This window comes from Caballeronia arvi (genome assembly GCF_001544695.2).
Classification (GTDB): Bacteria; Pseudomonadota; Gammaproteobacteria; order Burkholderiales; family Burkholderiaceae; genus Caballeronia; species Caballeronia arvi.
The window spans coordinates 1-55,041 of sequence record NZ_FCOM02000053.1; the positions used below are offsets into that span (position 1 = coordinate 1).

A 55,041-nucleotide genomic window follows, 5' to 3' on the forward strand; every position below is an offset into this window, starting at 1 on the left:
GATACCTTCCCTGCCAGCGGCAAGCGATACTTCGCGAGTTGGCCGATCCCGATGTTTCGGTATTCCGGCCTTGGTTTCTTCAATGCTTCAGCCACGGTTAGACCCCTTCCCAATCTGGTTGACGATTCGCGCCGTCAAAGACGACGCGGGCGCGCGACTCGTCCAGCCTGTTTCGCTCGAAAGCGATCGGCGATGTAATTGGGGAAAAGTTTCTAGCCCGCGCACTGCGCGATAGCGGTATTTTGTCGCGCGATTGATATACTGTCCAATATCTATCTCGTCTATCTGAAATACTTTTTAAAGATATCGCATGGAGCTGCGTCATATCCGCTATTTTCTGGCCGTCGCCGAGGAGCGCAATGTGACGCGCGCGGCCGAGCGGCTCGGCATCGGGCAGCCGCCGCTCAGCCAGCAGATTCACGCGTTGGAAGACGAAATCGGCGTGCGGCTTTTTCGGCGCACGGGGCACGGCGTCGTGCTCACGGAAGCCGGCGAAGCGTTTGCCGTCGATGCCAAGCGTCTCATGACCGACGCGCGTCTCGCCGTCGAAAAGGCGCAGAGCGCGGGCCGCGGCGAGATCGGGCAGCTCAATATCGGCTTCACGGGATCGGCCGCGTTCAATCCGGTCGTCTCGAAGCTCATTCGCTCGTACCGGCAGGCGTATCCGAACGTCACGCTCACGCTCACCGAAGGCAACACCGCGCAACTGCTCGCGCATCTCGACGCCGGCCGCGTGGACGTGGCCTTCGTTCGCCTCGGCAGCCAGTCGCCCGCCGGCGTGCAGATCAATCACATCGCCATCGAGCCGATGAAAATCGTGCTGCCCGCCACGCACAAGCTCGCGAAGAAGCGCAAGGTGCCGCTCGCCGCGCTCGCGGACGATCCGTTCGTGATGCTGCCGCGCGAGGCGAGCCCGACCTTGCACGACGTCATCGTCGGTGCATGCCGCGAAGCCGGATTCGAGCCGGTCGCCGGGCAGCAGGCGCCGCAGCTTTCGTCGGTCGTGAATCTGGTCGCGGCGGAATTCGGCGTGTCGCTCGTGCCGGCGTCCGTGTGCCAGATTCAGGTCGATGGCGTCGCGTACACCGACGCCCTCGGCAGCGCGATCACGATTCGTCTCGCGCTGGCATCGCGCATCGACGCGACGCCCGCCAAAACCGCGAATTTCCTCGATATCGCACGGCGGGTCGCTACGTCATCGGCGTGACATTGTCATCAGAACAAGCGCGCATTGCTTTCGACGCATTTCCGTTGAACACTTCTGCTGGCAACAGAGCGTCAAAGAAGGCCCAATCCTTTCGAGATCGAGGAGCAAGGTCATGCGCGAAGAATCGAAGCATCCGCTGCACTGCACGGCCTGCCGCCGGGGCTTTCTCAAATCGGCATCCGCGACCCTCGCCGGACTCGCCCTCCCGTCTCTTCTTACGATACCCGCCCACGCCGATGCGCTCACCAAAGCGCAGCGCGACGGCATGACGCCCGAGCAGATCATCCAGGCGATGAAGCGCGGCAACGAGCGCTTTCAGAAAGGCGAACGCAAGCCGCGCAATTACCTGAATGAACAGAAAGCGAGCGCAAAAGGCCAGTATCCGGCGGCCGTGCTGCTCAGTTGCATCGATTCGCGCGCGCCCGCGGAAGTCATCATGGATCTGGGTATCGGCGATATCTTCAATTGCCGCATCGCTGGCAATATCGAGAACGCCGATATCCTCGGCAGCATGGAATTCGCGACCAAGCTGATGGGCGCGAAAGTCGTGCTCGTAATGGGGCATACCTCGTGCGGCGCGATCAAAGGCGCGATAGCCGACGTCGAACTGGGCAATCTCACCGGCTTGCTCGCGCGCGTCAAACCGGCCGTCGACGCCACGCAATACGATGGCGAACGCACGGCGACCAATTACGCATTCGTCGATAAGGTCGCGCGCAAGAACGTCGAACTGACGCTCGCGAACATTCGCCGCGACAGCACCGTGCTCAACGAAATGGAAAGCCAGCACGCGATCAAGATCGCCGGCGCGATGTACAACATCAGCACCGGCGCAGTGGAATTTTTCAGTTCCTAACTTTCGACGCGCTCGCGAACGTCTTCCTGCTTCGCGACCGCATCGCGTTTCTTCGACCAATACGCGGTCCGCACGCCGATCTCTTCCGATACGAACGGCCCGCCGCGCGTCGCGCGGTAATGCGCGAGCGCCTTGTACACGAGACGTTGCCCGATCAGCAGAATCGGCACGTTGAGCAGAACCATCACGATGTTCATCAGATCGGACAGCGCCCAGAGATTCGGCAATTCGAGTCCGGCCAGCACGGTGAGCGCGCCGAACGGCACGAACACGAGCGAGCCGACCACACGAATGCCCGTGATGAAACGCGGACTGCGCGAAATGAAGTTCGCCGAGATCTCCGCGAATGAAATCATGCCGAGCAAGGTGGTGAATGCGAAGAGCCCGTAGCACACGCACATCACGATCTTCACGACCTGCGCGACCGAAACCGGCACGAGCGTTTCCACCGATGCGAGATAGACCGTGATCTTCGAGGCCCTGACCGATTCCCACGCCTGGCCATCGACGGTTCCGGTCCACACGTGCGCCATCACGACGATGAAGCCGGTCATCGTGCAGATGACCATCGTGTCGAAGAACACGCCGAGACTCTGCACGAAGCCCTGTTCGCACGGGTGATCGTTATCGGCGATGGCCGCGGCCATCGTGATGGTGCCCTGCCCCGCCTCGTTCGACATCAGCCCGCGCTTGACGCCCTGCGCGAGCGCGGTGCCGATCGCGCCGCCGAAGAGCGCATGCGGCGCGAACGCACCGACGATCACCTCATGAAAGAAGTACGGAATCAGCGGCAGATTGATCAGGATGATGACGAGCGACATCAGGCAGAAGAGCGCCGCCTTGATGGGCACGAGCACATCGGTATAGGCGGTCACGCGCCGGATGCCGCCCATGATGATGAACGCGCACGCCGCGACGAGCGCGACCGCGATGACGTAATACACCGTCGACTGACGCGCGAGATGCGCGCCGGACACCGTATCGGCGATGGTGCCGATTGCGGTGAACACGTTGAACGTTTGCGGCGGCACGTTGAAAAGCGCATAGACGATGAACACGACCGACAGGAACGTGCCGACGATGCGCCTGTCGCCGAGAACGCGCCGCCCGTAGAACGGCAGGCCGCCGACGAACTCGTCGTGCTTCTTCTCCTTGAAGAGCTGCGCGAGCGTCGATTCCATGAACGCCGTGGCCATGCCGAAGAATGCGGCGACCCACATCCAGAACAACGCGCCCGGCCCGCCGACGGAGATCGCGCCCGTGATGCCGACGATATTACCCGGCCCCGCGCGCATCGCGAGCCCGAGCATGAACGACGCCAGCGCGCTGACGCCGGTCTTCGACGTCTGCCGCCGCAACATGATGCGCACGATCTTGCCGACGTTCATCGTCTGGATGAAACGCGTGCGGATCGTGAAATGGATGCCCACGCCGACGAGCAGAAGAATCGCGAACGAAAACTGCCCGAGCACGGGAATGCGCGACCAGGCCTTGAAATTGGTGGGGAAATCCCACAAGAAATCCGAGATGGGCGCAATGAAGGCAAACAATGCATTCACGGACTGGAAGAGACTTTCCACGCGTGGCGTTCCTTTCGTGCTTCGGCCTGTCCTGAACAGGCGTTCGGAATGTTAATAAACCAATGTCGTTCGACGCTGGCGGACGTGCCTGCGCAGGCACGGAATCGCAGGAAGGCTGCGATTATACGGGCCCGCGGAAGCCGTCCAGGGAAGCCTTCCTCTTAATAGCCAGTGGCGAAGCTGAAAGCGGCGATCGTGTGGACAGACCGTTAGTTGCGATGTAATGTGCGTATTCTCCAGTCGATCAATTCAAAGCCACCGCAGCTGCCGCGCCCACGGGCGTCCCCTGCACCGCCACCGATTGCTGTCCGTCCGGCCCCACGGGCACATCGCCGACGAGCGTCGTGCGATACAACTGGCGATCGAAGTCGAGATCGAAGATATCGCTGGGCGCGAGATGCGCGGTCGTGCGGTTGTCCCAGAACGCGATGCTTCCCGGCTCCCATTTGAAGCGCACCGTGAATTCCGGCCGCGTAACGTGCTCCCACAGCAGTTCGAGCAACACCTGACTCTCGCGCGGCGCGAGCCCCACGACATGCTTGAGAAACCCCGGACTCACATACAGCGCGCGCTCGCCGGTCTCGGGATGTACGTGCACGAGCGGATGCTCGCTCACGAGCGTGTGATCGCTGACTGCTTTCGTGAACGCATCGGTGCCGCTCGCGCCTTGCGGCGGCGCGAAGCGATGCACGCCGAGCAAGCCATCGACGAAAGCGCGCAGCGGCGCGGAGAGCTTCTCGTAAGCGATCACGAGATTGGTCCATTGCGTGTCGCCGCCATAGGGCGGAATCGTCACGCCGCGCAGAATCGACGCGAACGGCGGATTCACCGCGGCGGTGACATCCGTATGCCATCCGGTCCACGGCCGCAAAACCGACGGGCCGTCGAAGCGCGTGGCCTTGCGGAACTTCGAGATCGAATAGATTTCCGGATGTCCTTCGACATGACCGAACACCGGATGCCCGACCGTGAGCTCGCCGAATTGCGCCGAGAACGCGATGTGCTGCTCGTGGCTCAGAAACTGCTCGCGAAAGAAGACCACGCGCCATTGAAGCAACGCGGCGCGGATCGCTTTGACCTGCCCGGACGACAAAGGGCGCGTGAGATCGACACCGCTGATTTCCGCGCCGATATGCGCCGAAAGCGGACTGACCGTCAGATCGGTATCATGCTGGATGGCGGCTGCATTCATTGTTCGGCTTCCTTATCAATTTGAAATGGATGCGCTCAACTGCCCTGCGCGTTGGTCTTGTCGGCGAAAAAGTAGTCACGCCACGACTTCGGCTCGTGTCGAATCACACCGACCTTGTGCAGAAACGTACCGAGTTGCAGCGTGTTTTGCGGTGTCGTCGCGAAGCTCGTGTCCTTGTCGCTCAGAATGCGTTCGACGAATGCGGACGACAGCTTCGAGTTGTCCTGTCGGATGTAGATGGCGGCGGCTTGCGCCTTGTCCTTCGCGACGAGCCGCGCCGCGTCGTCGAGCGCCGCGCGCACGGCGGCATAGGTCTTCGGATTGTCCTTGCGCCATTTGTCGGAAGTCACGACGACGCTGCCCGTCGACGGCCCGCCGAGAATCTCCGTCGAACTCGTCACCTTGTGGATCTTCGGGTTTTCGAGTTCCTGATACTGATAAGGCGCATTCGAGAAATGCAGATTGATGACCGAGTTGCCGGACAACATCGCGGTGGTCGCATCGGCGTGCGGCATGTTGACCTCGAAGCGGTCGAGACGCCCATAGTCGGCATCGCCGAACGCCTGCGCCGACGCCATCTGCAACAGCCGCCCCTGCTGCGACACCGCCACCGACACCACCGCGATGCGATCCTTCTCGCCGATATCCTTCACGCTGCGAATGCGCGGATCGTTCGTCACGAGATAGACCGGCACCGCGCTTTGCGCCGCGATCGCGCGAAAGTCCTGATGCCCGCGCGTGCGGTCCCAGATCGTCATCAACGGCCCGATGCCGATGGTCGCGATATCCGCTGCACCCGACAGCAACGACTCGTTCACCGCCGCGCCGCCCGAGAGCGTGTTCCATTGCACGTCGATATCGAGGCCCGCACGCGCACCCGCTTTCTCGATGAGCTTCTGGTCCTTCGCCACCTTGAGCAGCAGCGAGCCGATGCCGTATTGATCGACGACCTTCACCTTGCCTTCGGCGTGCGCAGACTGCAAAGGCCAGGCGAATGCCGCGATCGAAGCGAGCACGGCGAAGAAGCGCTGCAATGGAAAGGTCGGCGTCATGCGGGGTATCGTGAGAAGCGGCAGGCAATCAATGTACTTGCCGCTTCCTCACGCGCGAACTAAGAAATCCTGATACGGATAGCTTCGTTCGCGATAAAGCGCCGGAGAGAATGCGCTGCGCCATGAAGACGCAGTGCAATGAAACGTGCTTACCAGTGATAGTTCATGCCGGCGAAGACCTGACGTCCATAGCCGAACGCACACCAGCTGCCGTAGTAGCACGACGCAACGTATTCCTTGTTGAAGAGGTTCTGCGCGTTCACGTAAAGTTCCGCGCCCTTCAACTGCGCCGCCGCACGGCCGAGGTCGTAGCGCAGCACGGCATCGACGAGGAAGAAGCTCGATACCTTGAAGCTGTTGTCGCTGCTGTACGTCGTGCCGGTGTAGCGTCCGCCCGCGCCCATCGAGAGACCGGCGAGCGGCCCGCGATTGACGGTGTAATACGCCCACAACGAAGCCTGATTCTGCGGAATCGCGGGCAGGAACTTGCCTTCCAGACCGCTGTTGTCCTTCGTGTACTTCGTGTTCAGATACGTGTAGCTCGCGGTGACGTTCAGCGAATCGGTGAGGCTCGCCTTCGCTTCGAGCTCGACGCCGAGCGATCGCGCTTCGCCGGCCGCCGTCTGGAAGGCCGGGTTGTCCGCATTGACGGTCAGCAGGTTCTTGCGCGTCAGATCGAACAGCGCGGCCGAGAAGAACGCGTTGTAACCCTTCGGCGCGAACTTCACGCCGAGTTCATATTGACGCCCGCGCTCCGGCGAGAACTGCTGGCCGTTGATATCGGTGCCTGCCTGCGGCGTGAACGATTCGGTATAGCTGAAGTACGGCGCGATGCCGCTGTCGAACACATACGACAAACCGGCGCGCCACGTGAACGCGCGATCGAACTGATGCGAGACGATGTTGTACGTCGTGTTGTTCGAATCGCTGCTCGCCCAGTCTTCGCGTCCGCCGAGCGTGAGGATCACGTTGCCCCAGCGCAGTTGGTCCTGCGCATAGACGCCGTACTGCGTGCCGCTCAACACCTGGTGATAGCGGTCAGGCGGCGTGATCGCCTGGTTGTAGTCCGGCGCGAACATGTCGAGCGTCGGTGCAGCGCCGAAGCCCGCATCGAAGTTGCTCGCGTAATGCTGATAGTCGAAGCCGAACAGCACCGCATGCTCGATTGAGCCCGTCGAGAAATTGCCTTCGACCTGATTGTCGAAGCTGATCGTGTTGAGATTGTCCTTCGACGCCGCCGTGCCGCGATCGAGCGTGCGCAGATCGTCTTCGAGCGCGCTCGCATAGACGCTCTTGTAGTCCTGCGCCAGATGGATCAGGCGGCCGGTCGAGCGGAACGTCCACGCGTTGTTGAGCTTGCGGTCGAACTTGTAGCCGATCGCTTCCTGCACGCGATTGAAGCTCTCGAAGTTGTGATCGCCGTCGTAGAAATCGCTGGACAGCTTGCCGTTCGGATTGAACAGCACCGTGCCTTGCGGCGGCACGCTGCCGTACGACGTGCTGCGCGGATCGTGCTGATACAGGCCGTACAGCGTGAGCGAGGTCTTGTTATCGGGACGCCACGTGAACGACGGCGCAATCGCGATGCGCTTGTTCATCGTCGATTCGACCTGTCCGTCTTCCGAACGCACGAGCCCGGTGATGCGATACAGATAGCGCTGATCGCCCGCGATCGGGCCGGAGAAATCGAACGTGGCCTGCTTGTGCGCGTAGTTGCCGAACTCGACGCCCACTTCGTGCAGCGGCACGACGGTCGGCAGCTTGCTTTCCTGATCGAGCAGGCCGCCCGCCGCCGCCTGCCCGTAGAGCACCGACACCGGGCCCTTGAGCACTTCGATACGTTCCATCAAGAAGGGATCGAGCTGCGGCACCGCGTACCACGCGTTATCGAGCAGCTTGAGACCGTTCCAGTACTTGTCGGCGTCGAAGCCGCGCACCTTCAGCAGGTCATAGCGCGTCGCGATGCCGCCGCGCGTTTCGGGTGTCACGCCCGACACGTAGCGCACGGCCGCGTTGAGCGTCTGCGCGTTCTGCTGGTCCATCTGCTCGCGCGTGACGACCGAGACGGACTGCGGCGTTTCGAGCAGTGACGCGCTGTTCTTGAGCGCCGTCGATTCCTTCGCGACATAGCCTTTCGTCGGACCATAAGGCTGGTCCTCGTTCTGCGCCGTCACCTTGACGGCGGGCAGCGTGCTGTCGGCCGGCGCCGCGACCACGGGTTCCGATGCCCCCGGCGGCGCGTCCGCCGACTGCGCGTAGGCGAGCGGCGCGACGGCGAACAGCAGCAGCGCAGCCAGCTTCAAAGGCCGCAGGGCGACCGGGTTCGTATCACCTGATTTCATGCTCATTTCTCTTGACATCGTTGCGTGTGTAAATGCGAATCGTTATTATTTTGGTTGCGGATTGTGACTGGACGTTTTGTATTTGTAAAGAAATGATTCAGGCGTTTTGGTCCGAATACGACAGGACCGGCGCTACTGGAGTGGGCGGCTGGAGGGGCTCGCGCAAAGCAAACGTTTGCGCGCGATCGCGTGCCGGACAGCGACGCAATCGCGCGTGCGGTCTACTTCAGGCGTGACCGATTGAACTCGATGGCCGCGCGCACGAGATTCTTCAGCGCCCGCGCATCGATCTTGTCGCCTTCGAAGAAATCGATCGCGCGCCGCGCGTTGCCTTCGAGGCCTGCATTGAAGAGCTTTTCGGGATCGGGAAGACGCGCGCCGTGAGCGAAGGTGAGCTTCACTTTTCCCTTGTGGGCGTTGGCCACGGCGATCATGCCGTCGCGATACCACACCGGGCTGCCCATGTACTTCCACTCCTCGACGATCCCGTCATCCGCTGCGAGGATGATCTTGCGCATATTGGCGAAGGTCTCGCCGCGCCAGTCGGTGATGCCTGCAATCAACTCGTCGATGCGTTGCGATGCGTCCATATGATCTCCGTAGATAAGCGACGACGATCTTATCGCAGCGGCATCAGCGCTTGAGGCCCGGACTGCCTATCGTCAGTTGCAGCCGGTGCGCCTGATCGAGATGAAAAATGAAGGACGGGCGCGAGCGGATCAGCAAGGTCCGCACGTCCGCGTTGCGCGCGGTGCGGATGTAGTCATCGACCGTATTGACGAGCTTTTGCAGAAAGAGCACTTCGCGATCGAGATACGCTTCGTCGAAGTCATACATGCCGACGTCGTCGAGATCGGCGAGATCGTCGGCGCTTTGCTTCATCAGCGCGTCGCTCGTCGCGCTGCGCTGCGGCTGCGTCCCGAATCTTTGCGCAAGCGTCGCGATCTCCTGATTGACCTGCGCGTGCTCCGACACGATGCGTCGCGCGAAAACTTGCAGGCTATACGAGCGCGTCTTGCGCAATGCGAGATTGGCTGCCGCTATCTCCGCCTGATTCGCGACGAAGACGACGCCCAGCATTTGTTCATCGCTGAGGCGCTCCTGCGCTTGCGCGAGACCCGTCAACGCAAGGAACAGCAGCATCGTCGCGATGCATGCGCTTTTCATATGCGTTCTCTCCCTTCAAAGACGCCTCTATTTTCACGCGATGACGCATTGCGTGCGTATGTGATGCGCTCGATGCGAAACGTTAGCGGGAAATCCGCGCCTTCGAGCCATCGGCCTTTTTCGCCAGCGCGATGAACGCCGCGAGATAGTCGATCGATGCATCCGCCTCGCGCGTGCCGAGAAAGATCTGCTTCGCGATGCCCTTTTTGCCGAGCTTGAGCACGTCGAGCGGCATGCGGTCCGCATATTCCTCGGCAAGCCAGCGCGGCAGCGCCGCGACGCCGCGTCCGCTCGCCACCATCTGCATCATGATGTCCGTCGTTTCGATCACCTTGTGGCGTCTCGGCACGACATTCGCGGGCGTGAGGAACTTCGTGTAGATGTCGAGGCGATCGGTTTCGACCGGATACGTGATGAGCACTTCCTGCGCGATCTGCTCCGGCGTGGCGTGAGTCGCACTTGCGAGCGGATGCGCTTCCGGCACGACGAGCACCTGTTCGTAGTCGAACACCGGCGTGAAGCGCAAGCCCGGCTTCTTGAGCGGATCGGGCGTCACGAGCACGTCGATGTCATGGCCGAACAGCGCACCGATGCCGCCGAACTGAAAGCGCTGCTTCACGTCGACATCGACATCGGGCCAGCGCGCGAGATAGGGCGACACGACCTTGAGCAGCCACTGATAGCACGGATGACACTCCATGCCGATGCGCAAGGTGCCGCGCTCGCCCTGCGCGTACTGCTTCATGCGCGCTTCGGCAAGCTCAAACTGTGGCAGCAGCCGGTTCGCGAGGCCGAGCAGATACTGCCCGGCCTGCGTGAGCCGCATGCTGCGCCCTTCGCGCGTCCAGACCGGCGTGCCCAGTTGCTGCTCCAGCTTCTTGACGGTATGGCTCAGCGCGGACTGCGTGAGATTCAGCACCTCGGCGGCGGCGGTCAGCGAACCTTGCCGTTCCACTTCCCGCACGACCATCAGATGCGCACGTTCGAGCATCGGAAGCTCCATGAATAAAATTGATCGATGCATGAAATCAAACCATTTTTATTCATGCATCGAAAATTCTATCATCGCTGTCATATCGCCAACTTCGACAGAGACGACGTACGATGGTCACGACACACAACCTGGGTTTTCCGCGCATCGGCGCACAACGCGAACTGAAGTTCGCCCTCGAAAGCTACTGGAAAAACCAGTCTTCACGCGATGAACTGAAAGCCGTGGGCGCCCAGTTGCGCGCGCGGCACTGGAAGGATCAGGCGCGCCTCGATCTCGTGCCCGTCGGCGATTTCGCGTTCTACGATCAGGTGCTCGACATGAGCTTCACGCTCGGCAACCTGCCCGAACGCGTGCGCGGCTTTCATGGCGATGCGCTCGACAACGCTTTCCGCGTCGCACGCGGACGTTCGGCGCAGGACGCCGAAGCGCACGCCGCGTGCTGCGGCGGCGTGGCGGCCGGCGAGATGACGAAGTGGTTCGATACCAACTACCACTACATCGTCCCCGAGTTCGATGCGGCGACGCAGTTCAGCCTCGATACGTCGCGTCTCGTCGGGCAACTCGGCGAAGCGCGCGCGCTCGGTGTGAACGCGAAGCCCGTCATCATCGGCCCGGTGACGTATCTGTGGCTCGGCAAGGCGAAGGACGATTCGGACAGGCTCGCGCTGCTGCCGCGTCTCCTGCCCGTCTATGCCGCGCTGCTCGATCACTTCGCCGCGCTCGGCGTGGAGTGGGTGCAGATCGATGAACCCGCGCTCGTCACCGAGCTCGACGCGCCGTGGCGCGACGCCTTCGTCACCGCCTACGACGCGCTCTCTGCGCGCCGCGTGCGCCTTTTGCTCGCGACTTACTTCGGCCAGTTGCAGGAGAACCTGGAACTCGCGTGCAGGCTGCCGGTGGACGGCCTGCATATCGATGCGATCAACGCGCGCGACGAAGTGGCCGCGGCGGCTGCATCGCTGCCGGGTGCGTCGGTGCTGTCGGTCGGCGCGATCAACGGCCGCAATATCTGGAAGACGGATCTGAACGCCGCGCTCGAATGGCTCGAACCGCTGCACGCATCGCTCGGTAATCGGCTATGGATCGCGCCGTCGTGCTCGCTGCTGCATGCGCCCGTCGATCTGTCGAGCGAGACGAAGCTCGATGCCGATATCCAATCGTGGCTCGCCTTCGCGCTGCAAAAGCTCGATGAACTGCACGTGCTCGCGCGGGCATTGAACGAAGGCCGCGCATCGGTGACCGATGCGCTCGCGCACAACGCCGCGGCGATCGAAAGCCGCCGCACGTCGTCGCGCGTGCATGACCCGTTGGTGAAGGCGGCGGTCGCGAAGATCGACGCCGCGCTCGGCGAACGCGCGAGCGCCTATCCGCAACGCGCCGCGAAGCAGGCCGCGATGCTCGACCTGCCCGCGTATCCGACAACGACCATCGGCTCGTTCCCGCAAACCAGCGAGATTCGTCATGCGCGCAGCCAGTTCAGAAAGGGCGAGCTCGATGCCGCGAGCTACAGGACCGCGATGCAACGCGAAATCACGCGCGCCGTGAAAGAGCAGGAAGCGCTCGGCCTCGATGTGCTCGTGCACGGCGAAGCCGAACGCAACGACATGGTCGAATACTTCGGCGAACAACTCGAAGGCTATGCGTTCAGCCAGTTTGGCTGGGTGCAGTCGTACGGCTCGCGCTGCGTGAAGCCGCCGATTCTCTTCGGCGATATCAGCCGTCCGAAGGCGATGACCGTCGAGTGGATTCGCTACGCACAATCGCAAACGCAGAAGCCGATGAAGGGCATGCTCACCGGCCCGGTCACGATCCTGAACTGGTCGTTCGTGCGCGACGATCAACCGCGCTCGGTGTCGTGCCGGCAACTCGCGCTCGCGATCCGCGAGGAAGTGCTCGATCTGGAAAAGGCCGGCGTGCGCGTCATTCAGATCGATGAAGCCGCTTTGCGCGAAGGCCTGCCGCTGCGCCGCTCGCAATGGAGCGCGTATCTGCGCTGGGCGGTGGAAGCGTTTCGCATCACGGCGAACGGCGTGCGCGACGAAACGCAGATCCACACACACATGTGTTATTCGGAGTTCAACGACATCATCGCGTCGATCGCGGATATGGATGCCGATGTCATCACGATCGAAACATCGCGCTCGGACATGGAGCTGCTCGACGCATTCGACGGCTTCAGCTATCCGAATCAGATCGGGCCGGGCGTGTACGACATCCACTCGCCCAATATCCCGAGCGAAGCGCATATCGTCGATCTGATGACGAAAGCGGCGGAGCGCATTCCCGGCGAACGCCTGTGGGTCAATCCCGACTGCGGGCTCAAGACGCGTCAATGGGATGAAGTGATTCCCGCGCTGCGCAACATGGTCGCGGCGGCGCGCACGCTGCGTCAGGCGCTCGGTTCACGAGTCATGCCGTGAGCTTGTTGCGCCCCGCCACCTTCGCGCGATAAAGCGCGACGTCGGCACGTTGCAGCGCGTCGTGAAAACCGGTTTCGTTCGCGCCGATCTGCGATACGCCGATGCTCGTCGTCCATTCGGGCATGCCTTCGGTGACTTTGCGGCACGCGTCGTGGATCTGGTTCGCGCAGGCCTGCGCATTCGCGGCGCGCGACGCGGGCAGAATCGCGACGAACTCGTCGCCGCCGAGCCGGCCGAACTCGCCGCCGAGCGACTCGACTTCGTCGCCCGCGAGCCGCGCGAGCTCGATCAGCACGTTGTCGCCTGCGAGATGACCGTGACGATCGTTGATCTGTTTGAAATGATCGAGATCGATGGCGAGCACGGTGGCGCCCGGCGCGGCGAGACGCGTCGCGTAACGCCCGAATCCGGCGCGGTTCCACACGCCCGTCAGCGGATCGCGCAGCGCGGCGTCGCGCAGGCGTTGTTGCGCACGCTCGGCGGGAATCGCGAGCAGGCCGAGATTCAGCACGCCGAGCAGCAGTTGGTCGGAGAGCGTCGGGATCAGCGCGAGGTAGTTGAGGCGCGGAACGGTGAACAGATAGGCCGCGAGCGTCACGGCGTAGCCCGGCAGATAGCCAAGCATCGCGAGTCCGGCGATGCGTCTCGCGCGGCTTTTCTCGCGCCGCCCGCTCGACCAGAGCGTGATGCCGGTGATGGCGGCGGAAACCGCGACGCTGATCGTGTCGCCCGCATGCGTGATCGTCGAGACGACCGGGCCGTGGCCGCCGAGCCATGTCGGCAAGACATGCACCGCCGCACAGCCGATGACCGGCGCGAGCATCCATCCGCGAAAGGGCGGCTTGCCATCGAAGGATCGCAGGCCGGAGACGATCAGCATGTTGGTGACCGCGAGCGCGCCGAGCAGCAGCCCGACGAGCACGAGATTGCCGCGCGCGTACTCGAAACCGACCAGCACCGCGGCATACAGGAACGAGCTCGCCGACCAGTGCACGAATTGCGGCTCGATGCTCCGTCCGAAGCGCACCAGCGCGAAGACGAGCCCGAACGCCGTGCTCGCGAGCACGCTGCAAAGACGGAGTGTTTCTGTGTCAGGTGTGTGGAACATGGCAAAGGCCGCCACGTGCGGGGCCGGAACCGCGGCCGTTCAGGGACGGCGGGCGGCGGATGGTCGAAACGGCCGTATCATACCTTCGCCTTCCGCTGCTGCGACGAATGCACGTTCAGGTCAACGGCACGCGCGACATGAAACTTTAGTCGCGCTCACGTTCTGCGGCATGCGCCTTGCTCACTCAATCGCTTTGAGCACCCGCAATCACGGGAAGGAGCCGCGCATCATGAAACTCTATTACGCGCCCGGCGCGTGCAGTCTCGCCGATCACATCGCGATGCATGAAGCAGGCCTGAACTTCGATCGCGTAAAAGTCGATCTGAAGGCCAAACTCACCGAAAACAATACGCCGTTCAACGACATCAATCCGAAAGGTTACGTGCCCGTTCTCGAATTCGACGACGGCAAGCGTCTCACCGAAAACATCGCGATTCTGTTCTGGGTCGCGCAACAGGCGCCGTCGCTCGCGCCCTCCGGCGACGACGGCAAGTTGCGCCTGATCGAAATGCTCGCGTTCATATCGACGGAAATCCACAAGCAGTTCGGCCGCGTGTTCCGGCCATCCGCCGACGCCGAAGCCACGGCGGCGCGCGAGAAAATCGCTCAGCGTTTCGCGCTCATCGCGACGATGCTGCGCGGCGATTATCTGTTCGGCAAAGATGTCAGCGTCGCGGACGCCTATCTTTTCACGATGCTGACATGGGCGCGCAAGATGAACGTCGATATGCCCGCCGAGCTGCAAGCGTTTTACCAGCGCATGCGCGAGCGGCCCGCCGTCAAGCTCGCATTCGAGCACGAAGGGCTCGAGTGACAGTCGGGACCGGTTCGCGACGACCGACGGCAGCAGCGCCCGCCGAGCGTCGAACCGGGACCGCCGTTTGCTCCGCCCGACATGCAGGCGTGCGTCCCGCGCGCCGCTTCACGCTTTCCGGAGGCCATCATGCAGCAGGACAAGCCCGTGCCGCACGCCACCGCCGACGACATGGACGAACCCGTGGGCCGCGACGACTCCGCGCCGCCGTCCTCGCAGGAAACGAAGCAAGCCGAGCTCGACGCGCGCACGAAGCGCGGCCACGAGGCATCGGAAAACGCGTTGCCGTCGTCGCAGGAAAAGAACCCCGTGCCGCCCGGTTCGAACAAACCGTGATTCCGTGGCAGGCCGTCGTCGCGGCAGTGCTGACGGGCGCGATCGTCTGCTACACGCACTACGAAATTCCGAGCTTCACGCGCGGCACGGGCAAGCGCCGTACCGCGCATTTCGTGATGATCGTGGTGGCGCTCGCGTTCGGCGCAATGGGCGCATCCACGCTCGATTTGCCGATACCCGCATGGCTCGTGTTCGTGCTCGGCTTCGGCGCCGTGCACGTGCTCGCCGCCGCGATTCTCGCCCTCAAGCGCCTGCGCGGCGCGGGCATGTCGTGAACCCTATCGAGAGGCACATCATGTCAACCGAGACTTACGTTCGCAACGGGCACACCGTCGAGATCACCATCGATCACGATCCGACCGGTCAATGCACCTGGGCCTACACGATCGACGCTGACGGCTTCACCGAAATGCGCGACCGCCCGGTCGAAAACTCCGACATGGCGATGGAAGCCGCGAAGACCCACGCAAACGCGAAGGCCGACGCGCTGCCCGCCGGCGACGCTTCGGCGTGACCGCAGACGCGGTCAGGGCAATAACGTCGACGAATCCACGTCGGCCAGTTTGCCGAGTTCGTCGCGCCGCGTGTCGCATGCCTCCCGCACGCGCCGTCCATAACCGACCCAGATCGCGAACGATACGACCGACAAACTTCCGAGCGCCACGAACGCGGCCGGAAAGCCGTAGCGATGCGCGATCCAGCCGCCGAGCATCGGGCTCAGGCACGCGCCCGCCGCTTCGACGCCCAGCACCGCGCCCTGCCCCAGATTCACGCGGCCGCTTCCGTGCAGCAGATGCACGACGAGCGCGGGCACCGCGACGCTCTGAAAGCCCGCGCCGATGCCATCGAACACCTGCACCGGCACGATGCCCCACGCCGGCGCGACGAACGCCGCCGTAACGGCGCGCAGCGGCAGCGTCGCGAGCGTGACGAGGATGATCCACCAGAAGCCGAAGCGGCGGATCGCGCGGCTCGCATAGGCTGCCGCGACGAGCATGACGATCTGCGAGATGACGATATTGGCGGCCGTCACGTGACTCGGATCGGCGGCATGCGTCGATGCGACCGCGAGACTGTAGAGCGGCAGCATCGCCGAATTGCCGAGATTGAACGCCGCGAGCGCCGCCGACAGCACGAGCAGCGAACGATTGCGCAACAGCACGCGCAGGGCGTCGGCGCGGATATCGGAGGCGTCGTCGGCATCGTCTTTCGCGATCCCGCGCGCGTAATGCCGATGCACCGAGCCAGGTGGAATCCACAGCGCCGTGAGGATGCAACCCGCGCCGAACGCTGCGCTCAGCCCGAAGATATACGGCATGCCGAGCCACGCGCCGAGCCAACCCGAGAGCGCCGCCGCCGCGATGTTGCCCGCATGATTCGCCACCTGATTGCGCCCGTATTGCCGGTCGAAATTCTGCCGTCCGACGATACCGAGCGTGAGACCGGCGAGCGCCGGGCCCATCGTCGCGCCCGCGATGGCCGTGGCGATCTGCGAGAGCGTGACCGGCCAGAAGCCGTGGAACAGCCAGATGATGATCGCCGCGACGATCGACAGCGCGCTCGCGGCCGCGACGACGGTGCGCCGGCGCGAGGTCGCATCGACGAGTGCGCCCGCAGGCGTCGTGACCAGCATGCCGACGATACCGCCGATGGTCAGCACGGTGCCGATGCGGTCCGTCGTCCAGCCGTGCGATTGCAGATAGATGCCGAGAAACGGGCCGACGCCCGCTTGCACGTCCGCTGCGAAGAAGCTTACGGCGAGCAGCGGACGGGTCGCCTTCACGTTGTGGATTTGCATGAGCGCGAGTTATAGCGCGACCTGCACGCCGAGTTCGACGACATCTTCGCTTCGAAGTCCGTAGTATTCGGCGCTCGATGCCGAATGGAACGACATCGAACCGAAAAGACGCTCGCGCCAGCGCGGCATGTGCCCGTGAGAACAGCCGGGCGCCGCTTCGTCGCGTGGCAGGAAGTAGGTCGTGTGCTTCGGGTCGAAACTCCAGCCGCCGAACTGGCCGTTCAGCGACGCGAGCAGGCGCGGCAGATTCGGCCGCTCGACGAAGCCGTGCCGCGAGATCACTTCGTAGCAGCCCGCGCCGAGATCGCGCACTTCGATGCGCGTGTGCTCATCGACGCGCGGCGCCGATTCCGAGCGGTTCGCGAAGATCACCGTCGTCTCGTGCAGCACGCGGTTATGGCGCACGTTGCTCGTGAGCGCGGACGGCGTCGCGCCCGGCGTGCTGCCCGGATAGACCGCGGTGCCCGGCACGCGCGCGGGCGGCTCCGGGCCTTGCAGCGCATCGTGCAGAAACGCCGCGAGCGGCTGTGCGCGCGAGGCATGCTGCCCGGCGAGCTCGAGCCCGCGATGCCATGTCGCCATCAGCACGAAAAGCAGCGCGCCGATCGCCACCGGAAACCAGCCGCCCTGCGGAATCTTGTGGACGTTCGCCGCGACGAGCAGCGCATCGATGACGATGAACGGCACGCTGAGCAGCGCGACCGCGGGCCACGGCCAGCGCCAGATGTTGCGCGAGACGCTCACCATCTGCACCGTCGTGATCAACATCGTGAGGCCGACCGCGATGCCATACGCCGACGTCAGCTTGTCCGAACTGCGGAACACGAGCACGAGAAACATCACTGCGCCGAACAGCAGCGCGTTCACCGCGGGCACGTACACTTGCCCGCGCTGCGATGCCGATGTCTCGACCACGCGCAGGCGCGGCAGAAAGCCGAGTTCGATCGCCTGACTCGTCATCGAGAAAGCCCCTGAAATCACGGCTTGCGAGGCGATCACCGTGGCCAGCAGCGCGATGAGCACCGTCGGGATCAGCGCCCATGAAGGCGCGGCGAAGAAGAACGGCTGTTTCGCCGCGCCCGGCTGATGCAGAATCGTCGCGGCCTGCCCGAAATAACCGATGATGATCGCCGGAAACACCACGGCGAGCCACACGAGACGTATCGCGCGCCTGCCGAAGTGGCCGATATCGGCATAGAGCGCTTCCGCACCCGTCAGCGCGAGTATCACGGCGCCGAGAATCGTGAACGCGAGCCCCGCATGCGCGAGCACGAGCGAGCCTGCATAAGCGGGCGACAGCGCGCGCAGCACGTCCGGATGCTGCGCGATCCGATAGACGCCCACCGCCGCGAGATAGACGAACCATACGAGCATGACCGGCCCGAACCATTTGCCGACGACCGACGTGCCGCGCCGCTGAAACAGAAAGAGCGCGACGAGGATCGCCACTGCGAGCGGCACGATGAACGGCTCGAACTTCGCGCGCACCTGGCCCAGTCCTTCGACGGCGGAAAGCACGGAAACCGCGGGCGTGATCATCGAATCGCCGTAAAACATCGCCGCCCCGAAGAGGCCGGCCATGAGCAACGGATGCGGCACGCGCCGCCCTTGCTGCTCGTAGCCCGAGCGCGCGAGCGCCGTCAACGCGACGATGCCGCCCTCGCCTTCGTTGTCGGCGCGCATCACGTAGCACACATACTTCCCCATCACGACGATGACGACGGCCCACACGATCATCGACAGAATGCCCATCACGATGACGGGATCGATGGCGCCCGCTTCGCTCACGCCTTGCCGCAGCGCATAGATCGGGCTGGTGCCGATATCGCCGAACACGACACCGAGCGCGCCCAGCATGAGACCCGTCAGCGCTTTCTTCGGCGCCGACGCGGACGAGGGAAGGTCACGCGCGAGGCGCGGGGATTGATGCTCGCGAGCATCGTCCGATGTCGATGTCATCCACGTTTGCATATGCTGTGAGCCGTGCCGAAACGCCTAGCAAGACATGTTCCGCGCGGGCGCCGGCGTCGGCGTGAGCGTGCATGTAATCAACGGAAAGCGTTGCTTACACATGCTCACGTCCTTTCTCGCGCTCATTGCGTAAAGTCCGGGCATCGATCCCTTGCAACCTTCGGAGAGGAAACAACATGAAGAAGAGTCGAATCGTCGCTGCGCTCTTGTGCGCGAGCATCGGACTGACGACGGGCGCGGTCTTCGCGCAGCCGTCGCCGGGCGGCCCGGACAACAATCACGAGGCCTATCGCGGACCGGGTGGACCCGGCGGCCCCGGTGGTCCCGGCGCGCCGGGTCATGGCCCGCAGATGAACGACAACCACGGCAACGATCGCAACGGACCGCGCCCGCCGGAGCATGCGAACAACGAGCCGCGGCATTCGGACTGGCACAAGGGCGAGCATCTCTCGTCCGATTACCGCAATCGCCAATATGTTGTCGACGACTGGCGTGAGCATAGGCTGCAACAGCCGCCGCGCGGTTATCAATGGGTAGGCGTCGGCGCGGACTATCTGCTGGTTGCGGTGGCGTCGGGCATCATCGCGCAAGTCGTGATGTCGCAATAACGCAAAAAGAAAAAACCCGCCGGTCAGGGCGGGCAATCATGCGCTTCAGAGAGGGGCAGAAAAGCGCATAGTCAAAGCAGGGAACCGGCGGAAAGAAGCATGCGTTTCAATCACGCCATTGCGGACAACTCTAAGGTTTCCTGCGAATCGATTCGGCAGCGTCGCGCCGTTCCGGGGGCCAGGCCGATTGCTCCGGCACGTTCACCGCCTGATCGAAGATAAAACCCATCGCGATGTGCACTGTCTCCGTGGAACCGCATGCCGGACAAGTGTCGTCCTCGAGTGCATCATCAGAATAAATCAGCTTGTTGCAAGCCACGCACCTTATCAGCATTTGCACTCCTGAAGTCACCATCATCGATGGTATTTGATTTATACGTCAAAGCGCGCGCCGAGCCAACAGTTCTTTGCACGAGCCTTTCGAACATGTATGGATCGCGCCGATAAAAAGCGCGGAGTTCATCGCACGATGCTCCACTCGGATTCCAGCGCGCCCGCTGCCATCGCCGATTCGTTGAACGGCGGCACGTGCCGCGCATCGGGCGGGCTATGCCAGCGCACTTCAAAACGCTCTTCCATGTAATCGGTTCCTTTCGCCGATCCCGCCACGCTGGTGAGCCGGCATCCGGATGCGCGCATCGAATCGGTGAGCGTCTCTCGCGAGAATGCGCCCCGCTCATACGTCACCCGCAGTTCAGCGTGAATCTCGCGGGACATGCGGCTTTCGACGGCCTTCATCAGCCACAGCACGACGATGCCCAGCACGAGGCCCGCGATGCCGAGCCCGAACTGACCGGCGCCTAAACACAAGCCGACGACCGTCACGAACCACAGCGTCGCCGCCGTCGTCAGGCCTTTGACGAGCCCGTCCTTGCGAAGGATCGCGCCCGCGCCGATGAAGCCCACGCCCGACAGTATCCCGAGCGGCAGACGCATCAGATCCAGTTGAATGAATGAATCCGATGTCTTGCCCGCCTGCCCGATCAGCGCGTTCGTCAGCAACATGGCGAGGCATGCGGCGAGACAGACAAGCAAGGTCGTGCGCAATCCGGCGTCCTTGCCCGCTTCGCCCCGGTTGTAGCCGATCAGGATGCCGGTCAGCACGGCCAGCGAGATTCGAATGAAGACATCCGTCCATTCGAGCGTGAGAGGCATGTGCGCCATCGTCATCGTCCTGCGTTCATCCCGTTGAACGGGCGTGTAGCAATTGTCGATCCTGCTGTCTCTCCGGAAGCGGCACAGGCTTTGCGCAGAGCTGTGCATGGCGCGCCGCTTCGCTTGTCCCACAAGGCTCTGCGGGCGGTCATTCCTTTCGAATCGTGTTCCGGAGACTTTCATCATGGCTACCACCGTCGGCGATTTTCTGGTCGACCGTCTGCACGCGTGGGGCGTGCGCCGCATCTACGGTTATCCCGGCGACGGCATCAACGGCGTGTTCGGCGCGCTCAGTCGCGCAAAGGGCAAAATCGAATTCATTCAGGCGCGCCACGAAGAGATGGCTGCCTTCATGGCTTCCGCGCATGCGAAGTTCACGGGCGAGCTGGGCGTGTGCATCGCGACATCGGGGCCGGGCGCCGCGCATCTCATCACCGGTCTCTACGATGCGCGCCTCGACCACATGCCCGTGCTCGCGATCACCGGCCAGCAGGCGCGTGCGGCGCTCGGCGGCCACTATCAGCAGGAAGTCGATCTCCCCGCGATGTTCAAGGACGTCGCCGGCGCGTTCGTGCAGCAGGCGAGCGTCCCGGCGCAGATCCCTCATCTCGTCGATCGCGCGGTGCGTATCGCGCTGTCGGAACGCAAGGTCACGGCGCTCGTGCTGCCCAACGATCTCCAGGATCTCGAATACGAGCCGCCGGCCCGCAAGCACGGCACGCTGCATTCGGGCGTCGGTTATCGCGCGCCGAAGACCGTGCCATATCCCGACGATCTTCAGCAAGCCGCCGACGTGCTCAACGCGGGCAAGAAGGTCGCGATCCTGGTCGGCGCAGGCGCGCTGCAGGCGACCGATGAAGTGATCGCCGTCGCGGACAAGCTGGGCGCGGGCGTCGCGAAGGCGCTGCTCGGCAAGGCCGCGTTGCCCGACGATCTGCCCTTCGTCACCGGCTCCATCGGCCTGCTCGGCACCGAGCCGAGCTACAAGCTGATGACCGGATGCGACACGCTGCTGATGATCGGCTCGGGCTTTCCCTACTCCGAATTCCTGCCGAAGGAAGGCGCGGCGCGCGGCGTGCAGATCGACATAAAGGCGGACATGCTGTCGATCCGCTATCCGATGGAAGTGAATCTCGTCGGCGACAGCGCCGAGACCTTGCGCGCGCTCCTGCCGCTGCTGCAACAAAAGACCGGTCGTGCATGGCGCGAGGACATCGAAGGCTGGATCGCGGACTGGTGGAAGAAGCTCGAAAAGCGCGCGATCGAACCCGCGAAAGCCGGCGTGAATCCGCAGCGCACCGTGTGGGAGCTGTCGCCGCGCGTGCCCGCGAACGCGATCGTCACGAGCGATTCGGGCTCGGTCGCGAACTGGTACGCGCGCGATCTCAAGGTGAAGCGCGGCATGCTGTGCTCGCTGTCGGGCGGGCTTGCATCGATGGGCGCGGCCGTGCCCTATGCGATCGCGGCGAAGTTCGCGTATCCCGGGCGGCCGGTGATCGCGCTCGTCGGCGATGGCGCGATGCAGATGAACAACATGGCCGAGCTCATCACGGTCGCGAAATACTGGAAGCAATGGTCCGATCCGCGCTGGATCTGCATGGTGCTGAACAACCAGGATCTGAATCAGGTCACGTGGGAGCAGCGCGTGATGGAAGGCGATCCGAAGTTCGAGGCATCGCAGGATATTCCGTCGGTGCCTTATCACAAGTTCGCGGAACTGATCGGCCTGAAGGGCTTTTATGTCGATGACGCCGAGCGCATGGCCGCCGTATGGGACGAGGCATTCGCGGCGGATCGTCCCGTCGTGATCGAAGTGAAGGCCGATCCGAACGTGCCGCCGCTGCCGCCGCACATCACGCTACAGCAGGCGAAGGCGTTCGCGACCACGCTCATGAAGGGCGATCCGAATCAGGGCAATGTGATCGTCGATACGGCGAAGCAGGTGCTCGGCGCGGTATTGCCGGGGCATAAAGACAAATAAGCGACAAGTAAGCGATCATGCATCTGTCCAAGCGCGAGGCGCCGATCGAGACGATCCGAACGCGCGCCTACACCATTCCCACCGACAAGCCCGAAGCCGACGGCACCTTCGCGTGGCAATCGACGACGCTCGTCATCGCCGAGATCGTCGCGGCGGGCAAGACGGGCATCGGCTACACGTACAGCGATGCGAGCGTCGCGAAGCTGATCGACGGAACGCTTGCCTCCGTGCTCATCGGCGAGGATGCGTGGAATATCGACGCGCTCTGGCTGCGAATGCAGCAACGGGTGCGCAATATCGGGCGTTCGGGTATCGCGGCCACCGCGATTTCCGCGCTCGACTGCGCGCTATGGGACGTGAAAGCGCGCCTGCTCGACATGCCGCTCGCGCGCCTGCTCGGCATGATGCGCACGCGCGTGCCGCTTTACGGCAGCGGCGGCTTCACCACCTATACCGACGACGACATGCGCGACCAGCTCGCGCATTGGGTGCATGACAACGGCTGCCGCTGGGTCAAGATCAAGATCGGCAGCGAGCCGCCACGCGATCCGCATCGCGTGCGCGCGGCGCGTGAAGCGATCGGCGACGACGCCGGGTTGTTCGTCGATGCGAATGGCGCGCTCGATCGCAAGCAGGCGCTTCATTTCGCGCAGATGTTTGCGGAGCAGAACGTCACGTGGTTCGAAGAGCCCGCTTCATCCGATGACATCGCCGGGCTAGCGTCGCTGAGAAACGCACTGCCTGCGCGCATGGAACTGGCCGCGGGCGAATACGGCTACACGATGGACGACTTCCGCGCGCTGCTCGCGAACGAGGCCGTCGATGTCCTGCAGGCCGATGTCACGCGCTGCGGCGGCATCACCGGTTTTCTGCGCGTGGCGGCATTGTGCGACGCGTTTCATATCCCGCTCTCCGCGCACTGCGCGCCCGCGATGCATCTGCACGTCGCATGTGCCGCGCCGCGTCTGCGGCATCAGGAATGGTTTCACGATCACGTTCGCATCGAGCAGATGCTGTTCGACGGCGCACCGCGCGCGATCGATGGCGCCGTTGCGCCGGACTTGTCGCGCCCCGGCTGCGGGCTCGATTTCAGGCATGCGGATGCGCAGCGTTACGCGGTGTAAAGATGAACGACATCAAGACAGGCCATATCGCGATTGCATGCGGCGTCGTTGCAGCAGGCGCCGCGTTGCTCGGCACGCGAGCAAAACCGCGTGCGACGACGCCGGTGCAGACGCATATCGACACCGCACGCACGTTCAATCGCAGTGCGGCGCTGCTCGCGCTGTCCGTGCTCGCCGATAGCGCGATGGAGCACTATCGCGGCTCCTTCGACAACCCCGCGATGTATACGCCGCTCGTCGTGTCCGCGTTGTCGCTGCTCGCGGGCGTGCATGGCGGACGCGATCACGCGCCGCAGCGTCATCCATTGCGTAACTCGGTCTATGTGAGCGCGGCGCTCGCGGGCGTTGCGGGCACGGGCTTCCATATCTACAACATCACCAAGCGCCCCGGCCGATGGAGCTGGCACAACCTCTTCTATGCCGCGCCGCTCGGCGCGCCGATGGCGCTGCTGCTGTCCGGCACGCTAGGCGCGGTGGCGGAAAGACTGCGCGACGAACCCGCGCCCGAGCCGCGTCTTTTCGGCATGCCCGCCGGTCAGGCGCTCGCGCTCGTGACGAGCGCCGGACTCGCCGGCACGCTCGGCGAAGTCGCGCTGCTGCATTTTCGCGGCGCGTTCCAGAATCCGGCGATGTACGCGCCCATCGTCATTCCGCCGGTCGCGTCCGCATTGCTCATCAACGCGGCGATGGCCGCGCCGCGTGCGCGCTGGTTCACGCGGCTCTGGCTGCGTATGACGACGGCGCTCGGTTTCATCGGCGTGGGCTTTCATGCGCGCGGCATTGCGCGCAATCAGGGCGGCTGGCGCAACTGGAGCCAGAACCTCTTCAACGGTCCGCCCTTGCCCGCGCCGCCGAGCTTTTCGGCGCTCGCGCTCGCGGGCCTCGCCGCGCTGCGTTTGCGGGAGACCGAGCGATGACACTGCCCCGCTATCCCGGCTACGACGTGACCATGAAGCGCGACACGCCCTCGTGGGACGACATCACGCGCGAAGTCATCGACGAACGTCTCGCGACGCCGAAAGAGCCGCGCTTCTTCGATGCCGTCGAATGGATCGCAGTGCGTGCGCTATGCGCGTGCATCGTGCCGCAGGACGACGAGCGCGAGCCCGCGCCGCTGCCCGCGCTGCTCGATGCGAAGCTCGTGAAAGACACCGGCGACGGCTTCCGCGACGCACGCCTGCCGCCGATGCGCGAAGCATGGCGCATCGGCTTAGCCGCGCTCGATGCCGAGAGCCGCGCGTGTCATGAACTGCCGTTCGCGAGCGTCGAGAGAGACGCGCAGCACGCGCTCCTGCGCGACATGCAGCAAGGCAAGCTGCACGACGATGCATGGCGCGGCATGCCGTGCGCGCTCTTCTTTTCGATGCGCGTGCTGCACGACATTTGCGGCGCGTATTACTCGCATCCACGCGCGTGGAGCGAGATGGGCTTCGGCGGCCCGGCGAATCCGCGCGGCTATGTGCGCATGGTGTTCGACCGTCGCGATCCGTGGGAAGCCGCCGAAGCGAAACCCGGCCACGAAGACGAGGCGAAGAAGGAGAACCAGCGTGTCCGATGATCCGCAACGCGTGCCGCGCGGCAAACACGGCCGTGCGCCGGATGTCTTTCATCATGGCGCGTGGCTGCCGATGCGCGAGTACGAAGAAAGCGATGCGGTCGATTTCGCGATCGTCGGCACGGGCGCGGGCGGCGGCACGCTCGCATGCCGTCTCGCGGAGAAAGGCTTTCGCGTCGTCGCGTTCGATGCGGGCGCGTGGTGGCGTCCGCTCGAAGAGTTCGCATCGGACGAGACGCATCAATCGAAACTCTTCTGGACCGACGAGCGCATCTGCGACGGCGACGATCCGCTCAAGCTCGGCAACAACAACAGCGGCAAGGCCGTGGGCGGCAGCACCGTGCACTTCGCAATGGTGTCGCTGCGCTTTCGACCCGAATGGTTCAAATCGCGCACGCTGCTCGGCTATGGCGCGGACTGGCCGCTCGACTGGCGCGAGATGTGGCGCTACTACGGCGAAGTCGAGAACGCGCTGAAGATTTCGGGTCCGGTCACGTATCCGTGGGGACCAAAGCGCCCGCGTTATCCGTATCGGCCGCATGAACTGAACGCGGCGGCGCTGGTGCTCGCGCGCGGTTGCGAAGCGCTCGGCATCGACTGGACGCCGACGCCGCTCGCGACCGTCTCCGCGCCGCGCGGCGAGGCGCATCCGTGCGTGTATCGCGGTTTCTGCGTGTCGGGCTGTGCGACCAATGCGAAGCAAAGCGCGCTCGTCACGTGGATACCGCGTGCGGTGCGCGCGGGCGCGGAAATTCGCGATCTCGCGATGGTCGGCCGCATCGTCATCGGCGACGATGGCCGCGCGCAAGGCGTCGAATACTTTCGCGAGGGACGCTGGCGCTTTCAGCGCGCGCGCCATGTCGTGGTCGCGGGCTATGCGATCGAAACGCCGCGCCTGTTGCTGATGTCCGCGACGGACCGTTATCCCGATGGACTCGCGAACAGCTCCGGCCTCGTCGGCAAGAATCTGATGGTGCAGCTGAATCAGGCCGTGTGGGGCACGATGGATGAAGAAGTGCGCTGGTACAAGGGACCGCCATCGCTCTCGATGACCGAGCACTGGAACTACGAAGACAAGGGCAAGGACTTCTTCGGCGGCTATTGCTACATGAGCCAGGGGCCGCTGCCCGTCGCGTGGGCCGCCGTGCAGAACGGGCGCGGGCTATGGGGACAGGCGCTCGTCGATGAAATGCGCAAGTACAACCATCAGGCGGGTTTGAAGATCGTCGGCGAGGCGATGCCGCAGGAGCGCAATCGCGTGACGCTCGCCAACGAGAAGGACCAGTACGGCTTGCCCGTCGCGCGCGTCACGTATTCGCTGTGCGACAACGACAGGCGCCTCGTCAGGCATTCGCTCGATCACATGAGCATGGCGCTCGATGCAGCCGGCGCGCACGACGTATGGCGTCAGGACGACGACACGTGCCACCTGAACGGCACCGCGCGCATGGGCGACGATCCCGCGACGAGCGTCGTGAATGCCGATTGCCGAAGCTGGGACATCGACAATTTATGGATCTGCGACGGCTCCGTGTTTCCGACGGTAGGCGGCGTGAATCCGTCGCTCACGATTCAGGCGATCGCGCTGCGCACGGCGGACCGCATCGAAACGCTCGCGGCACGAGGGGAGTTATAGCGATGAGAAAGCCGAAGGTTGCGGTGATCACGGGCGCGAGCGCGGGCGTGGGCCGCGCGACGGCGCTCGAATTCGCGCGGCGCGGCGTGGATGTCGCGATGATCGCGCGCGATGCAGAAGCGCTCGAACACGCAGCCGCCGACGTACGCGCGCATGGCGTGCGCGCGTTGCCCATCGCGCTCGATGTCAGCGCGGCCGGCGCGCTCGACGATGCCGCCGCGCGCGTCGAAGCCACGCTCGGTCCCATCGACGTATGGATCAACAACGCGATGGTCACGGCCTTCGCCCCGCTCTCCTCGATGTCGGAGGACGAATTCAGGCGCATCACGGACGTCACGTATCTCGGCTTCGTGTGGGGCACGATGGCCGCGCTCAAGCGCATGACGCCGCGCAATCGCGGCGTCATCGTGCAGGTCGGCTCGGCGCTCGCCTATCGTTCGATTCCGCTGCAATCGGCGTATTGCGGCGCGAAACACGCGATACGCGGCTTCACGGATTCATTGCGCTGTGAGCTGCATCACGCGCGCAGCCGCATTCATCTGACGATGGTGCAGATGCCCGCCTTGAACACGCCGCAATTCGACTGGGCCAGGAACGCGATGCCGCACGCGCCGCGCCCTGTCGCGCCGATCTACGAGCCCGAGGTCGCGGCACGCGCGATATGGTGGGCGGCGACGCATCGGCGGCGCGAGTTGTGGGTGGGCATGTCGTCGGTGAAGGCGATCGTCGCTAATGCCATCGCACCCGGATTGCTCGATGCTTATCTCGGCCGCAACGGTTATCAGGCGCAACAGGACGCGACGCTGCCCAACGACGGCAGGGCCGGCAATCTATGGGAGCCCGTGAGCGCGCTGCATCGCGTGCATGGCCGCTTCGAGAGCGAAGCGAAGCGCACGAGTGCGTCGTTCTGGGTGGATGCGCATCGCGGGGTGTTGCTGGGCGCGGCGCTCGCGCTCGGCGCATGTATTGCGCGCGGCGTGCGCCGGCGCGCTTAGACATGACGGCGCGCATCGAAGACTACGCGCTGCTCGGCGATGGCCAGGCAGCCGCGCTCGTCGCGAAAGACGGATCGATCGACTGGCTCTGCTGGCCTGCGTTCGAAGCGCCACCGTGTTTCGCCGCGCTGCTCGGCGATGCATCGAACGGGTACTGGCGCATCGCGCCCGACGAAGCCGTGCTGAAGGCGACGCGCCGCTATATCGCCGCGTCGCTCGTGCTCGAAACGACCATCCACACCGCGCGCGGCGTGATCGAATTGACGGATTGCCTCGCATGGGGCGACACGCCCGCGCGTCTCATGCGCAGCGTGCGCTGCGTATCCGGACGCGTGGCGTTGACGAGCGAATTGTCGATACGTCTCGATCACGGCCGCACGCGTGCGTGGCTGCGCACGTTCGATCGACGCATCGCGGCGATCGGCGGTTCGCGCGCCTTATGGTTCGATGCGCCGTGCGCGCCCGAGTGCGACGCGGGCATCGTGCGCAATCGCATCGAATTGTCGGCGGGCGAAATGCGGGACTTCGTGCTGACCTGCTGCCGTTCTTACGACCCGCCGCCCGTCATGGCGGATGTGCGCGCGTCGCTCGATGTCACCTTGCAACGATGGGCGCACTGGAGCGCGCGGCTCGATCCCGTCGAGGAGCGCTATGCGGAGCCGATACGCCACTCGCTCGCCGTGCTGAAGGGTTTGACCAACCGGCTGACGGGCGGCATCGCGGCAGCCGCGACAAGCTCGCTGCCCGAACGCATCGGCGGCGAGCTCAACTGGGACTATCGTTATTGCTGGCTGCGCGACGCGAGCTTCACCATGCTCGCGCTCGCCGGAACCGGTTTGCGGCCCGAAGCGCAGGCATGGCGCGACTGGCTGCTGCGCGCGCTCGCGGGCGACCCCGGGCGCACGCAGACCATCTACACGACGGAGGGCGACGCGCATATCGTCGAATGGGAATGCCCGTGGCTGGGCGGTTACGAATCGTCGCGGCCGGTGCGCTTCGGCAACGCGGCCGTGAAGCAGTCGCAGCACGACATCTTCGGCGAGATCATCGACGCGCTATTCGTTTCGCGCTGCCACGGCATGCCGCCCGACGACGACATCTGGCTGCTCGAACGCCGTCTCATCGAGCATGTGCGGCGCATCTGGATGCAGCCGGACAACGGGCTATGGGAATCACGCGGCAAGCCCGTGCACCACACGTTATCGAAAGTGATGGCGTGGCTCGCACTCGATCGCGGTATCACGAGCGCGAAGCGCTTCGGCCACGACGCGCCCATCGACGACTGGCAGCGCGACGCCGATGCGATCCGGCAAAGCGTATTGACGCACGGCTTTCATCGCGATGTGAACGCGTTCACGCAGTCCTATGGCAGCGATCGCCTCGATGCCAGCCTTCTGCTGCTGCCGATGCGCGGCTTCCTGCCTGCCGACGATCCGCGTATCGTCGCGACCGTCGACGCCATCGAACGTCATCTGATGCACGACGGTCTCGTGTTCCGCTTTCTCGACGCGCGCGGCGCGCGGCCCGAAGGCGCGTTCATCGCGTGTAGCTGCTGGCTCGCGCAGGTGATGAAGATGCAAGGACGAGAACACGAAGCGCGTGCGCTGTTCGAGCGCGTGCTGTCGCTGCGAAACGATGTTGGCCTGCTGGCCGAAGAGTTCGACACGAAGCGGCAACGTCAATGCGGAAACTTCCCGCAAGTGTTTTCGCATGTCGCGCTCATCAACACGGCCTCCTTCTTCGATGATGAAGCGCACTCGCTTCATGCGCTGTGATCGTGCGCCGGTCTCGTCATGTCGAGGTATCACCCTGAAGCAGAAACGGACGGATCGCGTGCGCGAAGCCATGCGTGTGCGTGCCGCCGTCGATGGTCAGCAGCGCGCCGTTCGGCACGCGCGCCGCCACTTCAGTCGCCCACGCGAGCGGCGCGACCGGACCGCGCGAGCCCGCGACGACGAGCGTCGGCGCCGCGATGCGCGACAGCTTGCGTTCGATGCGATCGCGCATGAGCGCGCGCATCGTCATGATGGCGCGCACGATGCCCGCCTTTGCATAATCGATACGCCCGATCGCCGCCGACGAACGCGCCTGCTCCAGCCGCCCGTTGTGCCAGTCGCGATGAACCTGCGTGAGGAGCCAGCGCGCATTGCGATCAACGGTCGGGCTTTGCAGCACGAGCCGGTCGACGGCTTCGGGATAGCGCGCGGCGAAATCGGCGAGGATCTGACAGCCGAACGAATTGCCGACGAACATCGCACGCTCGATGCCGCGCGCGCCGAGCCACAGGCGCAGCGCATCGGCGAGCTCGGGCACCGAAAGCGTGCGGCCGTGCAGCGCGCTTTCGCCGAAGCCGGGAAGATCGGGCGCGTGCACGTCGAAGTCATCGCGCAACGCGAGCGCCAGCGGCTCCATGTAGCGGCTCGATATCACGAGGCCATGCACGAGCACGACCGGCAGGCGCTTCGCATGGCCGTCCGCGCATGCCGCGCGACGCGAGAACATGCGATACGGCCCGGCCTGCGTGTAGCGCACGGTGATGCCTGCGCGCGCGCTTTCATCGCTCAATGCGGGCGTGCGCTTCAGACGCACCCATTCGACAGCGGCCCACGCCGCGAGCGCGCACGCGCCGACGCCGGCGACGATGCGCCACGATGGCCGCGCGGCTCTCACGCGAAGTCGATTCATGCGGACTGCCTCCCGTCCCGTTCGATGCGAGGTCCAGCATAAACGCGCTCAGCAATAAATGCGCCCCGCTTCACTTGTCTTCCCAGTCGCGCCACTGCACATCGTCGTGCGCCGCGAGATAGCCGTTGACCGCCTCGCCGATGGTGGGAAACAAACGCGCTTCGCCGATCGTCTGCAGCACGCCGTAGCGCCTCAGATTGTCTTTCACCGGCCCTTTCAACTCGGCGAAGCACAGCGCAATGTCGCGCTCGGCGAGCTCCTTGTGCAATCGCTCCAGCACTTCGACGGCGGTGAGATCGATGTCCGTCACGGGCTCGGCGGCGATCACGGTCCAGCGCACGATATCGTCGGCATCATCGATTGCGCGCAGCACGTGCTCGCGAAAAATCTCCGCGTTGGCGAAGAAAAGCGGCGCGTCCCAGCGAAACAGCACGAGGCCGGGCACGCGCCGCGCCTCGGGATGACGCGATACATCGTGGTAACCCTTGCGCCCGTCGATGCGCCCGAGCACTGCGTCATAAGGCCGCCACGCACGCCATAGAAACGACAGCACGGCCAGCAGCAGCGCGAGCGCAATGCCGTTGACGACGCCCAGCAACGCGACGCCGGCAAAGCACGCGAGCGCCTGCACGAACTCGCTCTTGCGCAGCCGATACAGCCGCATCACGCCGCGCACTTCGAGCATCGAAAGACATGCGGCGATCACGACCGCGGCCAGCGCCGCTTGCGGGGTGCTGGCCAGCGCATTCGGCGCGACGACGAGCAAGGCCGCGACGACGAGTGCGGCAAACACGCCCGTCAATTGCGTCTTCGCGCCCGCAGCTTCGGCCACGGGTGTGCGCGAGCCGCTGGCGCTCACGGCGAAGCCCTGAAACAGACCCGCCGCGATATTCGACAAGCCGAGCGCGACGCATTCCTGATTGCGGTCGACGGTTTCCTTCGTGCGCATCTCGTAGGTGCGGGACAGCACCACGACATCCGTGAACGAGACGAGCGCGATCGCCGCCGCGGCGCCCGCGAGCTGCCACCATTGGTCGAGCGGCATCAGCGGAAATTCGAATGAAGGAAGCCCACGCGGCACGTTGCCCACGGTCGCGACGTCCGCGCGCTTGCCGAGGTCCATCGCCTTTACGAGCGCCGTCGCCACGCCAACCGCGATCAGCACGCCGGGCACTTTCGGCCAGAAGCGCTTGACGAGCAGGATCGACACGAGCGCGCCGATGCCGATGGCGAACGCCGTCAGGTTCACTTTCGATGCGGCGAGGCCATCGATCAGATCGTTCACCTGCGCGATGAACGATTCGCCCTTGCCCTTGAAGCCGAGCAGCTTCGGCATCTGTCCGACGATGATCGTCAGGATGATGCCGTTCAGGAAGCCGTATCGAATGGGCAGCGACAGCAATTCGCTGACGAAGCCGAGCTTAAGCAATCCGACGACGAGGCAGATCGCGCCCGCCAGCACAGCGAGCGCACTGGCCGCGATGAGCGCGCGATCCGGGTCGCCCTGACTCAGCGACACGATGCTCGCGGCGATGAGCGCGACCAGCGCCGAATCCGGACCGACGACGAGCAGGCGGCTCGGGCCGAAGACCGCATAGGCGAGCATCGCGGCGAAGGACGCATACAGGCCGTGCACTGCGGGAAGCCCCGCCGCTTCGGCGTAGGCCATTCCCGCCGGGACCAGCACGGCACTCACGGAAATTCCCGCGACGAAATCGTGGAAGAGCCAGCGCGCCTCGTAGGCGCGCAACGCGGCGAAGCCGGGGAACCAGCGAAGCGGATTCATCGCACTTCTTTGTGCGCCGTGCCCGCGGTGCCCGGCTTTCGTGTTCATCGTTCGCCTCTCTCTTCTGCGGGAAGCAAGCGCGGTTCCAGACCGGGAACACGGTATGCCTGCGCGCTCGATGCATCGCTTCTCAGGGGCCCGCGTCATGAATACGCTGCGCATCGATCGCTTGCATCCGACGCAGATGACGCACGGCGAGCGTCAGATCCGCCAGAAGGCCGACGCGTATCGCGCGCTGAGCGCGCATGACCTGAACATGGCGATCGCGGAGAAACCCATCGCCGTGGTGCTCGGGCCGGGCGGCGAGCCGTACGTGATCGATCATCATCATGTCACGTGCGCGCTCGAGCGCATCGGTGTGAAGGATGTGCCGTTTGTCCTGGTCAGAGATTGGACTTCGCTGTCGCAGCCTGAGTTCTGGCTGACGCTGGAAAACAACGCGTGGGTTTATCCCTACGATGCGGACGGACACCGCATCGCGTTCAAGGATATGCCGGTGCGCATGGGGGATGCGGTGAACGATGAGTTCCGCAGTCTCGCGGCCTTCGTGCGCGAGGCCGGCGGCTATGAAAAGACCGACACGCCGTTAGCGGATTTTCGCTGGGCCGACTTTTTTCGCGCGCATTTTTCGCGACCGAACGACGATGCGGAATTCGACGCGCTCATCCAGCGTGCGAAGGAACTGGCCCGCAGCGATTCGGCTGCGGGCCTGCCTGGTTTCATCGGCTGAAACCGTCAGTGCGGATGCGTCGCGATGAAGTTCTTCACCGACGTATAGACCGGCTTCGGCGTCACGCCGTCGTTCAGCATGATGCCGTAGGGGCCTTCGCCGGTGGGCGGATCGTCATATAGCTGATAGACCTGGAGCGACTGGATGTTGTATTGCGGCGCGATCGCGAGCAGCGCGCCCATCATGTCGTTCGCCATGAATGTGCCCGCTTGGTCGGCCGTGCCGGGGAAGTTCGGACGCATGCCCACTTCGTTGATCCAGATCGGCTTGCCGAACGATTGCAGCGTGCCGATCACGTTGTAGCAGCCCGTTCCGCCGCACGCGTTGCGGATATCGCCCTGCTCCGAATACCAGTGCCATGCAGTGATATCCCACGTCACGACGGGATGCCCGCTCGTGCCGTCCGGCTGCGTGCCGTTCGCGAGCATCACGTCGAAGCCGTAATGCATCCACGTATTGCCGCCGATGATGATCTTGCCATCGGGATCGACCGACTTGATGCCCGCAATCATCCCGCGAATGACGCCGCGCGCGATCTGGAAGCAGTCATTCTTGAAGTCGGTGCTGCGCACGCCGTCGACCCAGCCGTCGAGGCATGTCGGCGCGAGTTCATTGGTGACTTCGTACCACGCGTAGCGCTGCACATTGACGATCTGCTGCGCGAGCGTGTAACTGGCCTGATAAGCCGCGTTCTCATCGGGGAAATTGAGTGTCTGAAGGATCACGGGATAAACCGTCACGCCGGATTGAGCAAACTTCTGCGCGACGCTGGCCAGCTTCTTCGCCCCGTCTACATTGCTCACGTCATTGCGATACAGCGTGACATTGAGGTCCTTCAGTTGCGCGAGCTGCTGATCGAGGCTCGTGGTCGTATAAGGGCCGGTCAGATTGACATGACCGTTCATGCCATAAAAGATGCTGCCCGAAGGCGCGATCACCGACGTGGCGGCGTTGCTCGTGCTCGTCGATCCGCTGGCCGGCGCGGGGCTCGATGCGGCCACAGGCGCAGAGGCGCCGCTATCGGGCGTCGTCGTCGTGCCACTCGTGCTGCCGGAATCCGAAGGACTCGCCGAACTCGACTGTGAACCGCCCGTCGTGCTGGCGCCATCGCTGCCACCGCCACCGCCGCATGCCGCGAGCATGAAGGCCGCTGCGAGCGCGGGCAAAACCGCTGTCCATCGTGCCGAAAACAAACGGCGAATCTTTGCAGGGCAGACGTTTAAAAAACGGGAATTGGTTTCGGTCATGGCACGATCGGAAGATTGATTTCGATAACAGGCGTTCGATTAATTGTGCAAAGAGAAACGCCGATTATTGCGACGACACGCCATTGCGAATGAGCATGCAGCGCGGGCGATGACAACGCACGCAGCGCCGTTCGGTACGAGAGATGAAGGCGGCGACCCGACTGGCCGATGCGCTAGATACGCGATGGCCCAGGCACGGCGCTCAGGACGAAAGAACCGCAGCGCAACGTTCGCACGAAGCGCGAAAAATAAATGAACGGAAGGAAGACATGGCCTCTGCGACGCAATGCGCGGACCACGAATACGTTAGTACATCATAACTTCGACGTACGCTTATGCAAGCCTTGCGGCCATCTTAACAAAAGAAGCTGTCGATTTATACCCTTCCATTCGACAGACAAAAGCAATTACCAAGGCGGCAAGCCGCCGTAAGGCGTTCGTTGGGAGCGCAGATTGCTATGCCTTAAACGGTCGTGCGCATCAAATCGATTCGTCCGAGTCCCACTAATCACCGGAGATGCATGCGGATGCTGTCTACGCACAAAGCGATCCATTGTGCCAGGCGTAGCACCCGCACTGTGATCGCTCCATTCATCGCGCTTTGGTGGCAGACGAGCGTCCGCGCCGATGCGCCACTGAACTATTTTCTTCACGCCGACGGCCCCGCCGCCACGCCGACCATGCGGCTCGGCTGGGCGCTCACGGCACTCGTCGTCGCGGTCGCGGTGATCGTGAGCGTGCTGCTCGTGGGCGCGATGGTCCGCAAGCGCCCTCCGCCCACCGAACGCGATGCCGCGCATGTGCAGGGCGAGGGCGGCGGCATGCACTGGGTCTGGATCGGCACGGGCATCTCGTCAGTGGCGCTCTTCGCGGCGCTGGCCTATATGCTCGTGACGCTCGAATCCGTCGCATCGCCGCACAGGGAGCCGGGCCTGGCCATCGCTGTCACGGCTTACGACTGGTGGTGGAAGGTCGAGTACGTCGGAAGCCCCGCTGTCACGACGGCCAACGAGATTCATATTCCCGTCGGCGAGCCGGTGAAGATCGAGTTGCGCAGCGCCGATGTCATCCATGCGTTCTGGGTGCCGCGTCTCGCGGGCAAGACGCAGACCATTCCGGGCGTCGTCAACGAGCAATGGATTCAGGCCGACCGTGCGGGCGTTTATCGCGGGCAATGCTCGCAGTTCTGCGGCGCACAGCATGCGCATATGGCATTCGAAGTGATCGCCGAGCCGCGAGCGCAATTCGATGCGTGGTATGCAGCGCAGGCAAAGCCCAACGCACCGGATGCGAGCGTGAGCGACGGACACGAGCTCTTTCTCGATCGATGCGCCGGCTGCCACACCGTGCGCGGCAGCGAAGCGAACGGCGCACAGGCGCCCGACCTCACGCATCTGAACTCGCGCAGGCTCATCGCGGCAGGCACGCTGCCGAACACGGCATCGAATCAGCTCGACTGGATTCAACATGCGCAGCGCATCAAGCCCGATTCGATGATGCCATCGATCGCGCTCTCCGCCGAAGACGCCGCCGCGCTTGCCGCCTATCTCCGGACACTGCAATGACCGAACATGCTTCCGCGCCACCGCCGCTGCGGCGCACGCTCACGACAGGCCGCATCGAAGCCGGCAGCGAACAGGAGCGCAAGCTGCGCGCGCTGTGGGAGACGCCGCCCGGCTGGCGCGGCTGGCTTTCGACCGTCGATCACAAGAGCATCGGCTTGCGTTATCTCGTGACTGCGTTCGCGTTTCTGATCGCGGGCGGCATCGAAGCGCTCATCATGCGCGTGCAGCTCGCGCGCCCGAACGCGAGCTTCGTCACGCCGGAGCAATACAACCAGCTCTTCACGATGCACGGCGTGACGATGATCTTCCTCTACGCGCTGCCCGTGCTATCCGGCTTCTCGAACTATCTGTGGCCGCTGATACTCGGCGCACGCGACATGGCGTTTCCGCGTCTGAACGCGCTGTCGTACTGGATCTTTCTGTTCGCGGGTCTCTTCCTGTACGCGAGCTTTCCGTTCGGCGAAGCGCCCAACGCGGGCTGGTTCAACTATGCGCCGCTCGCGGGCCTCACCTACAACACCGGACCGAACATCGATGTCTATGCGCTCGGCATGGTGCTGCTCGGCATCTCGACGACAGTCGGCTCGATGAACTTCGTCGTCACCTTCCTTCGCATGCGCGCACCGGGAATGTCGCTCGATCGCGTGCCGGTGCTCGTGTGGGGCACGCTGACGGCATCGGGCGGCAACCTGCTCGCGGTGCCGTCGGTAAGCCTCGCGTTCTTTCTCCTATGGCTCGACAGACGCATCGGCACGCATTTCTTCGATGTGGTCAACGGCGGCCGCGCGCTGCTCTGGCAGCATCTCTTCTGGATCTTCGCGCATCCGTGGGTGTATGCGGTCGTGCTGCCCGCGATGGGCATCGTCTCCGATGCGCTGCCGGTCTTCTGCCGCAGGCCGCTCGTCGGCTATCTGCCGGTGGCGCTATCGACGGTCGCGACGATGGTCATCGGCTTCGTCGTCTGGATCCATCACATGTTCGCGACCGGCATCCCCGCGCTCGCGCTGTCGTTCTTCGGCGCGGCGAGCATGGTGATCGCGATACCGAGCGCGGTCGCGACCTTCGCGTGGATCGCGACCATCTGGACCGGCAGGCCCGTATTCCGCGTGCCGTTCTTCTATTTCGCGGGCTTCGTGTTCCTGTTCGTGATCGGCGGATTATCCGGTGTGCTAACTGCCGCCGTGCCGCTCGACTGGCAGCTCACGGACACCTACTTCGTCGTCGCGCATCTGCATTACGTGCTGCTCGGCATCAACGTGTTTCCGGTGATCGGCGGCATCTACTTCTGGTTTCCCAAGTTCACGGGACGCATGATGAGCGAGAAGATCGGGCGCATCGGCTTCTGGATTCTCTTCGCGGGCTTCAATATCGCTTTCTTTCCGATGCATATCGCGGGCTTGCTCGGCATGCCGCGACGCATCTACACGTATGCGCCCGACATGGGCTGGACCACGGTGAACATGATCACGTCGATCGGCGCGTTCATGTTCGCGGCCGGCGTGCTCGTGTTTCTCTGCGATCTGTTCTATAGCCTGCGGCGCGGTCCCGTTGCTGGCGATAACCCCTGGGATGCGCCCACGCTCGAATGGTCGACGTCATCGCCGCCGCCGCCGTATAACTTCGCGATCGCGCCGCGCATCGCGAGCCGTCATCCACTGTGGGAAAAGCGCATAGCCGGCACGATGCGCTCGCAGCTCGAATACGGCTATGTGCTCGACCAAGGACGCGAGGCGCTCGGCACCACCGCGCTCGACGGCGAACCCGACGTGATCCTCAAGATGCCTGAAGACTCGTATGCGCCGTTCTGGCTCGGCGTCGCGTCGCTCATGCTTTTCGCGGGGCTCGCGTTGACTTCGTGGTGGCTGACGGCGTTCGGACTCGTTGCGTGCGGCGCGGCCATCGTCGTATGGCTGTGGCCCCGACGTGAACTCGGCCAGCGCGATGACACGGCGCATGCGCCACGCTCCGGAGCACCGTCATGAGCGAATTCGCGGATGCCTTGCCCGAAAGCGAGCGCTTGCCCATCGGCAGTCCGGGCGAACGTTCGGGCGGCTGGTGGGGATGCCTCACACTCGTCGCGACCGAAGCCGCGCTCTTCGGCTATCTGATCTTTTCGTATCTGTATCTCGCATCGCAGACTACCGAGCACTGGCCGCCCGAAGGCATGCCGAAACTCGGGCTCGGCGTCGCGAATACCTGCATTCTGCTGTCGAGCAGCGTGTTCGTATGGGCCAGCGAGCGCTTCGTGCGGCGCAGCAGGCGCGGCATGGGCGTGCTGATGCTCGTCATCGCGATCGCGCTCGGCACGATCTTCGTCGGCATACAACTCAAGGAATGGGCCGGTCATCCCTACGGCCTGACGACGCATCTCTACGGCTCGCTGTACATCACGATCACCGGCTTTCACATGATGCATGTGCTCGTCGGGCTCGTCGTGCTCGCGTTCCTGCTGCTATGGACCGCGCTCGGCTATTTCGACTGGGCGCGCTCGGCGGCGCTGACCATCGGCGGGCTGTACTGGCATTTCGTCGATGTCGTATGGCTCTTCATCTTCGCGACGCTGTATCTGTCGCCCTATGTTCTGGCGCGATGATGAACCGCTCATCTCATCCCGCGCGCCCTGGCGCTTTCGCGCTTGCAATCGGCCTGTTGCTCGCGCCCGCCGCATGGATGGTGCAGACGAATCTTGTGCAGACCATCGCCGCGTGGGGATGCTTCCCGCACGAGCGTCCGCTGCATGCGCCCGCGTTGCCGTGGCTCGGATCGGGCATCGTGATCGTCGCGGTGCTGGCGTCGATGCTGGGCATCTCGGGCGGCATCGTTGCGTGGCGCAACTGGCGTCGAACGGGCGCCATCGCATCGATGCGCAATGCGCATGAACCGGTCGACAGACATGCGGCCCGCGACGCGTTCATCGCGCGCGCGGGGGCGCTCGCCAGCGCGCTCTTCGTGTTCGCACTGATCTCGACCGATCTCGCGTGGCTGCTCGTGTCGCCATGCGGAGGACGGTGATCGTCATGACGCACAGACGCCGCGCATTCCTTATTGTTTTCACTGCGATCGCATCGATGCAGTGCGGTCGCGCGCAGACGCCTGATCTCGTCACGCGCGGCGCGTACCTCGCCGAGGCCGCCGATTGCGCCGGCTGCCACACGGCCGCGCCCGTGCCCGGAAAACCGCCGCCGCATCCGTTCGCGGGCGGCCTACCGATGGGCTCGCCCTTCGGCACGATGTGGACGAGCAACATCACGCCGGACGCGCAGCATGGCATCGGCCGCTATAGCTACGAGGACTTCGCGCGCGCGTTGCGTGAGGGCGTTGCGCCGGGCGGCAAGCATCTTTATCCGGCGATGCCGTATCCATCGTTCTCTAAGATCGACGACGACGACATGCGCGCGCTCTATGCGTATTTCATGCATGGCGTCGAGTCGGTCGCACAGACGCCGCCGGAAACGAAGCTGCCGTTTCCGTTCGATCAGCGCTGGGCGCTCGTGTTCTGGAACTTCGCATTCGCGCCGGACAAGCCTTTCACGCCTGATCCGAAACGCGATGCGCAATGGAATCGCGGCGCGTATATCGTGCAATCGCTCGGGCACTGCGGCGCGTGTCATACGCCGCGCGGTCCTGCGTATAACGAACGCGGATATACGGAATCGTCGCGCACGTATCTGACGGGCGGCACCAACGATCACTGGCACGCGCCGAATCTGACCGGCGCACCGGGCGCGGGACTCGGCCGCATTTCGGCCGACGATATCGCCGCGTTTCTCAAGACCGGTCACGGCGCGGGCCTCGTGACGTTCGGCAGCATGGTGCAGGTTGTCGAGGACAGCACGCAATATCTCGACGATCAGGATCTGCGCGCCATCGCGTCGTATCTGAAGAGCCTGCCCGCGAACGGCAGCGGCGGCGCTTACGATGCGCGCTCGCGTCTCGCACGGCAGAGCGTGACGGCGCTGCGCACCGGCGGCGACGAACGTCCCGGCGCAGGCCTTTATCAAAGCACCTGCGCGCGCTGTCACAAGAGCGACGGCACGGGCGAGCCGTTCAAATATCCACGGCTCGCGGGCAATCCGGCCGTGCTCTCGCAAAAGCCCGATTCGCTCATGCGACTCGTGCTGCAAGGCGGGCGCGCGCCATCGACGGAACATGGACCCGAGCCCAAGAAGATGCCCGCCTTCGCCAGCGAGCTCACCGATACCGAAATCGCGCGTGTGTTGACCTTCGTTCGCTCGGCATGGGGCAACGATGCGCCGCCCGTCACGACGCGAGATGTGCGCAGCATGCGCGAGGCGCTGGCGAAGCATTGATGCATCCGGCACATTGCCGATATAACCCCACGCCGCACGTGGCGTGCTCTATGCTGGAAAAGTACATGCGCTCCGCGGAGGCGTTCATGTATTCAATGGGTACATATTTCCTCGAAGTCTTTCCCGAGCCGATTCCAGGCGACGGCTGGACCGGCGATGCGCGCTTTTCGCGCCGGAACGACTACAGGCGGCACGCCGACGTGACGAAGGTGACCTTCCACAGCCACATCGTGAGGCCGACGATGGCAGCGGCGGAATCGGCGATTACAGCGTGGGCGCGCGATTTCATCGACAAGAGCGGCGACGTTCTCGAAGCTTCCCTACGGCTCGCGGAAGAGGCGTGATCCTCTTTCGTTGTCGTCGTGTCTCTCCATTTCATTGCATTCCTAAATATTTGCCAATTCGCGCGCGCTGGAACGCCCAATGCTATATCGATCGCATGGCCGCGCGAGCGGTCGTCTTTTTGAGGCCCATCATGACCGATACCAGCCAATATCCGCGCCCGCCCCTGCCGTCGCAGCAGCAGGACAATCGCCCCGGACTCACCGCCCCGATGAACCCGCAGCCCGATCACGGCGAATCGAGCTACAAGGGCAGCAACAAGCTCGACGGCAAGGTCGCACTCATCACGGGCGCGGACAGCGGCATCGGGCGCGCGGTGGCGATCGCCTATGCGCGCGAAGGCGCGGATGTCGCCATCGCCTATCTCGACGAGCATGCCGATGCGGAGGACACCGCGCGCTGGGTCGAGAAAGCGGGACGCCGCGCGCTGCTGTTGCCTGGCGACATCACCGACCGCGCGCATTGCAAGGAGCTCGTCGCGAAGACTGCGCAGGCGTTCGGGCGCATCGACGTGCTCGTCAACAACGCGGCCTATCAGGCGACCTACGACAAGCTCGAAGACATCAGCGACGACGAATGGGACAAGACCTATTCGACCAACATCGGCGCGATGTTCCGCATCACGAAGGCGGCGCTCGCGCATATGAAAACGGGCGGAGCGATCGTCAACACGACGTCCGTCAACGCCGATGCGCCGAACTCCGGTCTCATCGCGTATGCGAGCACGAAGGGCGCGATCCAGAACTTCACCGGCGGCCTCGCGCAACTGCTCGCCGAGCGCGGCATTCGCGTGAACTGTGTAGCGCCGGGGCCGATCTGGACGCCGCTGATTCCGTCGACGATGCCGCCGTCGAGCGTCGAAAACTTCGGCATGCAGACGCCGATGAAACGCCCCGGCCAGCCCGCCGAACTCGCCGCCGCGTATGTGATGCTCGCGTCGGACGAGGCGAGCTACACCTCTGGCGCGACCATCGCGGTGACGGGCGGCAAGCCCATCATCTAGTGCTCGACGGCACAGCTACGACGGCTTCTTTCGTCCGCGCTGCAAGTGCGCAACGTGCTCTTCGATAAGCACGCGATGCGCCGTCATCGCTTCGAGCGCGCCGCGCAGGCTCTTCAGCAGCGCGACCGCGCTTTCTATATCGTGGCCGCCGGATTCGAGTCGTATCACGATCGCTTTCTGGCGTTCGATGCGCGCCCGTCCCGCCTCGATGTCCCGGTCGGCCTTCCGTAGCCACTCGCTCTCCGCCTCGAGATCCAATGGAACCTCCTCAGTTCAGGCTGCGCTCAATCCATCGATGAAGCCGTGGCCTGCATCGCTTCACGCAGCAGATCCGCGACACGCTCGCCTTCTTCGATACGCGCCTGCTCGATATCGATCTGTTCCTGATTGCCCGCCCGCTCCGCCCAGCGCTGCCGTTCCCTCGCAAAGATGACGCGCTCGTGCACCGCGCGAATGGCGGACCATACGGCCTCCTCCACACGTGACTCGATGCCGTCCTCCAGCGAAAGACCCGTGAACGCATGCCCGGTGTGACAGCGATAACGCAGCGGACGATCGTCCTTGATGCGCCACAGCGCGCCGCCACAATCGGGACAGGTCAGCGCCGAACGGACGCCGACCTCGTCGAGCGTTTCGGGATCGGAAATGCCGCTCGCCGCGATGCGAGCCTCCTGTTCGAATACGCGCTTGCTCATCTCCGCTTCCTTCCATACGGATTCCACTTTCGTGCCTTTCAGCGCGGCCTGAATGCATCGCGAGAGCTCGTGCTCGGAGCAGAGCAAATCCGCGCCGCAGGACTCGAGCGCAGCGCGCGGCATGCTGGGCGATTCGCAATCGGCGGGATTCTGGACGATGGCGAAACCCTGCTGCGCGCGGATGTTCGCGAGACCGGCCGCGCCGTCGTCGAGATCGCCGCTCATCACGACGCCGACGACGCGCGCGCCGTACTCCATCGCGGCGCTGCGAAACAGCGGATCAGCGGCGGGACGGGCGAAGTTTTCCTTGGCGCCGTCGTTGAGCCAGACGCGTCCTTCAGACAGCACCAGATGCCGGTCAGGCGGCGCGACGCGAATCGTGCCGCGCTGGACCGGTTCACCGTGCGTGGCATAACGCGCGGTCAATGGCCCCCAGCCAGTCAGCAGATCGGGAAGCACGCTCGCGTGCCGGCCGATATGCAATACGATGAAAACCGCCGCTGGCAGGTCGGCCGGAAGCTGGCTGACGAGCACCTTGAGACCCTGAAAACCGCCCCGCGACGCGCCGATGACCACGATGTCCCGTTCCGCCATACACCCTCCTGATCGTTGAGAGGAAGCAATCCGCGGACCGGGTGCGACCGTCAGGCCTTGCTTTCTTCGCGACGAACCGGATCCAGCAACAAATCGAGCGTATGTAGCAATTCCGGAAAATCCACCGGTTTGTTCAGATGCGCGTCGAAGCCCGCATGCCGCGCCGCGCGCTGGTCCTCTTCGCGGCCGAAAGCGGTCACCGCGATCGCCTTCATGCCGGCGAGCAAGGGCGTGGCGCGTACGCGTCTGAGAAGCTCGTATCCGTCGATGCCGGGCAACTGGATGTCCGAGATCAACGCATCGACCGGGTTTTTCGACAGCATGTCGAGCGCCTGTTCCGCGTTCGATGCAATCTGCACCGCCGCCTGCTCCAGCCCGAGCAGCGCGGCGAAGGAAGCGGTCGATTCGGCGTCGTTGTCGACGAGCAGAATGCGCGCGCCCGCCACCGGCCGCGTGCGTCCTTCACGCAGCGCCGGCGCGGTTCCCTGCGTGGCCGCCGCCGGCAGCCACACCGACAGCGTCGAGCCGTGCCCGAGTCCTTCGGAGCACGCTTCGATGCGTCCGCCGTGCATCTCGACGAGCTGCTTCGCGAGCGCGAGCCCGATGCCGAGCCCGGCCGCGGTCGGATTGCGCGTGCCTTGCCGGTACATGTCGAAGATATGCGGCAGCGCGGACGCTTCGATGCCCTGCCCCGTATCGGCGACATCGATGCGCACCATGCCGCCGTCGCGTGCGATCGTCAGATCGACCGCGCCGCCGTGATCCGTGAACTTGAGCGCATTGGACACGAGATTCCAGAGAATCTGCTCGCAACGCACCGCGTCGGCGAAGGCGTAGACGGGCTCGCCGGGATGGGTCGTGCGCATGCGGATTTCGCGCTGCGCCGCTTCGCTCTCGGTCACATCGACGATGCGCGCGAGCACCGCCGCGACATCGACGGGAACGATGCTGAGCGCGAGCTTGCCGGTGCGCACGCGCGAGAGATCGAGCAGATCGTCGATGATCTGCGCCTGGCCACGCACCGCGCGGCGAATCGAGTCCGCGGTCTCCCGCACCGCTTCGATGCCGCGTGTTTCCGGCAGGCGCGGCAGGATTTCCGCCTTCATGCCGATCAGATTCAGCGGATGCTTGAGCGCGTGCGACAGCATCGCGATGAAGTCGTCCTTGAGCTGATTCGACAGCGTTTCCTTCTCGCGCTCGGCGTGCTCGTGCGCGAGCGCATCGCGGTTCGCGTCTTCGCGCAGCTTGCGCTCGGTCAGATCGCGCGCGATCTTCGCAAAGCCCGTAAACGACGGGTCCGAGATCGGCGTCACCACGCCGCTGCAATAGACGCGGCGCTCGTCGCGCGTGACGTGCCAGCGTTCGTCGTCGGCGCGTCCCTCGCTCGCGGCGATATCGCGTTCGTGCGCGGGCACGCGCGCCGTGCGGTCGTCGTGCGAATAGATCAGCGCGATGTTCTTGCCGACCACTTCCTTCTCCGCGAAGCCGAAGATGCGCTCAGCGCCCGCGTTCCACGTGACGATCACGCCGTTCGGGTCCTGCACGATGATCGCGTAGTCATTGGTCGATTGCGCGACGAGCCGCAGACGCTGCTCGCCGATGCGCGCCGATTCCTCGGCCAGATGCCGCGCCGTGATGTCGATGAGCGTGAGCACCGCGCCGTCGATGCGGTCATCCGCCGTGCGGTACGGCAGAAGCCGCATCAGATACCACTTGCCGTCCGAGCTTTCGACTTCGCGCTCGATCAGCTTGAGTGTTTCGAACGCCTGCTTCACGTCGTCCGCGAGCGACGAATAACGCAGCGAATGCGTGATGTCGAAGAGCGAGCGGCCGATATCGACATCGATCAGCTTGAACACGCGCGTCGCGCTCGTGGTGAAGCGCTTGACGCGAATCTGCTTGTCGACGAACACAGTGGCGATTTCCGTCGACGCGATGATGTTCTGCAGATCGTCATTCGCCTTGGCGGTGTCTTCGACGCGCGCCTGCAGTTCGGCGTTGACCGTGGTCAGCTCCTCGTTCACCGATTGCAGCTCTTCCTTGCTGCTTTCGAGCTCTTCGGTCGCGGAGCGCAGCTCTTCGTTGATCGCCTGTAGCTCTTCGTTGGACGCCTTCAGCTCCTCGACCGTCGTCTCGTGCTGCTCGATGGTCGTCGCGAGTTGCTCGCGCGTGTGATGCAGCTCGCGTTCGAGCTGCATCAGGAGCGGGTCCTGTCCCTTGTCTTCGGGCAGTCCTTCGTCTGCCATATGTTCCTGCACTTCGTCGAACAGCACGAGGAAAAAGTCTGCGTTCACGCCCGCATCGTGGAACGGGCGCACCGTCATGTTGACCCACATCGTGCGGCCGTCCTGAATCAGCTTGACGCGCCGCGCCTCGACGCTGCTGCCCGTCTGATGCGCGCGAAACAGCGTGGTGCGCAGATCGAGCCTCAGCTCCGGCAGCACCAGCGCCATGATGTTCGACGACAGCTCGCCGCCGCCGTGCCGCAGGAAGCGGCCGGCCGTGGCCGAGAGATGAACGATATTCGAATCGCGGTCGACGACGACGCTCGGCGGCGCATATTCCTCGAGCACGCGCTGATGCAGCGCCGCGAACGAGAAATTGCGGCGCTCCGGCGCCTCCGGCCCGCTTGCGATATTCGCCTGCACCGTCGACGGAGAAATGTCCTCGCGCGGCCCGATATTCGACGGTCCGAGCGACGGAAACGCGACCGGTGGCTTCACGCGGTTCAGCACCGTGCGCGCGCGATAGATGCGGCTCTTTTTATCGACGATGGTGAAGAGGTCGTCGGCGGTATCGGCGGATTCAGCCGTGCCGAGAAAGAGATAACCGCCCGCGCGCAACGCGAAATGGAACAGTTCGAGCACTTGCCGCTGCACCGCGCGATCGAGATAGATCAGCACGTTGCGGCACGAAATCAGATCGAGATGCGAGAACGGCGGATCGCGCAGCAGGCTGTGCGCGGCGAACAGAATGCGCTCGCGCACGGACTTCACGATCTGATAGCGCCCGCCTTCCTGCTTGAAATAGCGGCGCAGGAGATCGGTGGGCACGTCGCTCGAGATGGAGCCGAGATACGAACCGGCGCGCGCCTGCGAGATGGCAGGCTCGTCGATATCGGTGGCGAAGACCTGATAGGTCGTCTCGAATCCGGCGGATTCGCGCGCCTGCGCGAGCATGATCGCGAGCGAATAGGCTTCCTCGCCCGTCGAGCAGCCGGGCACCCAGACGCGCAGTTGCGTCTCGCCCTTGGTTGCGTCCAGCAACGTGGGGACGACATCGCGCCGCAGCGCATCGAACGCATCGCGATCGCGGAAAAACTGCGTCACGCCGATCAGCATGTCGGCGAGCAGCGACGTGGTTTCGTCGGGATTGGCGCGCAGGAAGTCGCGGTACGCACCGATGTCACGCAGCCCGTTCACTTGCATGCGCCGCTCGATGCGCCGCAGAATCGTTGCGCGCTTGTAGTGGCGAAAGTCGTGGCCGGTGCGCACGCGCAGTTGCATGAGCACGTCGGAGAGCGCGCGCTCGGCGCTGCCTGCCGCGGGCGTCTGATCCTTTTCCGCCGACTCGCCGCCGTCCGTGATCGGCAGACGGATCTTCTTCGCGTTGTTCCAGAGGTCGAGCAGCTTCTCCGGCATTTCCGCCGCGGGCAGGATGAAATCGACCTGGCGCGTAGTGATCGCGTGCTGCGGCATTTCGGCGAAATGCGCGTCTTCGGGCTTCTGCGCGACCGTGATGCCGCCCATCTCCTTGATACGCGAAAGGCCCGCTGCGCCATCGGAGCCCGAGCCCGACATCACGATGCCGATCGCGCGCGTGCCGTGCGCGGTGGCGAGCGTGGCGAAGAAGTGATCGATCGTCGTGGGCGAGCCTTGCGCGCCCGCGCGGTCCAGCGCCTCGAGGCGTCCTTCCGACATCTCCAGATGCTTGCCCGGCGCATTGATATAGATGTGGTTCTTCTCGATCGCGGTGGTGCTCGCGACCTGTCTGACAGGCATGTCCGTCACGCGCTGCAGGACTTCGTCGGCGCGGCTCATATGATTCGCCGGCAGATGAACGATCACGACGAATGCCATGTCCATGTCGGACGGCGCGTTTTCGAAGAAATTGAGCAACGCCTCGATGCCGCCCGCGGACGCGCCCATGCCGACCACGGCGAACGGCAAGGGCTCGAAATTTTCGGAAGGCGCCGCCTTGGAACGGCTGCTGGTCATAGATCCGAATCCTCCGGGCTCATTCTGTTCTTTTTATGTCCGACACGCATGGTCTTCGATTGGGTTCGTGAGCAGTTGTCGGGCCGCCGCACTCGCGTCGCACCGGTCACGATTGTAGTGTACGCAACACAGCCGCCCGCCGATGGATGGCGGTCAACGGCGCATGCCGCATGCACCACTGGCGCTGCGCCCGCGCACGAGACAAAGGCTCGCGATGAAGCGATGGAGGAGAAAGTGCGCGCCGACGCTACTTCGAATCGTTGGCGGCGAGCGGCGCCGGCTGGATACCGGCTTGAGCGGTCGTGTCCATGCCCGCGGGCAGCGTGCGAGCGTTGCGCAGGCGCATGATGGTCTGCCGCGAGGTGCTGAGGGAACGCGCGATCTCGGTCACCGTGAGGCCCGCATCGAGCCCGAGCATCGCCTGGCGCTGCTGCGATGAAGTAAGCGAGCTCGGACGTCCCTGCGCGATGCCGCGTTCCTTCGCGGCGCTCGCGGCTTCGCGGGCGCGGCTGCGGCGCGTCACGCGCTCCAGATCTTCCGCGAGCTGTAGCGCCTTCACGAAACCGCGCGCCGCCTCCGAGCAGAGATCGTCTTTACCATACGCGAGACACACCGCGCCGATGCCGCGTTTTTCAAGTCCGTCGATCGTCGTGAGGACATCCGCGACGCTGTTTCCGAGGCCCGAGAGCCGGGTCGTGATCAGCGTGTCGCCCGACTGGAGGCGTCGCAAGACGCGCTGGAAAGCAATGCGCGACGACACGGGCGTGGTGCAACTGCACCGCTCGACGAAGACCGCGCTCATATCGACGAAATAGCCCGCCGCGTCGATCTCGAACAGATCCTGTTCGTGGGTCGGAACACCCCGGCTTTCCTCGAAAACGTACACGACAAGTGCCATTGGCCTGACCCTTCTCTCATTCGGAAGTGTGCGCACGGCTCGGACAGAGACGCCCGCTTACAGTATGGCAGCGGGACCGTCGCAGATAAAGTACGCAATGCGCGCCATGCGTACGTCGTGCCATGCGGACACGTGCAATCAGAGTTCGGGCCGCGCGATATCAGCCTTCACCACGGCATCGCCGTTTTCGACCGCGGCGGCGACGGCGGCCGCTTTCGTCGCGAAAGGACCGATGCTCGCCGCGCCATCGAACGGAAAGAGCAGTCTTCCGTCGGTCTTGCGCACGACCTTCAAGGTGCCGAAAAAGCCGCTCGCGGTGCTGCCTCTGTACGACGCATAGATCTGGAAGTCGTCTTCGTTTACTCCCGGCGTCGGCGCGACCGTGCGCGTCGGAAAGAGGACGAGTTTCGGGCGCTTGCCACTCGATTGAGTCACTGGGACCACCGCTCATTCGTTTGATGCTTCATTGTGGTTCAGCCAACACACGATGACGGCGTACGGAAACCACGCATTGCCGGTCAGCGAGCGCTCGGGCGGCACGCGCATTGCTGAAAACGAATACATTTTTTGGCAGGGAGGCGTCGTCGGATGAGCGAGCCGGTGACGGCGAATCGCGCGAAGTGCCTTTACCAGCGATCAACAACAAGAACGATGAAGGAAACGTCGATGCGGGCAACCATTCTTTCCCACGAAAAGCCGTCCGATGCGTCATCCGCGGAGATACATCGCTTCAGGTTCAAGATAGACGACGAGCAATCCGGAACGATGTTCGAATCCATCTCGCTGCGCACGGCGCGCGTGCTCGTCGAGCATTTCGAGGACGGCAACGCGTTCATTCGCATGCTGAGGGCGATCGTCGCCGCGCATTGCGACGAGTACGACGCGCTGATCGGGCGCGTCTATACGGATCATCGCGAGCCGGCTTGAGAATCAGCAGAATCAGCGGCGCGCTTCGGTCGCCATTCTCATCGCGAGGCCGGCGAGCACGGTGCCCATCAGCCAGCGTTGAACGAGCAGCCACGCGGGCTTGCGCGCGAGAAAGACGGCGATCGAGCCGGCCGTCAGCGCGACGGTCGAGTTGACGGTGATGCTCAGCACGATCTGCACGACACCGAAGGCGAGCGACTGGCCGAGCACGCTGCCATGCGCCGGATCGATGAACTGCGGCAGCAGCGACAAGTACAGCACGGCGATCTTCGGATTCAGCAGGTTCGTGACGAAGCCCATCGTGAAGAGCTTGCGCGGGCTGTCGATGGGTAAATCACGCACCTGAAACGGCGAGCGTCCGCCCGGTTTCACGGCTTGCCAGGCGAGATACAGCAGATAGAGCGCGCCGCCGAAGCGCAGCGCGTCGTAGGCGAATGGAATCGCGATCAGCAGCGCGGTGATGCCGAACGCGGCGCACAACATGTAGAACACGAAGCCGAGCGCGACACCCCCGAGCGAAATGAGCCCCGCCGAACGGCCCTGACAGATCGAGCGCGAAATCAGATAGACCATGTTCGGCCCCGGCGTGAGCGCCATGCCGAGCGCGACGAGGGCGAATGCGAGCAGTTGCGGGGTCTGAGGCATCGGGCGGCTCCGGACGGTAACGGTCGAGCGATTTTCCCGCGCGAATCCGCCTGCGCGCCAGATACAAAACCGGCGCGCTGCGTCGATACACTTAATCGAAGCCGAGGAACGTCGAGAAATTGCGCACCGGTTCGCGCGCCATGTCGATGCGGTTGACGGGCGCTTCTTCATCGGGATAGCCGAGACTCATGCCGCACACGACCTCATGGCCCGGCGGAAAGTCGAGATGCTCCGCGATGACCTTCTGAAAGCGCGCGAACGACACCTGCGCGCAAGTCGCGAGACCGACCGCGCGCGCGGCCAGCATCACCGTCTGGATGAAGATGCCGTAGTCGAGCCAGCTATATTTCGTGAGCGTGGAATCGATCGAGAAGATCATGCCGACCGGCGCGCCGAAGAAATCGAAATTCCTCGCGGTGACGTTCGCGCGCGCTTGCAGATCCGACTTCGCTACGCCGAGCGCGCCGTAATAGCGCATGCCGAACGCTTCCTGCCGCGAGCGCATGACATCGGGTAAGGAATCGGGCATATGCCGCAGAGGCGGATGCGCGTCTTCGTCGTGGGCTTGCCGCAAGGCATCGCTCAACGCGGTCTTGCGCTGGCCCGTCAGCACATGGACGCGCCACGGCTGCGTGTTCGAATTGCTGGGCGCATTGCGCGCGACATCGAGTATGTCTTCGATCACGCGGCGCGCAACCGCCTCTTCGGTGAAGAAGCGAATCGCACGGCGCGAGCGGATGATTGCATCGACGACGGAGGCATCGGGGTGAGCGTGACGATCGATCATGAGGCGATGGCGTGTAAGCGAAGTTGCCTCATGATGACACGGCGAAAAGCGTCGCTGCGGCGAAATCCGTGCAAGACCATCTTGAACGAAACGCCATGCAGCGCCCTTTCGCCAGGCCCGCCGATCAGCGCATGCCGCCGCTCGCGATGAGGCTTTCGCCCGTCATCCAGCGCGCATCGTCGGATGCGAGGAACACCGCGATCGATGCGATATCGTCGGGCTGGCCGAGACGTCCAAGCGGCGTTTGCGCGAGCGCGGCCGCATCGAAATCGGAACCGATGATGCCCGCGCTATGCGTGCCTTCGGTCACGACGACACCCGGATTGATCGAGTTCACGCGGATCTTTCTCGCGCCGAGCTCGCGCGCCAGCACGCCGGTGATCGCATCGACCGCGCCTTTGGTGCCGCTATACACCGCGCTCGCCGGCGGCGTAATGCGGGTCACGACCGAACTCACGTTGATGATGCTTCCGCCTTCGCCTAGATGCTTCGCGGCCGCTTGCGTCGTCAACAGCGTGCCGAGCACGTTGACATTGAACTGCTTATGAAAGTGCTCTTCGGTGATTTCTTCGAGCGGCGCAAACTCGTAGACGCCCGAGTTGTTGACGAGAATATCGAGGCGTCCATACGTTTCGATCGCGGCGCTGACGATGCCTTGCGCATCCGCTGCCTTCGAAACATCGCCGCCGACTGCGATCGCCCGTCCGTTTTTCGCGGTGATGTCCGCGACCACCGCATCCGCGCCCGCCTTGCTGCTCGCATAGTTGACGACGACTGCGGCGCCTTCCGCCGCGAGCGCTTTCGCGATGCCCGCGCCGATACCTTTCGATGCGCCCGTGACGACCGCCACCTTGCCTGCGAGTTTGCTCATGATGTGTTCCTTGAAAAGTCTGTCTGAAGTCGGGAATGACCGGATGTGTGCAATGTAGCCATCTGATCGGGTGCGATAAAGCGGCGTAAAGTGAAAAGACTTGCAGCCTCGGACGAATAATCGACTGGAGACGGCGCATGAACCCGGACACGCTTCGTACCGACACGAACTTCGCGGGCCGGATTCCCGAGCTATACGACCGGCTTCTCGTGCCGATGCTCTTCGAGTCCTACGCCACCGATATCGCAAAACGCGCGGCCGCGCTTGGACCGTCGCACGTACTGGAAACCGCCGCGGGCACCGGCGCCGTCACGCGCGCGCTGGCGCGCGAGTTGCCGGCGCATGCCGAACTCGTCGCGACGGACTTGAATCAGGCGATGCTCGATCGCGCATCGATGACGCCCATCGACAAGCCGGTGACGTGGCAACAAGCCAATGCATTGCAACTGCCTTTCGACGATGCCCGCTTCGATATCGTCGTCTGTCAGTTCGGCGCGATGTTCTTTCCGGACAGGACGGCTGCTTACACGGAAGCGCATCGCGTGCTGCGACCGGGCGGCGCCTTGCTGTTCAACGTGTGGGACCGCATCGAAGAGAACGAGTTCGCCGACACGGTAACCGAGGCGCTCAGCGCGCTTTTTCCCGATGATCCGCCGCTTTTCATGAAGCGCACGCCGCACGGATATTTCGATCGTGAAGCGATCTCGCGCGATCTTTCGAACGCGGGCTTCGATGCACCCGCGCACTTCGATACGGTCACGCGGCGCAGTCACGCGTCATCGGCGGAAGACGTGGCTATCGCTTACTGTCAAGGCACGCCCTTGCGCAACGAGATCGAAGCGCGCCCGCGCGCGAGTCTCGATGACGCGACATCGGCGTGCGCCGCGGCGATTGCGGCGCGCTTCGGTTCAGGCGCCGTCGACGGCAAGATTCAGGCGCATGTGATCCTCGCGCAACGCTAGCGCGCGAGCACGCGTTCGAGCCACGCGAGCAGCGCATCCGGCGAGCACGACGCGCTTCTGAAGCCGATATGCCCGTCCGGCCGCACGACCCAGGCCATACCGTTTTGCGCGCCGAAGGCAGCGGCGAACTCGCCGGCCTTATCGCTCAATGACCGATACGCTTCCGGCGCAGGATCGAATGACTGCCCGTTCGCCACGCCCGGCGACACGATCAAGAGCGCGTTCGCCGCCGTGCCGAGCGCGGCGCGCCACGCAGCGACGGCGGCATTGAACGCGGCGACGCGCGCGCCGCCGGCATCGTCGTCGTCGATATAGCCGATGAGCGTATGACGCCCTCGCCCGAGATGATCCTGCAAGCGCTGCGCGTGCCCGACGAACGCCTGCACGAGCCCGCCCGTTTCCGGCACGCGATCGCCGGGCGCGGGCAATTCCGCCGCGATATCGGCACATTCGTCCGCGACGATCGGACTGCCGCGATAACCGATGAGCAATTGCGTCTCGCGCGTCGCGGGCCGAATCTCGCCATGCGCGAGCACGGTGTTCATCGCGCGGCTCGTCTGTTCGACGACATCGAGACCCACAGGCCGCCGCTCCGCCTCATAACTCGCGAGCAGCGATGCGCCCGCGAGTCCGCGCACCGCGAGCGTGAGTTTCCACGCGAGATTGTGTGCATCCTGCAAGCCGGTGTTCATGCCCTGCCCGCCGACCGGCGGATGAATATGCGCGGCATCGCCCGCGAGAAACACGCGGCCTTGCGAATAATGCTGCGCGATCCGATGACTCACGCGATACACCGACGACCAGCGCATCGACGAAAGCCGCGTGCCTTTCGGAAGAATCGGCAGCATGATGCGCTGCACTTCGTCGAAATCGGGCGTGGAGTTGAGCGTGTGACGCGCGGCATCGTCGGGCAGGAGGACCATCGACAGTCGATAGCGACGCGCGGAACCGCGTACCGGCAGCGCGGCGAGCGTGGTCGATCCGGCGTCGCCAACGCCTGTCACGTTGAAGCGATACATGCGACCGCGCGGCAGATCCCAGTCGACGTCGAGATCGGCAAGCATGAAGGTTTGCGGATACTGATCGCCTTCATAGGCCATGTTCAGATGACGCCGCACCGTGCTGCGCGCGCCGTCGCAGCCGACGAGCCAGCGGCAACGAACGGTGCGCGACTCGCCACATGCGTCCTGAATGTGCGCGTCGATGGCATCGCCGGATTCGGTGAAATCGACGAGCGTCGCGCCGTATTCGACGTGCCCGCCGTTGCGCACGAGCGCCGCCTCCAGGATGCGCTCGGTCTCGAACTGCGCGAGCGCGAGCGCGCCATACGGCAGCCCTTCGCGCGGAATTTGCGCACTGAAGGCGGGCGTGCCGTCCTGAAACGTCTCGGCGGCGGTGAGCCACACGCCTGCATCGATCGCGTCGCGCGCGATGCCGAGATCCTCGAAAATTTCGAGCGTGCGCGCCGTGACGCCCAGCGCTTTCACGAAGAAGGCGCGCTCGTCGTGGGCGTCGATCACGCACGCTTTCACGCCGGCGCGGCGCAGTTCGGCGGCGAGCATCAGGCCGACGGGGCCTGCGCCGGCAATCAGCACATCTGTCGTATCGAACATGATGCGATTTCTCCCGAGGAAACCGTCGATGCTTTGGCGGCGCAAAACGCGCGAGCGTCAGAATAACGCGTCAGGCGCTGTGCGCGCGCGTTCCGTGAATCGTCTCGCGCTATGATTTGCCCATCGCACGATGACAACGACAGCCGATCATGGCCCGACGAAGCAAACAGGAAGACACCCAGCCGGACAACCTCGACACCGCCGACGAAGATGCATCGTCCGGCGGCGGCTCCAGCTATCTCGTGCCGGGCCTCGAACGCGGCCTGCGCATCCTCGCCGAATTCTCGGCGCGCGAGCCGGTGCTGGGCGCGCCGGAGCTGTCGCGGCGTATCGGCATTCCGCGCACGACGACCTTCCGTCTTCTGCAAACGCTCGAGGCGCTCGGCTTTCTGGAGCGCGTGAACGGCGACCGCAATTTCAGGCTGGGCGTCGCGGTGTTGCGGCTCGGCTTCGAATACGTGAACTCGCTGGAGCTGACCGATTTCGGCACGCCGGTGCTCGAACGCCTGCGCGATGCGACCGGGCTTTCCACGCATCTCTTGATCCGCGATCAGCGCGATGTCGTGTTCGTCGCGAAGGCGCAGAGTCATGAGCCGCTGTTCAGTTCGGTGAAGGTGCATGTGGGCACACGCCTGCCCGCGCATGCGACCGTGCACGGACATGTGCTGATGGGCGATCTGTCGCTCGCCGCGCTCAAGGCGCTTTATCCCGAGGCGCGACTGGAGAAGTACACGGAGCGCACGCCCGCGAGCGTCGACGAACTTTATGAGCGGGTGGAGGAATGCGCGGCGCTCGGATATGGGTTGAGCGAAGCATCGTTCGAGCGCGGGATATCCGTCATCACCGCGCCCGTGCGCGATCATTCCGGTGGGATCGTCGCGGCGGTTGCGGCGACGGTGCCGCGGTCGGACATCGGTGCCGATGAAGAGAAGTCACGGCTCGTGGAGACGATTTGTGCCGCTGCTGTGGAGCTTTCTATGCGGCTTAATTATCGGGCTTTGGGCGGGGATCCTACCGTTGCGCTCGGCGCGCGTAGGGTGCTTGGTTGATTAGTTGGTTTCTTTCGCCGGATCCCGTTTTGTTTTTGGTTTATTAGCTTCGCCCCTGTGCGGGGCGGCAGTCACTTTCTTTGCTGCTGTGTATAGACCGGAGACATGGGTAACAGGTGTGTCAGGACATGGGTAACACATTTAGCCCCTCTGGCTGCCACGTTTCAAGCTGATCGTATCGATGCGATGATGCACAAAATAGACGTCGTAGCTACCATCGGTCT

50 protein-coding genes and 1 pseudogene are annotated in these 55,041 nt (G+C 64.1%); 27 read left to right on the forward strand and 24 right to left on the reverse strand.

The window, feature by feature from the left end; all coding sequences use genetic code 11:
- Positions 1-95: pseudogene (locus tag AWB74_RS34745) on the reverse strand (succinate dehydrogenase, cytochrome b556 subunit); the annotation flags it as partial.
- A 215-nt stretch (positions 96-310) separates the two neighbouring features.
- Here AWB74_RS34745 and AWB74_RS34750 point away from each other — a divergent pair.
- Both AWB74_RS34750 and AWB74_RS34755 read left to right on the forward strand, forming a co-directional pair.
- Positions 311-1,207, forward strand: coding sequence for a LysR family transcriptional regulator (locus tag AWB74_RS34750; RefSeq protein WP_061151156.1), 897 nt, complete (start codon positions 311-313; stop codon positions 1,205-1,207).
- 112 nt (positions 1,208-1,319) lie between these two features.
- Positions 1,320-2,063, forward strand: a complete 744-nt coding sequence (locus tag AWB74_RS34755) for a carbonic anhydrase family protein (RefSeq protein WP_061151157.1) — start codon at positions 1,320-1,322, stop codon at positions 2,061-2,063.
- On the opposite strand, the gene AWB74_RS34760 is transcribed toward AWB74_RS34755, so the two are convergent.
- From AWB74_RS34760 to AWB74_RS34790, 7 genes are all read right to left on the reverse strand, one after another.
- Positions 2,060-3,643 carry an alanine/glycine:cation symporter family protein gene (locus tag AWB74_RS34760; protein WP_061151158.1) on the reverse strand — a complete coding sequence of 528 codons (1,584 nt, stop codon included), beginning with the start codon at positions 3,641-3,643 and terminating at the stop codon, positions 2,060-2,062. The genes AWB74_RS34755 and AWB74_RS34760 overlap by 4 nt on opposite strands.
- Positions 3,644-3,887: 244 nt before the next feature.
- Positions 3,888-4,835 (reverse strand): TauD/TfdA dioxygenase family protein, encoded by a 948-nt coding sequence (locus tag AWB74_RS34765; RefSeq protein WP_061151159.1) that lies wholly within the window; start codon positions 4,833-4,835, stop codon positions 3,888-3,890.
- Between the two features lie 35 nt (positions 4,836-4,870).
- Entirely contained in the window at positions 4,871-5,887 is a 1,017-nt protein-coding gene (locus AWB74_RS34770; protein WP_061151160.1) for an ABC transporter substrate-binding protein, read from the reverse strand.
- A 149-nt stretch (positions 5,888-6,036) separates the two neighbouring features.
- Entirely contained in the window at positions 6,037-8,229 is a 2,193-nt protein-coding gene (locus AWB74_RS34775; protein WP_235024787.1) for a TonB-dependent siderophore receptor, read from the reverse strand.
- A gap of 221 nt (positions 8,230-8,450) precedes the next feature.
- A complete protein-coding gene (locus AWB74_RS34780) occupies positions 8,451-8,819 on the reverse strand; it encodes a DUF1801 domain-containing protein (protein ID WP_061151162.1) in 369 nt (122 codons plus the stop codon).
- A 43-nt stretch (positions 8,820-8,862) separates the two neighbouring features.
- Positions 8,863-9,396 (reverse strand): DUF4142 domain-containing protein, encoded by a 534-nt coding sequence (locus AWB74_RS34785; protein ID WP_061151163.1) that lies wholly within the window; start codon positions 9,394-9,396, stop codon positions 8,863-8,865.
- Between the two features lie 82 nt (positions 9,397-9,478).
- Complete coding sequence (locus tag AWB74_RS34790; RefSeq protein WP_061151201.1) at positions 9,479-10,387, reverse strand: LysR family transcriptional regulator; 909 nt, start codon at positions 10,385-10,387, stop codon at positions 9,479-9,481.
- Positions 10,388-10,500: 113 nt separating this feature from the next.
- Between AWB74_RS34790 and metE the strand changes: the two genes are divergently transcribed.
- Positions 10,501-12,810: a 5-methyltetrahydropteroyltriglutamate--homocysteine S-methyltransferase gene (gene metE / locus AWB74_RS34795; protein WP_061151164.1), complete on the forward strand. Its 2,310-nt coding sequence runs from the start codon at positions 10,501-10,503 to the stop codon at positions 12,808-12,810.
- Here metE and AWB74_RS34800 read toward each other — a convergent pair.
- Complete coding sequence (locus AWB74_RS34800) at positions 12,800-13,918, reverse strand: GGDEF domain-containing protein (RefSeq protein WP_087039365.1); 1,119 nt, start codon at positions 13,916-13,918, stop codon at positions 12,800-12,802. The genes metE and AWB74_RS34800 overlap by 11 nt on opposite strands.
- Positions 13,919-14,147: 229 nt before the next feature.
- On the opposite strand from AWB74_RS34800, the gene AWB74_RS34805 reads away from it, so the two are divergent.
- The 4 genes from AWB74_RS34805 to AWB74_RS34820 all read left to right on the forward strand — a co-directional run bounded on the left by AWB74_RS34805 (position 14,148) and on the right by AWB74_RS34820 (position 15,582).
- On the forward strand, positions 14,148-14,732 hold the full coding sequence (locus tag AWB74_RS34805) for a glutathione binding-like protein (protein ID WP_061151202.1): 585 nt from the start codon (positions 14,148-14,150) through the stop codon (positions 14,730-14,732).
- 129 nt (positions 14,733-14,861) lie between these two features.
- Entirely contained in the window at positions 14,862-15,068 is a 207-nt protein-coding gene (locus AWB74_RS34810) for a hypothetical protein (protein WP_143749372.1), read from the forward strand.
- Positions 15,065-15,343, forward strand: a complete 279-nt coding sequence (locus AWB74_RS34815) for a hypothetical protein (protein ID WP_061151167.1) — start codon at positions 15,065-15,067, stop codon at positions 15,341-15,343. Before AWB74_RS34810 ends, AWB74_RS34815 begins: the two co-directional genes overlap by 4 nt.
- 20 nt (positions 15,344-15,363) lie before the next feature.
- Positions 15,364-15,582: a hypothetical protein gene (locus AWB74_RS34820; protein ID WP_061151168.1), complete on the forward strand. Its 219-nt coding sequence runs from the start codon at positions 15,364-15,366 to the stop codon at positions 15,580-15,582.
- A 12-nt stretch (positions 15,583-15,594) separates the two neighbouring features.
- On the opposite strand, the gene AWB74_RS34825 is transcribed toward AWB74_RS34820, so the two are convergent.
- A complete protein-coding gene (locus AWB74_RS34825) occupies positions 15,595-16,866 on the reverse strand; it encodes an MFS transporter (protein WP_061151169.1) in 1,272 nt (423 codons plus the stop codon).
- A gap of 9 nt (positions 16,867-16,875) precedes the next feature.
- Positions 16,876-18,825: a potassium transporter Kup gene (locus tag AWB74_RS34830; RefSeq protein WP_235024788.1), complete on the reverse strand. Its 1,950-nt coding sequence runs from the start codon at positions 18,823-18,825 to the stop codon at positions 16,876-16,878.
- 188 nt (positions 18,826-19,013) lie between these two features.
- Here AWB74_RS34830 and AWB74_RS34835 point away from each other — a divergent pair, with 188 nt between their 5' ends.
- The gene (locus AWB74_RS34835; RefSeq protein ID WP_061151171.1) at positions 19,014-19,445 is read left to right on the forward strand and encodes an RcnB family protein; all 432 of its coding nucleotides are present in this window, start codon (positions 19,014-19,016) and stop codon (positions 19,443-19,445) included.
- Positions 19,446-19,904: 459 nt separating this feature from the next.
- Here the strand turns inward: AWB74_RS34835 and AWB74_RS34845 are convergent, their stop codons facing one another.
- The gene (locus AWB74_RS34845; protein WP_061151203.1) at positions 19,905-20,609 is read right to left on the reverse strand and encodes an MgtC/SapB family protein; all 705 of its coding nucleotides are present in this window, start codon (positions 20,607-20,609) and stop codon (positions 19,905-19,907) included.
- Positions 20,610-20,784: 175 nt separating this feature from the next.
- Here AWB74_RS34845 and AWB74_RS34850 point away from each other — a divergent pair, with 175 nt between their 5' ends.
- From AWB74_RS34850 to AWB74_RS34880, 7 genes are read left to right on the forward strand one after another with little or no spacing between them, the layout of a single operon-like run.
- The gene (locus AWB74_RS34850; protein ID WP_061151173.1) at positions 20,785-22,581 is read left to right on the forward strand and encodes a thiamine pyrophosphate-requiring protein; all 1,797 of its coding nucleotides are present in this window, start codon (positions 20,785-20,787) and stop codon (positions 22,579-22,581) included.
- 17 nt (positions 22,582-22,598) lie between these two features.
- Entirely contained in the window at positions 22,599-23,705 is a 1,107-nt protein-coding gene (locus AWB74_RS34855) for an enolase C-terminal domain-like protein (protein WP_061151174.1), read from the forward strand.
- 2 nt (positions 23,706-23,707) lie between these two features.
- On the forward strand, positions 23,708-24,622 hold the full coding sequence (locus tag AWB74_RS34860; protein ID WP_061151175.1) for a hypothetical protein: 915 nt from the start codon (positions 23,708-23,710) through the stop codon (positions 24,620-24,622).
- Positions 24,619-25,263: a gluconate 2-dehydrogenase subunit 3 family protein gene (locus AWB74_RS34865; RefSeq protein WP_061151176.1), complete on the forward strand. Its 645-nt coding sequence runs from the start codon at positions 24,619-24,621 to the stop codon at positions 25,261-25,263. Before AWB74_RS34860 ends, AWB74_RS34865 begins: the two co-directional genes overlap by 4 nt.
- Entirely contained in the window at positions 25,253-26,896 is a 1,644-nt protein-coding gene (locus AWB74_RS34870) for a GMC family oxidoreductase (RefSeq protein ID WP_061151177.1), read from the forward strand. Before AWB74_RS34865 ends, AWB74_RS34870 begins: the two co-directional genes overlap by 11 nt.
- Positions 26,897-26,898: 2 nt before the next feature.
- Positions 26,899-27,891 carry an SDR family oxidoreductase gene (locus tag AWB74_RS34875; protein ID WP_061151178.1) on the forward strand — a complete coding sequence of 331 codons (993 nt, stop codon included), beginning with the start codon at positions 26,899-26,901 and terminating at the stop codon, positions 27,889-27,891.
- 2 nt (positions 27,892-27,893) lie between these two features.
- Entirely contained in the window at positions 27,894-29,666 is a 1,773-nt protein-coding gene (locus AWB74_RS34880; protein WP_061151179.1) for a glycoside hydrolase family 15 protein, read from the forward strand.
- A gap of 16 nt (positions 29,667-29,682) precedes the next feature.
- Here the strand turns inward: AWB74_RS34880 and AWB74_RS34885 are convergent, their stop codons facing one another.
- On the reverse strand, positions 29,683-30,576 hold the full coding sequence (locus AWB74_RS34885; protein WP_061151180.1) for an alpha/beta fold hydrolase: 894 nt from the start codon (positions 30,574-30,576) through the stop codon (positions 29,683-29,685).
- Positions 30,577-30,646: 70 nt separating this feature from the next.
- The gene (locus tag AWB74_RS34890) at positions 30,647-32,410 is read right to left on the reverse strand and encodes a SulP family inorganic anion transporter (protein WP_061151181.1); all 1,764 of its coding nucleotides are present in this window, start codon (positions 32,408-32,410) and stop codon (positions 30,647-30,649) included.
- A gap of 97 nt (positions 32,411-32,507) precedes the next feature.
- Here AWB74_RS34890 and AWB74_RS34895 point away from each other — a divergent pair, with 97 nt between their 5' ends.
- Positions 32,508-33,092: a ParB-like protein gene (locus AWB74_RS34895; RefSeq protein WP_061151182.1), complete on the forward strand. Its 585-nt coding sequence runs from the start codon at positions 32,508-32,510 to the stop codon at positions 33,090-33,092.
- A 5-nt stretch (positions 33,093-33,097) separates the two neighbouring features.
- Here AWB74_RS34895 and AWB74_RS34900 read toward each other — a convergent pair whose 3' ends face one another.
- The gene (locus AWB74_RS34900; protein ID WP_061151183.1) at positions 33,098-33,997 is read right to left on the reverse strand and encodes a hypothetical protein; all 900 of its coding nucleotides are present in this window, start codon (positions 33,995-33,997) and stop codon (positions 33,098-33,100) included.
- Positions 33,998-34,007: 10 nt separating this feature from the next.
- On the opposite strand from AWB74_RS34900, the gene AWB74_RS47515 reads away from it, so the two are divergent.
- The 8 genes from AWB74_RS47515 (at position 34,008) to AWB74_RS34940 (ending at position 41,559) form a co-directional block, all read left to right on the forward strand.
- Complete coding sequence (locus AWB74_RS47515) at positions 34,008-34,358, forward strand: hypothetical protein (RefSeq protein WP_061151184.1); 351 nt, start codon at positions 34,008-34,010, stop codon at positions 34,356-34,358.
- A gap of 562 nt (positions 34,359-34,920) precedes the next feature.
- On the forward strand, positions 34,921-35,904 hold the full coding sequence (gene coxB, locus AWB74_RS34910) for a cytochrome c oxidase subunit II (RefSeq protein WP_407642507.1): 984 nt from the start codon (positions 34,921-34,923) through the stop codon (positions 35,902-35,904).
- Entirely contained in the window at positions 35,901-37,886 is a 1,986-nt protein-coding gene (ctaD, locus tag AWB74_RS34915; RefSeq protein ID WP_061151186.1) for a cytochrome c oxidase subunit I, read from the forward strand. The genes coxB and ctaD overlap by 4 nt, the downstream gene beginning before the upstream one ends.
- The gene (locus tag AWB74_RS34920; protein WP_061151187.1) at positions 37,883-38,497 is read left to right on the forward strand and encodes a cytochrome c oxidase subunit 3; all 615 of its coding nucleotides are present in this window, start codon (positions 37,883-37,885) and stop codon (positions 38,495-38,497) included. The genes ctaD and AWB74_RS34920 overlap by 4 nt, the downstream gene beginning before the upstream one ends.
- On the forward strand, positions 38,497-38,916 hold the full coding sequence (locus AWB74_RS34925; protein WP_235024789.1) for a hypothetical protein: 420 nt from the start codon (positions 38,497-38,499) through the stop codon (positions 38,914-38,916). Before AWB74_RS34920 ends, AWB74_RS34925 begins: the two co-directional genes overlap by 1 nt.
- A 5-nt stretch (positions 38,917-38,921) precedes the next feature.
- Positions 38,922-40,214, forward strand: coding sequence for a c-type cytochrome (locus tag AWB74_RS34930; RefSeq protein WP_407642506.1), 1,293 nt, complete (start codon positions 38,922-38,924; stop codon positions 40,212-40,214).
- A gap of 86 nt (positions 40,215-40,300) precedes the next feature.
- Positions 40,301-40,558 carry a hypothetical protein gene (locus tag AWB74_RS34935; RefSeq protein WP_061151204.1) on the forward strand — a complete coding sequence of 86 codons (258 nt, stop codon included), beginning with the start codon at positions 40,301-40,303 and terminating at the stop codon, positions 40,556-40,558.
- Between the two features lie 131 nt (positions 40,559-40,689).
- Entirely contained in the window at positions 40,690-41,559 is an 870-nt protein-coding gene (locus tag AWB74_RS34940; RefSeq protein WP_061151205.1) for a glucose 1-dehydrogenase, read from the forward strand.
- 15 nt (positions 41,560-41,574) lie between these two features.
- On the opposite strand, the gene AWB74_RS34945 is transcribed toward AWB74_RS34940, so the two are convergent.
- The 5 genes from AWB74_RS34945 to AWB74_RS34965 all read right to left on the reverse strand — a co-directional run bounded on the left by AWB74_RS34945 (position 41,575) and on the right by AWB74_RS34965 (position 48,398).
- Positions 41,575-41,817: a hypothetical protein gene (locus AWB74_RS34945; protein WP_061151190.1), complete on the reverse strand. Its 243-nt coding sequence runs from the start codon at positions 41,815-41,817 to the stop codon at positions 41,575-41,577.
- Positions 41,818-41,843: 26 nt separating this feature from the next.
- Positions 41,844-42,848, reverse strand: coding sequence for a chemotaxis protein CheB (locus AWB74_RS34950; protein ID WP_061151191.1), 1,005 nt, complete (start codon positions 42,846-42,848; stop codon positions 41,844-41,846).
- A gap of 50 nt (positions 42,849-42,898) precedes the next feature.
- A complete protein-coding gene (locus AWB74_RS34955; protein WP_061151192.1) occupies positions 42,899-47,065 on the reverse strand; it encodes a CheR family methyltransferase in 4,167 nt (1,388 codons plus the stop codon).
- Positions 47,066-47,312: 247 nt separating this feature from the next.
- The gene (locus AWB74_RS34960; protein ID WP_061151193.1) at positions 47,313-47,963 is read right to left on the reverse strand and encodes a recombinase family protein; all 651 of its coding nucleotides are present in this window, start codon (positions 47,961-47,963) and stop codon (positions 47,313-47,315) included.
- 138 nt (positions 47,964-48,101) lie between these two features.
- Positions 48,102-48,398, reverse strand: a complete 297-nt coding sequence (locus tag AWB74_RS34965; protein WP_235024790.1) for a DUF6723 family protein — start codon at positions 48,396-48,398, stop codon at positions 48,102-48,104.
- Positions 48,399-48,629: 231 nt separating this feature from the next.
- Between AWB74_RS34965 and AWB74_RS34970 the strand changes: the two genes are divergently transcribed.
- Positions 48,630-48,890, forward strand: a complete 261-nt coding sequence (locus AWB74_RS34970) for a hypothetical protein (protein ID WP_143749373.1) — start codon at positions 48,630-48,632, stop codon at positions 48,888-48,890.
- 12 nt (positions 48,891-48,902) lie between these two features.
- Here the strand turns inward: AWB74_RS34970 and AWB74_RS34975 are convergent, their stop codons facing one another.
- From AWB74_RS34975 to AWB74_RS34985, 3 genes are all read right to left on the reverse strand, one after another.
- Complete coding sequence (locus AWB74_RS34975; protein WP_061151195.1) at positions 48,903-49,535, reverse strand: LysE family translocator; 633 nt, start codon at positions 49,533-49,535, stop codon at positions 48,903-48,905.
- Positions 49,536-49,626: 91 nt separating this feature from the next.
- Complete coding sequence (locus AWB74_RS34980; protein WP_061151196.1) at positions 49,627-50,322, reverse strand: nitroreductase; 696 nt, start codon at positions 50,320-50,322, stop codon at positions 49,627-49,629.
- Positions 50,323-50,446: 124 nt separating this feature from the next.
- Positions 50,447-51,193: a glucose 1-dehydrogenase gene (locus AWB74_RS34985; RefSeq protein WP_061151197.1), complete on the reverse strand. Its 747-nt coding sequence runs from the start codon at positions 51,191-51,193 to the stop codon at positions 50,447-50,449.
- Between the two features lie 137 nt (positions 51,194-51,330).
- Here AWB74_RS34985 and AWB74_RS34990 point away from each other — a divergent pair, with 137 nt between their 5' ends.
- A complete protein-coding gene (locus tag AWB74_RS34990; RefSeq protein WP_061151198.1) occupies positions 51,331-52,155 on the forward strand; it encodes a class I SAM-dependent methyltransferase in 825 nt (274 codons plus the stop codon).
- Here AWB74_RS34990 and AWB74_RS34995 read toward each other — a convergent pair.
- Positions 52,152-53,768 carry an FAD-dependent monooxygenase gene (locus AWB74_RS34995; RefSeq protein WP_061151199.1) on the reverse strand — a complete coding sequence of 539 codons (1,617 nt, stop codon included), beginning with the start codon at positions 53,766-53,768 and terminating at the stop codon, positions 52,152-52,154. The genes AWB74_RS34990 and AWB74_RS34995 overlap by 4 nt on opposite strands.
- Positions 53,769-53,917: 149 nt before the next feature.
- On the opposite strand from AWB74_RS34995, the gene AWB74_RS35000 reads away from it, so the two are divergent.
- The gene (locus AWB74_RS35000) at positions 53,918-54,817 is read left to right on the forward strand and encodes an IclR family transcriptional regulator (protein ID WP_061151200.1); all 900 of its coding nucleotides are present in this window, start codon (positions 53,918-53,920) and stop codon (positions 54,815-54,817) included.
- Positions 54,818-55,041: the final 224 nt, after the last annotated feature.

Coding starts and splice junctions, on each gene's coding strand:
- AWB74_RS34890 (WP_061151181.1), bottom strand. CDS start 32,410: ATGAACACGAAAGCCGGGCACCGCGGGCACGGCGCACAAAGAAGTGCG.
- AWB74_RS34830 (WP_235024788.1), bottom strand. CDS start 18,825: ATGACATCGACATCGGACGATGCTCGCGAGCATCAATCCCCGCGCCTC.
- AWB74_RS35000 (WP_061151200.1), top strand. CDS start 53,918: ATGGCCCGACGAAGCAAACAGGAAGACACCCAGCCGGACAACCTCGAC.
- AWB74_RS34960 (WP_061151193.1), bottom strand. CDS start 47,963: ATGGCACTTGTCGTGTACGTTTTCGAGGAAAGCCGGGGTGTTCCGACC.
- AWB74_RS34845 (WP_061151203.1), bottom strand. CDS start 20,609: ATGGCGCACATGCCTCTCACGCTCGAATGGACGGATGTCTTCATTCGA.
- AWB74_RS34750 (WP_061151156.1), top strand. CDS start 311: ATGGAGCTGCGTCATATCCGCTATTTTCTGGCCGTCGCCGAGGAGCGC.
- AWB74_RS34790 (WP_061151201.1), bottom strand. CDS start 10,387: ATGCTCGAACGTGCGCATCTGATGGTCGTGCGGGAAGTGGAACGGCAA.
- AWB74_RS34950 (WP_061151191.1), bottom strand. CDS start 42,848: ATGGCGGAACGGGACATCGTGGTCATCGGCGCGTCGCGGGGCGGTTTT.
- AWB74_RS34765 (WP_061151159.1), bottom strand. CDS start 4,835: ATGAATGCAGCCGCCATCCAGCATGATACCGATCTGACGGTCAGTCCG.
- AWB74_RS34995 (WP_061151199.1), bottom strand. CDS start 53,768: ATGTTCGATACGACAGATGTGCTGATTGCCGGCGCAGGCCCCGTCGGC.
- AWB74_RS34850 (WP_061151173.1), top strand. CDS start 20,785: ATGGCTACCACCGTCGGCGATTTTCTGGTCGACCGTCTGCACGCGTGG.
- AWB74_RS34955 (WP_061151192.1), bottom strand. CDS start 47,065: ATGACCAGCAGCCGTTCCAAGGCGGCGCCTTCCGAAAATTTCGAGCCC.
- AWB74_RS34755 (WP_061151157.1), top strand. CDS start 1,320: ATGCGCGAAGAATCGAAGCATCCGCTGCACTGCACGGCCTGCCGCCGG.
- AWB74_RS34780 (WP_061151162.1), bottom strand. CDS start 8,819: ATGGACGCATCGCAACGCATCGACGAGTTGATTGCAGGCATCACCGAC.
- AWB74_RS34895 (WP_061151182.1), top strand. CDS start 32,508: ATGAATACGCTGCGCATCGATCGCTTGCATCCGACGCAGATGACGCAC.
- AWB74_RS34770 (WP_061151160.1), bottom strand. CDS start 5,887: ATGACGCCGACCTTTCCATTGCAGCGCTTCTTCGCCGTGCTCGCTTCG.
- AWB74_RS34875 (WP_061151178.1), top strand. CDS start 26,899: ATGAGAAAGCCGAAGGTTGCGGTGATCACGGGCGCGAGCGCGGGCGTG.
- AWB74_RS34920 (WP_061151187.1), top strand. CDS start 37,883: ATGAGCGAATTCGCGGATGCCTTGCCCGAAAGCGAGCGCTTGCCCATC.
- AWB74_RS34800 (WP_087039365.1), bottom strand. CDS start 13,918: ATGTTCCACACACCTGACACAGAAACACTCCGTCTTTGCAGCGTGCTC.
- AWB74_RS34785 (WP_061151163.1), bottom strand. CDS start 9,396: ATGAAAAGCGCATGCATCGCGACGATGCTGCTGTTCCTTGCGTTGACG.
- AWB74_RS34925 (WP_235024789.1), top strand. CDS start 38,497: ATGAACCGCTCATCTCATCCCGCGCGCCCTGGCGCTTTCGCGCTTGCA.
- AWB74_RS34985 (WP_061151197.1), bottom strand. CDS start 51,193: ATGAGCAAACTCGCAGGCAAGGTGGCGGTCGTCACGGGCGCATCGAAA.
- AWB74_RS34935 (WP_061151204.1), top strand. CDS start 40,301: ATGTATTCAATGGGTACATATTTCCTCGAAGTCTTTCCCGAGCCGATT.
- metE (WP_061151164.1), top strand. CDS start 10,501: ATGGTCACGACACACAACCTGGGTTTTCCGCGCATCGGCGCACAACGC.
- AWB74_RS47515 (WP_061151184.1), top strand. CDS start 34,008: ATGCTGCCCGAAGGCGCGATCACCGACGTGGCGGCGTTGCTCGTGCTC.
- AWB74_RS34990 (WP_061151198.1), top strand. CDS start 51,331: ATGAACCCGGACACGCTTCGTACCGACACGAACTTCGCGGGCCGGATT.
- AWB74_RS34860 (WP_061151175.1), top strand. CDS start 23,708: ATGAACGACATCAAGACAGGCCATATCGCGATTGCATGCGGCGTCGTT.
- AWB74_RS34805 (WP_061151202.1), top strand. CDS start 14,148: ATGAAACTCTATTACGCGCCCGGCGCGTGCAGTCTCGCCGATCACATC.
- AWB74_RS34940 (WP_061151205.1), top strand. CDS start 40,690: ATGACCGATACCAGCCAATATCCGCGCCCGCCCCTGCCGTCGCAGCAG.
- AWB74_RS34855 (WP_061151174.1), top strand. CDS start 22,599: ATGCATCTGTCCAAGCGCGAGGCGCCGATCGAGACGATCCGAACGCGC.
- AWB74_RS34975 (WP_061151195.1), bottom strand. CDS start 49,535: ATGCCTCAGACCCCGCAACTGCTCGCATTCGCCCTCGTCGCGCTCGGC.
- AWB74_RS34810 (WP_143749372.1), top strand. CDS start 14,862: ATGCAGCAGGACAAGCCCGTGCCGCACGCCACCGCCGACGACATGGAC.
- AWB74_RS34930 (WP_407642506.1), top strand. CDS start 38,922: ATGACGCACAGACGCCGCGCATTCCTTATTGTTTTCACTGCGATCGCA.
- AWB74_RS34865 (WP_061151176.1), top strand. CDS start 24,619: ATGACACTGCCCCGCTATCCCGGCTACGACGTGACCATGAAGCGCGAC.
- AWB74_RS34880 (WP_061151179.1), top strand. CDS start 27,894: ATGACGGCGCGCATCGAAGACTACGCGCTGCTCGGCGATGGCCAGGCA.
- ctaD (WP_061151186.1), top strand. CDS start 35,901: ATGACCGAACATGCTTCCGCGCCACCGCCGCTGCGGCGCACGCTCACG.
- AWB74_RS34820 (WP_061151168.1), top strand. CDS start 15,364: ATGTCAACCGAGACTTACGTTCGCAACGGGCACACCGTCGAGATCACC.
- AWB74_RS34980 (WP_061151196.1), bottom strand. CDS start 50,322: ATGATCGATCGTCACGCTCACCCCGATGCCTCCGTCGTCGATGCAATC.
- AWB74_RS34885 (WP_061151180.1), bottom strand. CDS start 30,576: ATGAATCGACTTCGCGTGAGAGCCGCGCGGCCATCGTGGCGCATCGTC.
- AWB74_RS34825 (WP_061151169.1), bottom strand. CDS start 16,866: ATGCAAATCCACAACGTGAAGGCGACCCGTCCGCTGCTCGCCGTAAGC.
- AWB74_RS34900 (WP_061151183.1), bottom strand. CDS start 33,997: ATGAACGGTCATGTCAATCTGACCGGCCCTTATACGACCACGAGCCTC.
- AWB74_RS34775 (WP_235024787.1), bottom strand. CDS start 8,229: ATGAAATCAGGTGATACGAACCCGGTCGCCCTGCGGCCTTTGAAGCTG.
- AWB74_RS34835 (WP_061151171.1), top strand. CDS start 19,014: ATGAAGAAGAGTCGAATCGTCGCTGCGCTCTTGTGCGCGAGCATCGGA.
- AWB74_RS34970 (WP_143749373.1), top strand. CDS start 48,630: ATGCGGGCAACCATTCTTTCCCACGAAAAGCCGTCCGATGCGTCATCC.